Consider the following 40,397-nt stretch of genomic DNA (forward strand, 5'->3'; position numbering starts at 1 on the left):
CCTGGATCAACCAGCCAACCCAGCAGGACCAAACCGTCTCAATTTGACTTGACAACTACCGTATTGCCGGTCGCTCTTAGGCGCCTATGTTTTGCCGCGAGCACTCCTTGCACGGCAGCTTGGGGCGCTCACCTCCGGTCGGGGCGTGTAGCGAGTCACGCCGTTGGGCGTCCCGGCCCCGAAGGTTTGCCCTGGTCGCCGTACTGCCAAGGAGGGCTGCGGCGATTAGGGTGCGGGTGGCCCCGCCGGGATCGGCAAGCGGCAGGGCCGCCCCCCGTCCAGACCCATCCACGACACCGCCTGATCGGCACCAGGAGTGAACAATGGGGAGGAACACGTGATGCGAGAGCTTTGGCGACGCTGGCGACTGCGCTGGCAACGCCGCAAGATGGCCACCACCCCACCGCGTGACTGGCCGGCGGGCAGCGGCGTCTACCACGTACCCGATGGTCGCAGCCGCAACCAGCGACCCACCGCGTACCGGCCGATCCGCCCTTGGCAGATCCGCGCCCACCGCTTCCCGACAATCCCGCGGCGCGGCGGCGGCCGGGGCCTGGACCCCGGCGAAGTCGCCGCCTTCCTCGAACGGATCGCCCACGACCTCGGCATCGTCTACGCCGAACTCGACCGCACCTACGAGCAGAACGACCGCATCAAGGACGCGCTCCGCCGCTGGCAGACCAGCCAGGCCCGCGCCGCGCAGACCACCATGAACCTGCACGCCTGGACCGGCGGCGGTACCCCCGCCCGGTACGCGAGGCAGTCGTGACCGACCCGCCCCCCCGCACCCCGTCACCTGGCGGCGTTCGACGATGCCAAGCAGACCGGGGACTGCCCCTGTCACGGATCCCGTTTCGGAACCGCTGTCACCAGGCGAAGATCCCGATTGCCGAAGGTCGCTACGAGCAGTACCTGGTCGACCGCACGGAAGAGGAGGGGCGAGCCACGATTCGCGCTGAGAACCTCGGCCACATCCGTAGGCATGAGCTGGCCGAGATGCGCAAGTCCGGCTGGGCTTGCCCAGGCTGGGGTTGACGCAGCCCTCGGGTAAGCCAGGCGCGGATCTCTCAGATCGAACACGGACAGGTTGACACCCCGGACGCACTGTGTCTGTACGTCCGAAGCACTCGGTGCTGAGGTCTCTATCGTTGTGTCCCGAGGGTCCACTAACGCTACGGGTCGTCTAAAGCCCGGCGGTCCAGCTTCCAGCCCTGGACAGCTTGGAGCCCCTCGACGACCTGCCCTGGAGCCGCACGACGTGCCCGACGCCGATCGCCACTGATCCGGGCAGCCACCCGCCCCGCTGCCCGGGGCGCCAGCACCCGGGCAGCGGGACCAGCAGGTCAGAAGCCGCGGGCGAGCCGGTGGTACGCCTGGCTCCAGCGCAGCTCGGCGGCGAACCGCCGGACCGTCGTGTCGGCGTCGATGACCGCCAGTTCAGTGCCGGTCATCTCGGCCAGATCGTGCAACTCGTCCACCCCGACGGCCTGGGAGAGGACGGTGTGGTGCGGGCCGCCGGCGGTCAGCCACGCCTCGGCCGACGTCGGCAGGTCCGGCTCGGGGCGCCACACCGCCCGGGCCACCGGCAACTTCGGCAACGGCTGTGCCGGCGGCACGACCTCTATCTCGTTGGCCACCAGGCGGAACCGTTCGCCCAGGTCGACCATGCCGAGCACGACGGCCCGGCCGGGTGCGGCGTCGAAGACCAACCGGACCGGGTCCTCCCGGCCGCCGATGCTCAGCGGGTGAATCTCACACGACGGGGTGTCGGCGGCGATGCTCGGGCAGACCTCCAGCATGTGCGCGCCGAGGATGAGCTCCTGGCCAAGGGTCAGGTCGTAGGTGTAGTCCTCCATGAACGACGTACCACCGGAGGTGCCGACGGACATCGCCTTGAGGGTGCGTACCAGTACGGCGGTCTTCCAGTCGCCTTCACCGCCGAAGCCGTAGCCGTCGGCCATCAGCCGCTGCACCGCAAGACCGGGCAGCTGCCGCAGCCCGCCCAGGTCCTCGAAGTTGGTGGTGAAGGCCCGGAAGCCGCCCTCGGTCAGGAAGCCGCGCAGACCCAGTTCGATGCGTGCGGCGTAGCGCAGCGAGTCGTGCCGGTCGCCGCCGGCCCGCAGCGCCGGGTCCACCCGGTACCGCTGCTCGTACTCGTCGACCAGCACCTTGACGTCGGGGTCCGGTACCGCGTCGACCGCCTCGACGAGTTCGTTCACCCCGTACGTGTTGACCGAGACGCCGAACCGGACCTGCGCCTCCACCTTGTCACCTTCGGTGACCGCGACGTTGCGCATGTTGTCGCCGAACCGGGCGAGTTTCAGCGACCGCAGCTCGGTGTGGCCGATCGCGGCCCGCGCCCAGCCGGCGATCCGGCCGACGACCCGGGGGTCGCTGACGTGGCCGGCGACGGTCTTGCGGGCCACCCCGAGCCGGGTCTGCACGTAGCCGAACTCGCGGTCGCCGTGCGCGGCCTGGTTCAGGTTCATGAAATCCATGTCGATCTCGGCCCACGGCAGCGTCACGTTCGCCTGGGTGTGCAGGTGCAGCAGCGGCTTGCGCAGCGCGTCCAGGCCGCTGATCCACATCTTTGCCGGGGAGAACGTGTGCATCCAGGCGACCACCCCGACCACGCCGGGTTCGGCGTTGGCGGCGAGGCAGACCCGCAGGATATCCTCCGGGCTGGTCAGCACCGGCCGCCAGACGATCTTGACCGGCAGCCCGTCGGCGGCGTCCAACCGCCGGGCGATCTCCTGGGACTGCTCAGCCACCTGCTGCAACGTCTCCGGACCGTACAGCCCTTGGCTGCCGGTCAGGAACCACACCTGCGCCGACCGCATCGATGCCTCCATCACCACGGATCCCCCCTATGCCACACTTCTCGGTCCCATCTGGACAATCTCTGCCGGCTGCGGTTCACCGCTGGCCGTACACGTTCTGGTAACGCTCGTACAGCGCGTCGACCGCTGCCTGCGGCAGCGGCTCGACCGGACCGAGCTGGCGGGCCAGGTGGATGGTGCGGGCCACGTCCTCACACATCACCGCCGCCTTCACCGCTGCCTTCGCGGTCGCGCCGATGGTGAACGGGCCGTGCTGGCGCATCAGCACCGCCGGTGACCGGTGGTCGGTGAGCGTCGCAACGATGCCCCGGCCGATCGCGTCGGAGCCGATCAACGCGAACGGCCCGACCGGGATCTCGCCGCCGAACTCGTCGGCCATCGCGGTCACCGCGCACGGGATCGGTTCGCCGCGTGCCGACCAGGCGGTGGCGTACGGGCTGTGCGTGTGCACCACCCCGCCGACGGACGGCATGTGCCGGTAGACGTACGCGTGTGCCTCGGTGTCGCTCGACGGCGCGTAGTCGCCCTCGACCAGCGTGCCGTCGAGATCGGTGACGACCATGTGCGCCGGGGTGAGTTCGTCGTAGCTGACCCCGGACGGCTTGATCACCAGCAGGTCGGCGCCGGGTACCCGGGCCGAGACGTTGCCGCTGGTCCAGGTGACCAGCCCCCAGCGGGTCAGGTGCTCGTGCAGCCGGCACACCTCGGCACGCAGCCGGGTGATCTCGGCGGCCACGTCGGCGCTGGGCTGGGCGGTGGTGCTCATCAGGCGGAAACCTCCCGGTCGGAGCGGGCGAGCGCGGCGTTGCGGATGTCCCGCAGCCGGTGCATCGCCTTGTCGGCACCGGTGCCGAAGTGGTCGTGCAGCAGCTGGTACTCGGCGTACAGCCGGTCGTAGCCGGCGGCCCGGTCGGGGTCGGGGCGGTAGACGGCGGTCTCCACCGCGCCCATCGCCCCGGCGGCGGTGACCACGTCCGGGTACGCCCCGGCGGCGACCGCCGCGTGGATCGCCGAGCCGAGCGCCGGCGCCTGGTCGGAGGTGGCCACGCTGACCGGCCGGCGCAGCACGTCGGCGTAGATCTGCATGATCAGCTTGTTTCGTTTCAACCCGCCGGCGACGACGAACTCGGTCACCGGCAGCCCGGCGCGCTCGAACGTCTCCACGATCGTCCGGGTGCCGAACGCGGTCGACTCGATCAGCGCCCGGTAAATCTCGTCCGGGCGGGTGGCCAGGGTCAGCCCGACGATCAGCCCGGACAGGTGGTGGTCGACCAGGACCGACCGGTTGCCGCTGTGCCAGTCCAGGGCGACCAGCCCGTGCCCGCCGACCGGCTGCTCGGCGGCCTGCCGGGTGAGCAGGTCGTGCACGCTGAGCCCGAGACGCGCCGCCTCGTCGTGCACCGTTGGTGGTACGCCGTTGTCGACGAACCAGGCGAAGATGTCGCCGACGCCGGACTGGCCGGCCTCGTAGCCGTACGCCCCCGCGGTGATGCCGCCGTCGACGACGCCGCAGATGCCCGGGACCTCGACCAGGTCGGTGCCGTTCATCACGTGGCAGGTGGAGGTGCCCATCACGGCGAGCAGCTGCCCGGGGGCGACCGCGCCGGCCGCCGGCGGGGTGACGTGCGCGTCGACGTTGCCGACGGCGACCGCGATGCCGGCCGGCAGCCCGGTCCAGCCGGCGGCCTCGGCGGTCAGCCCGCCGGCCCGGGCGCCCAGCGGCAGGATCGGATGCTCCAGCCGGGTGGCCGCGAAGTCGGCGAAGTCGGGGTGCAGCGCGGCCAGGTACGCCGGGTCCGGGTACCGGCCGTCCTGGTGGATGCCCTTGTAGCCGGCGGTGCAGGCGTTACGGGTCTCGGCGCCGCACAGCTGCCAGATGATCCAGTCGGCGGCTTCGATCCATCGCTCGGTACGGGAGTAGACCTCCGGGTCCTCCTCCAGCACCTGCAGCGCCTTGGCGAACTGCCACTCGGCGGAGATCTTGCCGCCGTACCGGCCGATCCACGGCTCGCCGCGCTGGTGGGCGAGGGCGTTGATCCGGTCGGCCTGCGGCTGCGCCGAGTGGTGCTTCCACAGCTTCGGCCAGGCGTGCGGCCGGTCGGCCAGCTCGGGCAGCTGGCACAGCGGGGTGCCGTCGGCCAGGGTCGGCAGCACGGTGCACGCGGTGAAGTCGGTGGCGATGCCGATCACCTGCGCCGAGGCCACGCCGGCGTCGGCGAGTGCCGCCGGCACGGCGTGGCGCAGCACGTCCCGGTAGTCCTCCGGATCCTGCAACGCCCAGTCAGGCGGCAGCGGTTTGCCGCTGGTGGGCAGGGCCCGGTCGATGACGGCGTTGCGGTACTCGTGCACCGCCGAGCCTGTCTCGGCGCCGTCGGCGACCCGGACCACGACGGCCCGCCCGGACAGGGTGCCGAAGTCGATGCCGATGGTGTACTGGTCGGTGTTCACCCGTTCTCCCTGTGGTGGATTCTGGCCTGGCCACTATGGTGAGTCATCTGCCCCGCCGGGTGACCAGGCGTTGCAGGATGATGAAGGCGAACAGCAGCACCCCGATGACGATCTTCGTCCACCAGGAACTCAGATTCGCCTGGAAGGCGATGATCGTCTGGATGAGACCGAGCACCCCGACGCCGAGGACGGTGCCGAGCAGGTACCCCGATCCGCCGGTCAGCAGCGTGCCGCCGATCACCACCGCGGCGATCGCGTCGAGTTCCATTCCCTGGGCGTGCAGGCTGTAGCCGGAGAGCATGTAGAAGCTGAGCAGCACCCCGCCGAGCGCCGCGCAGAACCCGCTGATGGTGTAGACGGCGATCCGGGTACGCCCGACCGGCAGGCCCATCAGCAACGCCGACTGGGGGTTACCGCCGATGGCGTACACCTTGCGCCCGAAGGGCGTGTACGCCAGGACGTACGCCGCAGTCAGCGCCACGAGGAGCGCGATGACCACGCTGATCGAGATGAAGTAGCCGTCGCCGAAACGGATCCGCTGTTGCGCCGCCGCGGTCCAGAACGCGTCGGTGATCGGGATCGAGTCGCTGGTGATCAGGTGGCAGAGCCCACGGGCGAAGAACATCCCGGCGAGGGTCACGATGAACGGCTGGATTTCGAAGAAGTGGATGATCAGGCCCATCAGCAGCCCGAGCGTGGTGCCGATGAGCAGGACCAACGGCAGCACCACACCGGCCGGCCAGCCCTCGCGCAGCAGCACGGCGGCGCAGACGGTGGTCAGGGCGACCACCGCGCCGACCGACAGGTCGATGCCGCCGGTGAGGATCACGAAGGTCATCCCGACCGCGACGACCAGCAGGAAGGCGTTGTCGACGAAGACGTTCAGCAGGATCTGCGGCTGGGCGAACCCGGTGTAGTTGAGCGCGCCGAGCCCGTACATGGTGGCCAGTAGGGTGAGGGTGGCCGCGACCGGCAGGTGCCGTTGCTGCGGCCAGTAGCGCCGGGTGCGAGCGGTCGGCGTCGGCGCGGTGGCCGTCGCCTGCCGGGGGTCGCTGACGTCGATCATGCCGTTGCCTCCGCCGCTGTCTGTCCCGCCGGTTCGACCTGCCGTGGCTGTCCGTCGCCGGTGGATTCGCCACGCCGCTGCCCGGGTGGGGATCCGGGTGGCCGGGGCGGCCCGCCCCGTCCTGCGCCGCCGCGACCGAGGCCGGAGATCCGGGCGCGGAACGCCGACGACTGGGCCAGGCACAGCACGATGACCACGACCGCCTTGAACAGCAGCGTCGCCTCGCTGGGGATGCCGATGGTGTAGATGGTGATGTCCAGCGCCTTGATGATCACCGCGCCGAGGACGCTGCCGGCGAGGGAGAACCGGCCGCCGGTGAGCGCGGTACCGCCGATGACGACGGCGAGGATCGCGTCGAGCTCGATCAGGTTGCCGGCGTTGTTGCCGTCGGCGCTGGAGACGTTCGAGCTGAAGATGATCCCGGCAATGCCGGCGCAGAGTCCGGCGAAGACGTACGCCAGGATGACGAGTTGCCGGGCGCGGATGCCGGCCAGTCGGCTGGCGGTCGGGTTGCCGCCGACCGACTCGACCAGCATCCCGAGCGCGCTGCGCCGGATCAGCAGCGCCGCGGCGGTGACCACCGCGACGACGATGAGCACCGATACCGGCAGGGTGAGCGCGTAGCCGGCACCGATCACCTTGTACGGCGACGAGTTGACGTTGATGATCTGCCCGTCGGTGATCAGCTGGGCCAGCCCTCGGCCGGCCACCATGAGGATCAGGGTGGCGATGATCGGCTGGATGCCGATCGCGGCGACCAGGGTGCCGTTCCAGAGGCCGAGCAGCACCGACAGCCCGAGCGCGAGGAGGACGGCGAACAGCACGCCGGTGACGCTGTTCTGGTCGGCCAGACCGCTGATGTGCAGGCAGGCGAGCGCGCCGGAGATGGCCATCACCGAGCCGACGGACAGGTCGATGCCGCCGGTGGCGATGACCACGGTCATCCCGACGGCGACCAGGACCAGCGGGGTGCTGGCCCGCAGGATGTCGATCAACGACCCGTACAGGTGCCCGTCGCGAACCGTGATGGAGAAGAAGCTCGGAGTGAAGAACAGGTTGCTGACCAGCAGCACCACCAGGATCAGCACCGGCCAGAACAGCCGCTGCCGGACCAGGCCGGTCAGTCGTCGATGCGTGTCGCTCATGCTGCCGCCTCCCCGGCGATGGTCCGCATGATCCGGTCCACGTCGACGCCCGCGCCGTTGGCGAGCTGGTCAATCATCTGCCGGTCCCGCAGTACCGCGATCTTGTGGCTGAGCCGGAGGACCTCCTCCAGCTCGGCGCTGATGAACAGCACCGCCATGCCGCCGCCGGCCAGCTCGACCACCAGGCGCTGGATCTCCGCCTTGGCACCGACGTCGATCCCTCGGGTCGGTTCGTCGACGATGAGCAGCTTGGGCTCGGTGATCAGCCAGCGGGCCAGCAGCACCTTCTGCTGGTTGCCGCCGGACAGGTTGCGGATCGGCAGCTCCGGGTCGGCCGGGCGGATCTGCAGCGCGGCGATGTACTTGGCGACCAGCTCGTCCTGGCGGCGACGCGGGATCGGTCGGGCCCACCCCCGGGCGGCCTGCATGGCGAGGACCAGATTCTCCCGTACGGTCAGGTCCTCGACGACGCCCTCGGCCCGCCGGTTCTCGGAGCAGAAGGCGATGCCGTTGGCCATCCCGGCGCGCGGGCCGCGCAGCGCGGTCGGCTTGCCGGCGATGCTCACCCGGCCCCGCTCCGCGCGGTCGGCGCCGAACAGCAGTCGGGCCGCCTCGGTGCGGCCCGAGCCGAGCAGCCCGGCGAAGCCGACCACCTCGCCGGCGTGGATGGTCAGGTCGAACGGGGCGATCGCCCCGGACCGGCCGAGTCCGGTGGCCTCCAGCACCGGCTGGCCACCCTCCAGGGTGGCCAGGTCCGGCTTGGACTCGCCGTCGAGCTGCTCCAGGACGCTGAGGTCCTTGCCGATCATTCTGGCCACCAGCTCCAGCTGGCTCAGCTGTTCGACCGGCCACTCACCAATCAACCGGCCGTTGCGCAGCACGGTCATCCGGTCGGCGATCTCGTAGACCTGGTCGAGGAAGTGCGAGACGAACAGGATCGCCACGCCGGACTCCTTGAGCTGGCGAATCACCGCGAACAGCTGTTCCACCTCGGAGGCGTCCAGGCTGGAGGTCGGCTCGTCGAGGATGAGCACCTTGGCCGAGATGTCCACCGCACGGGCGATGGCGACCATCTGCTGTACGGCGAGCGAGTGGCTGGACAGCGGCGCCGTCACGTCGATGTCGAGGTGCAGCCGGTGCAGCAGCTCGGCCGAGCGTCGCCGCATCGTGGCCCACCTGATCGCGCCGAACCGGCGCGGTTCCCGGCCGATGAAGATGTTTTCTGCCACCGACAGGTTGGGGCAGAGGTTCACCTCCTGGTAGACGGTGCTGACACCGGACTGCTGGGCCTGTAGCGGGCCGGCGAACCGGGCCTGCCGGCCGCCGAGACGGATCTCACCGCGGTCGATTCCGTAGACCCCGGTGAGAACCTTGATCAGGGTGGACTTGCCAGCGCCGTTCTCGCCCATCAGGGCGTGCACCTCGCCGGGGAACATCCGGAAGTCGACGTCGTCGAGCGCGACGACGCCGGGGAAGGTCTTGCCGATCCCGGTCATCTCCAGGATCGGCGCCGCGTCGGTCATCCGTACCTCTCACTGCTGTCGCTGCGGCCGGCCACCGCCGGCCCGGTCGGCGCTTTGCGGGGCCGACCGGGCCGGCGGCCGGCACCTGCCTCGTCGTCCCGCCCGGCGCGGTGGCCGGGCGGGACGACGGTCCGGCTCAGTACTGCCGGGTGGGCAGTGCTTCCTTGGCCTCTTCCTGGGTGAAGGTGGTCTCCTCGGTGACCACCCGCCTGGGCACCGACTCACCGGCGTGCACCTGCTCGACCAGCTCCATCAGCTGTGGCCCGAGCAGCGGGCTGCACTCCGCGATAAAGTTGATCTTGCCGTCGGCGAGCGCCTGCATGCCGTCGCGGACCGCGTCGATCGTGATGATCGTGATGTCCTGGCCGGGCACCAGACCGGCGGCCTCGATCGCCTCGATCGCGCCGAGCCCCATGTCGTCGTTGTGCGCGAAGAGCACGTCGATGTCGTCGTGGGCCTGGAGGAAGGCCTCCATGACCTCCTTGCCCTTGGCCCGGGTGAACTCACCGGTCTGCGACGCGATGATCTCGAACTTCGGGTCGGCGGCGATCGCCTCGCCGAAGCCCTGCTTGCGGTCATTGGCCGGGGCCGAGCCGGTGGTGCCCTGCAGCTCGACGATCCGGACCGGGCCCGACTCGTCGGCGAACTCCTCGACCAGCCACTCGCCGGAGAGCCGGCCCTCGAGGACGAAGTCGGAGCCGATGAAGGTCTCGTAGAGCGTCTCGTCCTGCGAGTCCACCGCGCGGTCGGTCAGGATCACCGGGATCCCGGCGTCCTTGGCCTCCTTGAGCACGGTGTCCCACCCGGACTCCACGACCGGAGAGAAGGCGATCACATCGACCCGCTGGGCGATGAAGTTGCGAATCGCCTTGATCTGGTTCTCCTGCTTCTGCTGGGCGTCGGCGAACTTCAGCTCGACCCCGGCCTCGGCCGCGGACTCCTGGACCGACTTGGTGTTCGCGGTACGCCAGCCACTCTCGGCGCCGACCTGGGAGAAGCCGAGGACGATCTGGTCGTCACTGCTGCCGCCTCCCTCCGTACCCGAGTCACCACAGGCGGCGGTGGTCGCCACCATCATCGCCGCGATCATGACGGCGGATAAACGTCTGAACATGCCTACCTCCCGCTGAGGCTGATGTCGTCCGCCGGTTGGCCGGACGACCCGCGGTCAAGAACGGCCCACGTATGCGATGGACCGATTGTTAGCGTTAACTTTACGTCCTGGCCAAACCCCCGGCATGCGCCGAGCTTCCGACCCATCGACACCCTTCCCAGGTGGCCAGACTGGTGGGGATGCCATCGACGACTGGAGCCCAACCGCCGCGTTTCAGGAGTGTTACCGTTCTCATCAAGCACGTCAAGGGGGTGGATCGCGGCCGTTACCGCTCCGTTGCGACAACCGCCCTCGGCAGCACCGAGTTGAGTTGGGCGGTCGGATGAGCGATAACATCGACAACAGTCGCAGCGACAGTATCCGGTCGGGTGCCCGCCGCAGTGGGGCACCGCTGCCGGATCGATGGGACCAGGTTGTCCCCTCGGCTCACTGCCAGCCCATGGCGGGTCGCGGTAGGTGACCGCTAACCTCGCTGTTGACGGAACTGGCAGGGGCACCGAAGGACAAGCCCGGCCCACCCGGCCGGTCCAGCTCCGCGGCCCTGGCACCATGCCGGGTCTGAAGATCATCGGCAGTGCCGGCACGTCCCGGCCGGACTTGAGGTGGGCAGCGGTGAGTAGCAGAAGCGTCCGGGAACCGGCGATGACGGATGTGGCCAGGCTGGCCGGGGTAAGCCACCAAACGGTGTCCCGGGTGCTCAACGGCCACCCCAACGTGCGTGAGCAGACCCGGCTGCGAGTCCGGGCCGCCATCGCCGAGCTGGGCTACCGGCCGAACCGGGCGGCTCGTGCCTTGGTCACCGGCAAGTCACAGGTGATCGGAGTGGTGGCGCAGAACTCGACGCTCTACGGTCCAGCGTCCCTACTTGCCGCATTCGAGCAGGCCGCCGGGGCCGCCGGGTTCGCGGTCAACGTTGGCAGCGTCCGCAGCCTGGACCGGCAGTCCATCGCCGGCGTCGTCGACCGCCACCTCGACCAGCGGGTCGCCGGCCTGGTAGTGATCGCACCAGTGGTCTCTGCCGGCGAAGCCGTGGAACAAGTGCCGGCCGGGGTGCCGCTGGTCACCATCGACGGTGATCCGCAGCGCAACACCGCGCTGATCACCGTCGACCAGGCGGCCGGAGCCCGGGCCGCCACCCAGTGTCTGCTGGACGCGGGTCACCCCACCGTCTGGCATGTCTCCGGCCCAGGCGACTGGTTCGACAGCGCCGGACGGATCCACGGCTGGGAGCAGACCCTTCGGGATGCCGGCGCCGAGGTGCCGCCGCTGGTGCCGGCCGACTGGAGTGCAGCGTCCGGCTACCGGGCCGGACAGATGCTTGCCCGGATGCGCGACGTCACCGCCATCTTCGCCGCCAACGACCATCTCGCGCTGGGCATCCTGCGGGCGCTGAGCGAGCGGGGTCGGCGGGTGCCGGACGAGGTCAGCATCGTTGGCTTCGACGACGTGCCGGAGGCCGCCTACTTCACCCCACCGCTGACCACTGTCCGGCCGGATTTCGACGCGGTGGCCAAGGCGAGCCTGGCGCTACTGCTGCGGCAAATTGAGTCGGGCGCACGCAGCGACGAGCGGCACACCATCGAGCCGGCCCTGGTGCACCGGCGCAGCGTCGCCGCACCCGGCTGAACCGGCCCGCCGAGCCGAGCTCGCGGCACACTCACGTCAAGTCCGTGAGCTGCGGAAACATCATCCGACAGCAGAGTCGGGGTGGCCCCGGTGGAGCCGCCGGCGAAGTCGGTCGATGGTTTCGCGTCGGTTTCCTCAGGATCGCGTAAGGGCTCTTGACAGCGATCTTGTGAGCGATAACACTGCGACTCACAGTGCCACCGATAGCTGCAGCAACCCGACAGCGTGACGGGGTCGCATGGCCAGCGGCCGCCCGCCGTGCCCGGTGCACCGCCCAGCGTCCCGGCACCCCATCGCCCGCGGCACCACAACCTCCCGCCTGCGGTGCCACAACCGCAGCCCATCCTAGAAGATGGAGACGTCCGTGCAATTGCGCACCAGCACCATGATCCGACGGCTGGCCACGATCGGCGCAGCCGCCACCCTGGCGACCAGCCTGGCCGCCTGCGGCTCCAGCGAGAAGACCATCGACCAGGAGACCGCCGACGGCGACAACGCAGGTGCCCTGGTCGGCGTCACCATGCCCACCAGGTCCTCCGAACGCTGGATCAGCGACGGCGACAACGTCCAGGCCGCGCTGGAGGAGCTCGGCTACGAGGTCGACCTGCAGTACGCGGAGAACGACATTCCCACCCAGGTCAACCAGATCGAGAACCAGATTACCCGGGGTGCCCGGCTGCTGATCGTCGCCTCGATCGACGGCACGGCGCTGACCACTCAGCTGCAGCAGGCCGCCGACCAGGGCATTCCGGTCATCGCATACGACCGGCTGATCCGCAACAGCCCCAACGTCGACTACTACGCCACCTTCGACAACTTCGAGGTCGGCGTCCAGCAGGCCACGTCCTTGCTGGTCGGACTCGGCATGCTCAACGCGGACGGCTCCGCCGGTGACGCCGACGGACCGTTCAACATCGAACTGTTCGCCGGATCGCCGGACGACAACAACGCCACCTTCTTCTTCGACGGCGCGATGTCTGTGCTGCAGCCGCACATCGACTCGGGCAGGCTGGTGGTCCGCAGCGGCCAGACCGACTTCGACACGGTCGCGATCCTGCGCTGGGACCCGGAGACCGCGCAGCGGCGGATGGAGGATCTGCTCACCCGCACCTACCAGGGCGGCGTCACCGTCGACGGGGTGCTCTCGCCGTACGACGGGCTCTCCATCGGCATCCTGTCCGCGCTCAAGAGCAGCGGGTACGGCACCGCCGGGCAGCCCTACCCGGTGGTGACCGGACAGGACGCCGAGCAGGTCTCGGTCAAGTCGATCCTGGCCGACGAGCAGTACTCGACGATCTTCAAGGACACCCGCGAGCTGGCGACGAAGACCGTCGAGATGGCGCACGCCGTCCTCAGCGGCGACTCACCGGAGGTCAACAACACCACCGACTACGACAACGGGGAGAAGGTCGTCCCGTCCTACCTGCTCGAGCCGGTGATCATCGACAAGAGCAACTACGAAGTGCTGATCGACAGCGGCTACTACTCGGCCGAGCAGCTGGGCTGAGTCAACGATCATGCCGACCGACGCCATCCTGCAGATGCGGGGTATCACCAAGACGTTCCCCGGCGTGCGTGCCCTGCACGACGTCAATCTGACCGTACGCCGGGGCGAGATCCACGCCATCTGCGGCGAAAACGGCGCCGGCAAGTCGACCCTGATGAAGGTGCTCTCCGGCGTCTACCCGCACGGGTCGTACGCCGGAGAGACCACCTTCGACGGCCAGCCGGCCCGGTTCGCCGGGATCCGGGACAGCGAGCACCGGGGCATCGTGATCATCCACCAGGAGCTAGCGCTCTGCCCGCAACTGACGATCGCCGAGAACATCTTCCTCGGCAACGAACAGACCCGCCGTGGCCTCATCGACTGGAACCACACCAACCACCAGGCAGCCGAGCTGCTGCGCCGGGTCGGGTTGACGGAGAATCCGACCACCCTGGTCACCGAGATCGGGGTGGGCAAGCAGCAGCTGGTCGAGATCGCCAAGGCGCTGTCCAAGCAGGTGAAGCTGCTGATCCTGGACGAGCCCACCGCCGCGCTCAACGACGAGGACTCCGCACACCTGCTCGACCTGCTCCGCGGGCTGCGGGACACCGGCATCACCTGTGTGATCATCTCGCATAAGCTGAACGAGATCCTCGCCATCGCCGACACGATCAGCATCCTGCGCGACGGCGAACTGATCGAGACGCTCGACCTGGCGAACGACGAGGTCACCGAGGACCGGCTGATCTCCGGCATGGTGGGCCGGTCGATGGAGCACCGGTTCCCGCCGCGCACCCCAAGGATCGGCGCCGAGGCGCTGCGGATCGAGGAGTGGACGGTGCGCTCCCCGGACGGCGACCGGGTGGTCGTCGCCGACGCCAACCTCACCCTGAACCGTGGGGAGGTCGTCGGGCTGGCCGGGCTGATGGGAGCCGGCCGCACCGAGCTCGCGATGAGCGTCTTCGGCCAGGCGTACGGCCGGGACATCAGCGGCCGGGTCTACAAGGACGGCCGGCAGATCCAGCTGCGCTCGGTCCGCGAGGCGATCGACCACGGCATCGCGTACGCCACGGAGGACCGCAAGCGGTACGGGCTGAACCTGATTGAGGACATCCAGCGCAACGTGTCGGCGGCCGGGCTGACCCGGCTGGCCCGCCGCGGCTGGGTCGACGAGGGCGCCGAGCACCGTACGGCGCAGGAGTTCCGCCGCAGCATGAACATCAAGGCGCCGAGCGTGGCGAGCATCGTCGGCAAGCTCAGCGGCGGCAACCAGCAGAAGGTCGTGCTGTCCAAATGGATCTTCACTGAGCCGGACGTGCTGATCCTGGACGAGCCGACCCGGGGCATCGACGTCGGCGCCAAGTACGAGATCTACTCGATCATCAACCAGATCGCCGACAACGGTACGGCGGTCCTGGTCATCTCCTCTGAACTGCCCGAACTGATCGGGCTGTGCGACCGGATCTACACGTTGTCGGCCGGCCGGATCACCGGCGAGGTGCGGCGGGCCGACGCCACCCAGGAGCGACTCATGCAGCACATGGTGCAGGGACAGGAGCAGGGATCGGGGGCCGACCGGTGAGCGTCGCCCGGATCAACGTCCGCGAGAGCGGCATCTACATCGCGTTCGGGCTGATCGTCGTGCTGTTCGCGGTGCTGACCGACGGGGCGCTGCTGCAGCCGCAGAACCTGTCCAACATCATCGTGCAGAATTCGTACGTGCTGATCCTGGCGATCGGCATGATCCTGGTCATCATCGCCGGGCACATCGACCTGTCGGTCGGCTCGGTGGTCGGCGCGACCGGGGCGATCGCCGCCGTACTGATGGTCGAGCACGACCTGCCCTGGCCGCTGGCCCTGCTGATCACCCTGATCGCCGGCGCCGCGATCGGCGCCTGGCAGGGCTTCTGGATCGCGTACTTCGGCATCCCGGCGTTCATCGTCACCCTCGCCGGGATGCTGCTGTTCCGGGCGCTCACCCTGAGCGTGCTCGGCAACCAGGGCATCGGGCCGTTCCCGGATCCGGTGCGCACCCTCGCCAACGGCTTCACCGAGGGCTATCTGGGCAACATCGGGTTGGGCCCGCTCGGCGGTGCCGATCTGGTCAGCCTGCTGGTCGGTCTGGTCGCGGTCGGCGGTATCGCGGTCAGCCAATGGCGGGCCCGGGTCGCCCGGCTCGGCTACGACCAGGCGGTGGAGCCGATGCCGGTCTTCCTGTTCAAGATCGTCGGCGCCTCTGCGGCGGTGCTGTTCGTGATCGTGCAGTTGGCCCGGTTCAAGAACCTGCCGTGGGTGCTGGTGCTGCTGGCGGCCCTGGTGCTCGGCTACTCGCTGCTGACCAAGCGGTCGGTGTTCGGTCGGCAGATCTACGCGGTCGGCGGCAACCTGCAGGCCGCGGTGCTGTCCGGAGTGAAGGTCAAGTCCGTCGTGTTCTGGATCTTCGTGAACATGGGGGTGCTCTCCGCGCTGGCCGGGATCATCTTCGCCGGCCGGCTCAACCTGGCCGGACCGACCGCCGGCAACACCTTCGAGCTGGACGCGATCGCCGCCGCGTTCATCGGCGGCGCGGCCGTGCAGGGCGGGGTCGGCAAGGTGGTCGGCGCGGTCACCGGCGGTCTGATCATGGGCGTGATCAACAACGGGATGTCGCTGATCGGCGCACCCAGCGAGAACGTCATGCTGGTCAAGGGTGCGGTGCTGCTCGCCGCGGTCGCCTTCGATGTGTGGAGCAAGCGCCGGGCCGGCGTCGCCTCCCGCTGACCCCGCCGCTCGGACGGCTCCGACCGGTCGGTACCCGACGCGTCCGTCTGGCATCGTGCAGCGCCCCGGCCGGACCGGGCATCCTGATGTCCGGTCCGCCGCGGACACAAACGTCGCTCCACGTGTTGGCACCCCTACAGTGTCGAGTCAGCTTCTAGGGTGCCGATATGGCAGAACTGAACGTTTCGCAGCTACGGGTCGTCCTGGTCGTACCGGATGTGGACGACGCGCTCCGCTACTACCGGGACTCGCTGGGGCTCACCGAGCTGGCCGCAATGGCCGGCCCGAAAGGCGCGCGGGTGGCCATTCTGGCCGCCGGCCAGGCCACCCTGGAGCTAGCCAACGAGGCTCAGGCCGCATTCATCGCCGAGGTCGAGACCGACGGTACTCCGAGCACTCCGGTACGACTCGCGTTCCAGGTCGACGACGCGGTTGCGGCGGTCGACGTCCTCGGCGACGCACCGGGCGCACGGCTGATCGCCGCGCCCCGACGCACGCCGTGGAATTCCCTGAACGCCCGGCTCGACGGGCCGGCGGGCGTGCAGGTGACCTTGTTTCAAGACTCGGCCCTGCCGCTCGGGCAGCTGATCGGTGCGGCGCTGCCGTCGATCGGTGGCGAGCCCGGACTCCTGGCCAGGACCGTCGAGGCGGCCCGAATGCACGGCTCGGCCGGCCAGTTGCCGTTCGCCGCCGTGGTGGCGCTGGACGGGACGGTGATCGGTGCTGGCGTCAACACAGCGCTGACCGACCTGGATCCGGCCGCGCACGCGGAGGTGACCGCCATCCGAGACGCGGCACGGCGCACCGGGTCTGCCGATCTGCGCGGCGCCGTCGTCTACTCGAGCTGTGAACCGTGCGCGATCTGCCGGACGGTGGCGGCCGCAGCCGGGGTCGGTGAGATCGTCTTCGCCGCGGGCAAGGAGTCCGTTCCGCCGGCGATGAACCCCGACCCCCAGACGACCGGTCGGTTGATCGACGCCGTGTCGGCGGTACTGCCGGGCATCGCCCGGCGCGCGGACACCGGGTTGTCGGCCGAGCAGCTCTCCGCGCCCTTCCACGCCTATCTCGCCCAGGCGGCGTGATGGTCAGGCTGGGAATCAACGTGCCGAACTTCGGGCCCGAGGCGGTCCCGGAGGCGTTCCTCGACTGGGCCCGGTTCGCCGAACACAACGACCTGTCCACCCTGGTCGTGTCGGACCATGTGGCGCCCACCGCCGAGGTGACCTCGGTGTATCCGGCGCCGTTCTACGACCCCTTCGTGCTGCTGTCCTGGTTGTTCCCGCAGACCGAGAGGATCCGACTTGGTACCTCGGTGGCGGTGCTGCCGTACCGTCATCCGTTGCTGACCGCCCGGATGAGTGCCATGTTGCAGTTGCTCAGCCAGGGCCGGTTCGTCCTCGGCGTAGGCTCGGGATGGGCGGCCACCGAGTTCGCGGCGCTCGGGCTCGACGTGCGGCAACGGGGCCGCACCACCGACTCCCACCTCGGGGTGATCACGAGAGCCTGGGCGGCCGGCACGGTCAGCTCCAGCGAACACGGATTTTCCGATGTCGCGACGGGGCCGGCCCCACTTGGAGGCGAGATGCCGGTCTGGGTCGGTGGCGCCAGCCGGGCCGCGATCCGCCGGGCCGCCCGGTTCGGCACGGCCTGGCACCCGATCAATCCGACCCTGGACTGGCTCAGGAACAGAGGTTTGCCGGCGCTGACGGCGGCGGCCGCCGAGGCGGGTCGACCGGTTCCAGCTCTGGCCCCCCGGCTCAAGGCCCGGCTGCAGGCCCGGTCCGCGGGCCCGGATCGTCCGCTCGGCGTGGGCACCCTCGCCCAGATCGTCGGGGACGTCAGGGCGCTCACCGAGTGCGGAGCGGTCGAGATCATCCTCGACCCGAACCCGGACGCCCCGACGAGACGGGACTTCGCGGCCGAGCAACTACAGCTGGTCGAGATCGTTCAGGCGTATCAACAAGAAGTCACTTGACCGGTATAGAAGACTCCCGTACTATACCGGTACAGAGGTTAACCGGTCAGTCGAGGGGTAATCATCATGGAAATGGCATCTGGCTTCGTCGGAGCAATCAACGAGGTTTCCCGCAACGTCAACAGCGCCCGCCCGGACGCGCCCGTCGTGCCGCACGTCGAACGCCCCCAACGCACCCGGCTCGTCCGGCTTGCACTGGCCAAGGGCCTGCAGCGGGCGGCCCAGGCGATCGCCCCGGCCGAGCGCAGCCCTGCCTGATAACCTCGCCTCACCTCAGTAGGTGGACGAGAGGCGGTGGGCGTGGCCCCACGAGTGACGTTGCAGACCATCGCGGACCGGGTGGGCGTCAGCCGGATGACCGTCTCAAACGCTTTCTCCCGCCCGGACCAACTCTCCAGTACCCTGCGAGAACGCATTCTTGCCGCCGCTCAGGAACTTGGCTATGTCGGCCCCGATCCTGCCGCACGCGCACTGGCCAAAGGCACAACCGGCGCGGTGGGTATCGTTCTCACCGAATCCCTCCGATTCGCATTCACCGATCTGGTGGCGACCAGCTTCCTCGGCGCGATCGCCGAGGAGCTGGCCCCCACCGGCCTCGCGCTCACCCTGCTGAGTTCCGCCAGCAGCGGCGGGATCATCCCGGCCCGTGACGTCGCCATCGACGGCGCGTTGGTCTACGCGTGTGATCCGACCTCACCTGCGGTCGACTGGCTGTCCCGCCGGCGACTTCCCCTGGTTTTCGTGGACCAGAAGCCTGTCGCGGCCGTGACCTGCGTCAACGTGGACGACCGGGCAGGTGCCCGCGCCGCCGCGCAACACATCGTCAACCTGGGCCATCGCCGGGTCGGCTTTCTGCTGTCCGGGGCGCACGGCGAGCACGGACTCATCGAGGATCCCCTTTCGCTGGCAGATGGTTACCCCTCCCGACAACGGATGCTGGGATGGTTCGACGCCCTGGACGCCGCCGCGATCCGCCCGGTCGTGGCTCGTGAGCCCAGCGGCGGGATCGACGCCGTCCGCGCAGCCGCACGGCTGTTGTTGGACCGCGACGACCCGCCCACCGCCGTCCTGTGCTTCTCCGACGCCATCGCCTACGGGGTCATCCAGGAAGCGACCGCGCTGGGCATGCGTGTTCCCGGTGACGTCTCGGTAGTCGGCTTCGACGACAATCCCCTGGCCACCCAGATCCGGCCGACCCTCACCACGGTGCGCCAGGACGTCGTGCTGAAAGGGCGGGCGGCGGCGGAGGCGCTACGGGTAGCCGTCGAGCAGGCCCGGACCGGCGCGACAGCCGACCCGCGACACATCCTGATCCCCACCGAACTGGTGGTCAGAGGCAGTACCGCGCCCGTCCGGTGAGTCCGGCGCCCGCCAGGGCCGCAAGCCGCGGGCACCCATGACGCCGGGCCGGCAGGCGCGTGAACATCGTGCCGGGCCATGCATTGCCGAACGCCGTACCGGGACGGCAACCTCGCCGTCCCGGTACGGCCGCCTTGGTCCGTCCGTCATCTGGCCGATGCCGATACCAGTTCACGAAGCGGCGGCTCGACGGGTCGCGCCGCCGGCTCCGATGGGAAGTCGTGACGTACCCACATGGGACCGACTATCAGCAGGGCAAGTCCGGTCAGTGGGAACATCGCGGCAACCACCTTCTGCCAGACGGCCAGCTCCATCGGTGACGGAGGCGATTCCGGGATGCCCAACAGGCTGAACACCCGGATGGTGAACACCAGCACCAACACCCCGGTCGCGACGGCGAGCCATGCCGAACGGGTCTGGTAAGCGCGGCAGGCCAGCCAGATGAGCAACGGGATCACGTACACCCAGTGGTGTTCCCAGCTCACCGGCGACACCAGCAGGCCGGTGACCGCCGCAGCCGAGAATCCCAGGAAGTCCGAACCACGCAGGTAGACGTACCTGGCCACCGCGAGCCCGAAGACCGCCACGCCGGCCAGGATCACCAGCCACCACCGAGCGAACTGCTCTCCCTCGAGTACCCGGGCCAACGCCCCGGACAACGACTGGTTCGGAGTGTCGAAGACACCACCGGCACGCGACGAGTGCAGCACCAACCCGCTCCAGTAGGTCAGCGAGTCCCTTGGCAGCACAGCGAAACCGGCCACCACCGTGCCGAGGAAGGCCCCCAGGGCGGTGCCGGCGGCCCGCCACTGCCGGGTGACGACGAGGTAGCCGATGAAGATCAGCGGGGTCACCTTCAGGCCGGCGGCGATGCCGATGCCCACACCACGCCAGCGACCGCCACCGCCCCGGAAGTCCAGCAGCACCAGGAGCAGCAGGAACATGTTGATCTGACCGGCGATCAGCTGAATCCGGACCGGCAGCAACCACGCGGCGAGGATCAGCACGACCACGGTGAGCACCCCGCGCACCCATGCGTCCCGGACCCCGACCACCTTCAGCGTCATCCAGACGACCGCGCCGAGGGCAACCAGCGACGCGGTGTTCCACACCAGGCTCGCCGCCCCGATCGGCAGGAAGGACAAGGGCACGAAGAACAGCACCGCGGTCAACGGTGGATACAGGTACGGCATGGGACCGTACAGCGGCGACATGATGACCACGTCGTACAGCGAGGTGCCTTCACGCACCGCGAGACCGCTGGCAAGGTAGACCTTGAGGTCGACCGTCCAGCGCAGTGCCCAGTACGGGTCCCGGGTGAAGACGTACGAGGCCAGCAGGGCCAGTCCGAACGCGGTCACCAGCACCGCCGCCGCAGTGATGACGGCCCGGCGCGCCGTCGACTGGAAGTTGGTCGGACGAATGGCCGGACCCGAGCGGGGATCCACAGTTGCACTCTTCATGATCATCTCCATTCCTACGCCGGCTGGCGGCGGTAGACATCGAACTCGTCGTAGAACGGCACTCGCCACATGTCGCCTCGGTCGCCCTGGTGGCCTGCCAGCGCAGGCGGCAGTCGACGCGGACCGATCAGCAGGTCGTGGCGACCGGCGAGGCGAACACTGGCCCCGGTGACGCCGAGGCGCCTCAGCACGGAGACTGCGTCGACCTCGTCGCAACCGTTGAGCAGCAGCTCCACCACGCCATCGCAGACCACCACCTCATCGGTGACCCGAAGTCCGGCAGTCGGTGCCGGCACACCGGCCGGCAGGCGTACCCGGGTGGTGATGTCCGAGCGGGCGGATCGACGTTGGGCCGGCCCGTACCGCCCGGCGTCGGCCATGGCGATCCGGTGTTCGACCACCCGCGCGAGGAGCTGAGCAGTACGGTCCCAGCCGAACAGGCCCGCCCACAACCGACAGCACCGCGCCGTCAGGTCGGCGTACCGCTGGTCGGAAAGGAGCCGCACGCCGCGCACGATCTCCGCGCCCAGCTGCTCCTGATCAGCCACAACGTACCCGGTCCGGCCGCCGAGCACGAAGTTGTCCGCCCCAGGTGTGTCCAGGACGAGGCACGGCACCCCTAGTGCGGCGGCGCGCAGCGGCTCGAATCCAGCAAGCTCGGCGGTCGCCGTCGACACGGTGAGTCAGGCGCGGGCGAGCCTGCGGTCTCGTTCCGACTCCGGTAGACGGCCGGGGAGCGAGACCACCCGCTCCAGAGCTCCGTCGGCGATCATCCGCCGTAGTCGGGGTAGCTCCGGTCCGGTCCCGAGGATCTCCACCGTCAAGTCGGTCAGTTGGCCGGCGACCGCCGCCAGTGCCCGCAGGAACACATCGATCCGTCGGTCCAAGGCCAGTTGCGTGTCGATCACGATCAGCGGATCGGCCGACCGTGCACCGGAGGTGGCGCCAGGGCCGGTACCGGGCGGCACCACGAAGACCGGTCCATGGGCCCGGGCGTGCCGGCGCACCGCGTGCCGGGCCGCAGGAGAAAGCGTGACGATCGCGTCGGCACCGCGCGGCGCACGCGCGGCCGAATACCACGAGAGGCGGCGTAGCGCCGACAGAGAGCTCGGTCGGGTGTCGTCGGGGCCTGGCGGCGGGTCCGTCACCACGGCCACTATGGGTGCTCGGCCGCCGGCCAGCACGCTCCCCCGTGGGTATCCGGTGGCGTCGACCACCGCATGTGCCCGGCGAGCCACCTGCGTCAACACGGATGGCTGCCGCCACGACCTGATCCCGCTCCGGACCACCATCACGCCGTCGATCGGTTCTACGTCGGGCAGACCTGGCGCACGCTCCACGGCCCAGCTGACGGAGGCTCCCCAGCCAGCCCAACGCCGGGCGACCTGGTGCAGGTACCGTTCCTGTCCACCGGCATCGGGATGGCGCACGTCACGGTCGCTCACCACCAACAGCTGCCGATCCGCCAGGGTGAAGCTCCCCTTATTCATCGCAGGTCCAGCCGGTACAGCCGCAGCAGGTCGGCGAAGGCAGCCGGACCGTCGTGCAGCGGGCGGAAGGTGGAGCGCTGGTCGTCGGTCCACGCCACCGCGATCTCAGCGATCCGACCCCGCCCCGCCGAATCTGACGTAGGAGCTCCACGTCGAAGGCGATCCCGTTGACGCGACAGCGCCGCAACGCATGCTGCACCCCGACCCGGTCGAAGATCTTGAATCCACACTGAGTGTCGTGGACGCCCGGCACGAGCCGTCGGGCCAGGGCTCGGAACGCCGCTCCCCCGAGCCGACGGCCGAACGGCTGCGGCCGGACGAGCTGAGCACCAGGTGCGTGCCGGGAAGCGATCGCAGCCGTAGCTCCCGCGTCCAGCTCCGCCATCGCCCGATGCAACGTCTCGATCGGCGTCGACAGGTCCGCGTCGATGAAGCCGACGTAGCGAGAACGACTGCTCTCGATACCACGGCGCACCGCGGAGCCCTTACCCGGCCGGGAGCACCCGGCCACCACGACCTCCACGGGGTCACGTGCCACCGTCGCGGTGGCTACCGGTTCGGCACTTCCGACCGCGACCGCAGCCGTGTCGTCGGTACTGCCGTTGTCGACCACCACGATCCGGGTCCGCCACGGACAGTCCGCCAGGAATCCGGAGACCACCGCCAGGGTGGCGGGTAGCCGGGCGGCCTCGTTGAACGCCGGTACGACCAGCTCCAGGTCGACCGCGCTGCGCGCGTACGGCACGGACGGTTGCGCCAGCCAGTCGCTGTCCCGGGAGCAGGCCACCGCGAGGCAGCCACTCGCAACGGTACGGCGACGCTGATCGCAGCCGGCACCATCGGGCGGTTACCGGTCCGTCACGCACCGGCACAGTCCGCCTCGGTCAGGGCCACCTCGACACTCCACAGCAGCTTTTCGATCTGGACCGCCGTCACCACCAGCGACACCCCGTCGGAGGCGTCCATGGAACCGACACCGCCAGGCGAAGCGGGCGGGCGCGGCATCCCAGCTCAGCAGCTTCGTTCGGTCATCGTCATGAGTTGTGCGGGCGCTACCGTTGGCGCCGGTCCGGATCCGCGTGGCGGCCACAGATCGTTGACGAAGCAGTACGGCGCGAGGGCGCTGGCCAGGTCGTGGCCCTGACCGGCGAAGGCTTGGGCCATCGCTACCGGGTCGTAGTAGGCATACCGGTGCGCGGACAGCGACGCCTGCCAGGTCCGGGCCAGCAGCTCGGCGAAGCCGCCCGGCCCCGCCGCTGCGGGTCTGTGCGGGAGGTCCAGGTGGCGCAAATTTATCTGGTTGAGACTGGCGACCTCGGAGTCGTACCTGGCCCGGAACCGGTTGCCGGACATCGTCAAAAGCACGGTGGCGGTGCTGACCCGGCGCCGGACGGCGACCGGGAACACCTCACCCTGGGAACCGGGCGAACTGGTCCAACCAGTAGCGTGCGGCGTGATCCGAGCGGGAACCCTCATGCTGCTCATGGGCCGCGACATCAACCAACTGCCAGGCGGCCGGCGTCGGGACCGCCCCGCGCAGTAGCAGCAGCCGCAGGTCACGTAGCACGATCTCGGCCGCGTGGTAGTCGACCGCAGCATGGTTGAACACCAACGCGATCTGACGCACCCGGGGGGGCGATCCGGAACAGGCCGACCCGAAGGGCGCACTCGTCACGGTAGTCCACCGGGTCGGCGGCCAGTTCCGTCGCGGCCCGCGCGCCGTCGGGGTCGGCCCGCGACGGCGGTACGGCGAACAGGCGTACCGGCAGCGTGCCGGTGGCCGCGACCACCTGGCGCAGGTCGTCGCCGGCCGGCTGGAAGCCGGTCCGCAGCGCAGCGTGCCGCTCGACGAGCAGCCCGACCGCCCGGCTCAGCCGCTCGACGTCGGTGTCGACCCGGTCGGGCACCGCAGGGTGCGGGACAGGTGGGCATCGCCGGGGCGGCGGCGAAGGCAGCCCGGTCCGGCCAGGTGGCGCGTCGGCTCCAGGTCAGCGGTGCCACGGCGGCGGACGGCACGGCGACCCGGATGTTGGGCGCCGGTCGGCTCAGCCGCGTCCGCCGGGCTGCCAGGGCCAGGGCACGTCCCGGTACGCGGCCTCGATGAGCAGCGCCTCCAGGTCACGCAGGTACGGCTCGATCGTCTCCGGCGCAAGGAACGGGTGTCGACCGTGTAGGTGAGACCGAGCGCCTCCGGCTCGTCCACCACGTGCAGCAGGCGGTGCCAGGAGGCGGCGTCCAGGCCGTCGATGAGAGTGAAGTGGCTGCCGTCCGCGGTCGCCCGCAACTGCTGCTCGGCTACCGGCGGCACGTCGTCCACCAAGTCCCCGCCGGGCAGCCGGACGTCGTTGAAATAGTAGTGCGGCAGGAATGCGGTGGTGTAGTCGTAGCCGAGCTCCTCGAACGTCGTCCGCATCGCGGCTGCGTCGTAGTAGGCGTGCAAATATCCGTCCAGCGCGACCCGATAGATCCGTGGTAGCAGCTCAAAGAATCCCGGGCGATCGGCGATGTCCAGCACGCAGAAGCCGATTTGACCGAGATTGGCGATCGCATTGACGTACTCGGGCCGGAAGCGGTTGTGCGACCTGTTGAACTGTCCGCAGACCTGACGCCCGTTCGCTCCGGCGGACAGGGCGGTGGTAGCGGCGAGCAGCACCGTCGAGAAACTCACCCGATGCCGGGCGGCGACCATCCGGGCGGCGGTGGCGGCGGCCGACGAGACCAGCGTGCCCCGGTGCAGCCGTGGGGTGGCCGGCGGTGCCGGCCCGTCGAGCGAGACGTCGGCCAGCCGCCGGTACTGCCGGAGCCAGTACGCCACGGTACGGGCCGAGCGCCGCTGGTCCGGCCCGTGCTGGCGGCGGGCCACGTCCACCGACTGCAGCCCGGCCGGGGTGCCCAGGTCGCCCCGGAGCAGGATCAGCCGCGGCTCTCGCAGCACCACCTCGACCGCGTACGCGTCCACGGTCGAGTGGCTGAAGACCAGCACCAGCTGGCGTACCACGCCATCGACCCGCACCACGGCGAACCGCACCGGCCACTCCCGACCGTGGTCGAAGGCGACGTCGCCCAGCCGGCGGGTGAGCTCGGCGGCCGCCGCGGCGCCGTCGCCGGTGCCCGCAACCACCAGGACCGGGACCTGCCCGGCCGCCGCAGTCTCCTGCCGCGACGTGCCGTCCGCCGTCCGGCATACCCGGGTGCGCAGCCCGCCGTGCCGGCCGACCAGCGTGCCGATCGCCTGCACCACGCTGGACAGATTGGCCGGGGCCCGACGCGGCACCGCCAGCACCCGGCGCAGGTTGAGGAACAGATGCTGGGTCCTCGACAGGGTGGCTGCCCGCCACATGACCTGCTGCGCCCAGGTCATCGGCGCGTCTTCCGTCCGACCACCGTGGAACTCCGCGTGAATCAACTCGTCCATGGCCCACTCGGTGGGCACGATGGCATCGGCGAATCGCATTCCCGACGGTACGACGGCACGACGTGCATCGAATCGATCGTTTGTCTGCACCACAGTGCACCAAGAGTCGATTCCGCTGCGCCGACGACGGGAGTCAGGCTGATGGTTCATGCAGACAGATCAAAGGCAATCCGGGTGACGAATCTCGACGTACCAGCACAGGGTGTCCCGATCCAATCACAAGTGATTCAACACCGAAATGGGGAAAGTCCGACACTGTCGTTCGGTCAGGAACGGATCTGGTTCACCGAGCAGCTGACACCGGGCACCGCCGGCTACGTCGTACACAGCACGGTACGGATGGGTGGCCCGCTCGATGCCGACCTGCTGCGCGCCGCAGTGGACACCGCCGCGGCCCGCCACGACAGCCTGCGGATGCGGTTCACCGAGAACCTCGACGGCGAGCCGCGGGTCGAGGTGGTACCGCAGGTCACCGTACCGTTCACGGTGCTCGACGCCGACGACGAGACACACGCCCGGGAGCTGGTCGACGCCGCCGTGCGGACCCCGTTCGACCTGGCCGTCGCACCGCTGCTGCGGGTGCTCCTGGTCCGGCTCGGCGACGACGACCAGGTGCTGCACGTCGGGATGCACCACATCGTCAGCGACGGCTGGTCGCTGAACCTGCTGCTGGCCGAGGTCGCCGCCCTCTACGGCGCGCTCACCGACGGTCTGCCGGTGCCGCCGGCACCGGCCATCGACTACGCCGACTACGCCGCCTGGCAGCGGGTTCGCGGTGACGGACCGGCCGCCCAGCGGGAACTCGCCTACTGGACCGGGGCGCTCGCCGGAGTACCGCCGCTGGAGCTGCCGACCGACCGGCCCCGACCCGCCGTGCAGTCGTACGCCGGCGACGTGCACCGGTTCGGCTTCGACGCCGAGCTCACCGCGGCGCTGCGCCGGCTGAGCCGGGCCCACCGCAGCACCCTCTACATGACGCTGCTCGCCGGCTGGCAGGCGACGCTGTTCCGGTACAGCGGGCAGCGGGACTTCGCCGTCGGATCACCGGTCGCCGGCCGGGTGGTGCCGGAGGTGGAGAACCTCGTCGGGCTGTTCGTCAACACGGTGGCGATCCGGGCCGACCTGTCCCGCGCACCGACCAACAGCGCCGGCGATCGCGGTGGTGCCAGCAGTGCCGGCGACGACGGTGAGCCGGGCTTCGGCGAGCTACTGCGCCGCACCAGGGGCCGGGTACTGCGCGCGCTGAGCCACCAGGAGGTCCCGTTCGAACGTCTGGTCAAGGAGCTCAACGTCGCCCGCGACGTCAGTCGGGCGCCGGTGTTCCAGGTGCTGTTCACCCTGCAGAACTACTCGCGGGCGCAGAGCAGCTGGCCGCGCGGGATCACCACCGGGGCGTTCGGCAGCGACACGGCGGCGGCCCGGTTCGACCTGTCGCTCTACGTCAGCGAGACCGACGACGGGCTACGGGCCATGCTGGTCTACAACACCGACCTGTTCGACGCCGCCACCGTGGCACGGCTCACCGGGCACTACCGGGCGTTGCTGCGCGCCGCGGTGGCCGACCCGGACCGGCCGGTGGTGGATCTGCCGCTGCTCGACGACGCACAGCAGCGGCAGCTGACCGCGTTCAGCACCGGCCCGGTGCCCGGCACCGACCGGCCACGACCGGCCACTGCCGGGGCGGTCACCCTCGGCGACCTGGTCACCCGGCACGCCACGGCCACCCCGCAGGCACCCGCCGTGGTCTACGGCGACGACCTGATCAGCTACGCCGAGCTGGACCGACGCGCCAACCAGCTGGCCCACCAGCTGCGGGAGCACGGCGTCGCGCCGGGCCACCTGGTCGGCGTCTGCCTGGACCAGTCGGTGCAGCTGGCGGTCGCGCTGCTCGCCGTACTGCGGGCCGGCGGGGCCTACCTGCCGCTCGACCCCGAGCAGCCACCCGCCCGGCTGCGGCTGATGCTCGCCGACGCCGCCCCGACGGTGGTGTTGACCAGCAGCGCGATCCGCGCCGAGCTGGGCGGCGACGCCGCCCCGGCGGCCCTCGCCGAGGCGACCTGCCTGGACCGGATCGCCTCGGTCGTCGCAAAGCAGCCGACCGGGCCGCCGGCAGGGGCGGCGGGCGGCGACGACCTGGCCTACGTCATCTACACGTCCGGTTCGACCGGCATGCCCAAGGGAGTCGCGGTCGCCCACCGGCAGGTGCTGAACTATCTGGACGGGGTCGCCGAACGGTTCGACGTCGTGCCGGCCGGCCGGTACGCGCTGCTGCAGTCGCTGTCGTTCGACTTCAGCGTCACCGTGTTCTACCTGGCGTTGGCGACCGGCGGCTGCGTCCATCTGGTGCCGAGGCGGTGCACCGGCGAGGAGCTCGCCGACGCGCTGCGCACCGGACGGATCGACTACCTGAAGATGACGCCGTCGCATCTGCGGGCGCTGGCCGCCGAGGTGGACACCGCGCGGCTGCTGCCCCGGCGGGCGCTGATCCTCGGCGGCGAGGCGGCCGACCTGGACTGGGCGGCGGATCTGGCCGGGCACGGCGTACCAGTGTTCAACCATTATGGACCGACCGAGGCCACCGTCGGGGTGACCACCTACCGGGTGTCGGCACACGAGCGGGGGCCGGGCAGCGTGCCGATCGGTCACCCACTGCCGTACGCCCGGGTGCACGTGCTCGACGCCCGGCTGCGGCCGGTGCCGGTCGGCGTGCCAGGTGAGGTGTACCTGGGCGGCGACCGGCTGGCCCGCGGCTACCTGAACCGGCCCGGGCTGACCGGGCAGCGGTTCGTCCCGGACCCGTTCGGTCCGCCCGGTTCCCGGCTGTACCGCACCGGTGACCTCGGCGCGTGGCGCGCCGACGGCGAGCTGCTCTTCCTCGGCCGCACCGACCACCAGGTCAAGATCCGCGGCTACCGGGTGGAGCTGGGTGAGGTGGAGGCGGCGCTGCGCGAGCTTCCCGGGGTACGGCAGGCCGCCGTACTGCTGCGCGACGACCGGTTGGTCGGCTACCTGGAACGCGCCCCGCAGGACCCGGCACCGGAAACGGCACCCGGGCCGGCACCGGGGCCGGCACCCGAGCCGGAGCCGGCCGAGCTGCGCCGGCTGCTCGCCGACCGGCTGCCGGACCACATGATCCCAAGTCGGTACTGCTGGCTGGACCGGCTGCCGCTGCAGGAGCACGGCAAGATCGACCGCAGGGCGCTGCCGGATCCGGGCGACGATCAACCCGCCCGGGAGTACCTCGAGCCGACCGGTCCGGTGCAGACGCTGATCGCCGCCGTCTGGCAGGCGGTGCTGCAGGTGCCCCGGGTCGGCGCCGACGACGACTTCTTCGAGCTGGGCGGGCATTCGCTGCTGGCCACCCAGGTGGTCGCCCGGCTGCGCCGGGAACTGCCGACGGTCCGCGCCGGTGACGGCACGCCTCCGGCGGTCAGCGTGATGGACCTGTTCCGGCACCGGACCGTACGCGAACTCGCCGCTCTGCTGACCGACGGTGACGCCGAGCGGGGTCGGCTGCTGCATGAGCTGACCGCACCAGCCTCCGCCGCCGAGCGGGTCGCCACCCTGGTCTGCGTCCCGTACGGCGGCGGCAGCGCAGTGGTCTACCAGCCGCTCGCCGACGCGCTGCCGGCCGGCTGGCGGCTGCTGTCGGTGGCGATGCCCGGGCACGACATCGGGCTGGCCGACGAGCCGGCGCCGATCGACGAAGTCGCCGAGGGCGTGGTCGCGGAGATCCTGGACCGGGTTGACGGGACGCTCATCCTCTACGGGCACTGTGGGCCGGGCGGGGCGCTCGCCGTCGAGGTGGCCCGCCGGCTGGAGGCAGCCGGGCGGGAGTTGGCCGCGGTCTACCTCGGTGCGATCTTCCCGTTCGGCCGGCCGACCGGCGGGTTGCTCGGTCCGCTGCTGCGGCTGCGGTTGGTGGAGCGGGTCCGCAGCGACCGGATCTACCGCACCTGGCTGCAGGCGCAGGGCACCTCGATCGGTTCCCTCGCCCCGGAAGAGGCGGCGTTCCTGATCCGGGCGATGCGTCACGACGCCCGGGTCTCCGAGGACTACTTCACCGCGCTGATGCGCGACCAGGTTACCCCGCTGCGCGCCCCGGTGATCTCGGTCGTCGGGGAACGCGACCGGGGCACCGACTTCCATGAGGAACGTTTCCAGGAGTGGCACTTCCTGTCCGACCGCACCGCGCTGGCGGTGATCGACGAGGCAGGGCACTACTTTCTCAAGTACCGGGCCGGCGAGTTGGCGGAGATTGTCACCGGTGTCCACCTCCGGCTCGCCGTACCGGCCGAACCAGACGTGCCACCCACCGGCGACGCGGGGGTGGACGACCCGGCGTGGCGGCTGCACGCGGTCTCCGACCGAGGTCCGGCCGCCGACCCGCCGGGGGCCCGGTCCGGACCGTCGGCACCGGACCGGGCAGCGGCCGGACCGGACCGGGCAGGTGGGCCACAGCCCAGCCTGCGCCGGTTCGGTCTGGTCGCGGCCGGCCAGATCGTCACCACCACCGGCACCGCGTTGACCAACTTCGCCGTACCACTGTGGATCTACCTGGAGACCGGTTCGCTGGCCCGGTTCGCCCTGTTCTCCATCGTCAGCCTGCTACCCGGACTGCTGATCGCCCCACTGGCCGGGGCGTTGATCGACCGGACGAGTCGCCGCCGGGTGCTACTGGCCGCCAGCGTCGCCGCAGGCGGCGCCAAGGCGGTGATGGCCGGGCTGCTGATCGCCGACCGGGCCGAGATCTGGCACTTCTACCTGCTCGTCGGCTGGTTGTCGGTGGCGTTGGCGTTCCAACGGCTGTCGTTCGTGTCGGCGGTGCCGCAGCTGGTGCCGAAACGCTTCCTCGGCCACGCCAACGGCCTCACCCAGACCGCGGTCGGGTTGACCCAGTTCATGGTGCCGCTGCTGGCGGTCGCGCTACTGGAGGCGGTCGGACTGCGCGGCATCATGATCATCGACGTGGTGGCGTACGTTTTCGCCGTCGCGGTGCTGATCGCCATCCGGTTCCCCCGCACGTTGGCGCTGCAGCGGCGGGAGAGCCTGGGGCAGGAGATCCTCGGTGGGTTGCGCTACTCGCTGCGCCGCCGGGAGTTCCGCGGCATGCTTGCCTTCTTCGCCGCCCTCAACCTGTTCCTGTTCCCGGTGCTGTTCCTGCTCTCCCCGTTGGTGCTGGGCTTCGCCGAGCTGGCCGAGGTGGCCCAGATCGCGCTCACCGGCGGGGTCGGCGCGGCAGCCGGCGGGCTGGTGATGCTGGTCTGGGGCGGCCCGCGCCGCTACCGGATGCGGGCCGTGCTGATCGGCACGCTGGGCATTGCGGTGGCCTGCGCGGTGACCGGGCTACGCCCCAGCCTGCTCGTCATCGGTGCCGGGGCGTTCGGCATGTACTGCGCGCTCGGCCTGGTCAACGGCATCTACAACACGATCATCCAGATCAAGGTGCCGCCCCGGTTCCACGGTCGGGTTTTCGCGCTCAACCAGATGGTCGCCTGGTCGACGATGCCACTCGGCTGGGGGGTGATCGCCCCGCTGGCCACCAGCCTGATGGAGCCGCTGCTGATGCCGGACGGGGCGCTGGCCGACACGGTCGGGCAGGTCATCGGGGTCGGTCCGGGCCGGGGCATCGCCCTGCTCTACATCGCCTTCGGCGTCTGCATCGCGCTGACCGCGATCGTCTCGATGCGCACCCGGGTGCTGTCCCGGTTCGACGACGAGGTGCCGGACGCTCCGCCGGACGACCTGGTCGGCATCGAGACCCGGCAGGCCCGGGTGGCGGCGACCCCCGGCGGTGGCCAGCGAGCCCAGCTACCCGTGTCCCCGGGCGGTGGCCGATGAGTCGGCCTCCCGGTGTCCCCCGGCGGCCGGCCGCCGCGCCGGCCGCTCGGACCGTACCCGAGCTGCTCGACTGGCGCTGCGCCCTGCACCCCGACCGGGTCGCCATTGAGGTCCACGGCGTGGACCAGCTCACCTTCGCCGACTGGCGGGCCGGGGCGCTGGCGGTGGCCGCCGCGCTGCGACGGGCCGGGGTGGCCCCTGGTGACCGGGTCGCGCTGGTGTTCGCGGCGCGGGAGTGGACCGGCTACGCCGTGGCGTACTGCGGGGTATCGCGGGCCGGTGCGGTCGCGGTGCCGCTGTCCGACCGCCTCGCCCCGGCCCAACTGGAGTACGCGGTGCGGCACTGCGCTGCCCGGCTGGTCCTGCACGGACCGCTGACCGGCCCGGCCGGGCCGGCGCCGGCCGTACCCACCGGGGTCACGCCGCTGGCGCTCGCCGACCTGGTCGCCGGCGGCCCGGTCGCCGACAGCACCGGCGCGCCCGCTCCCCCGGTGCGGCCCGCTGACCTGGCTCAGATCCTTTACACCTCGGGCACCACGGGCCGGCCCAAGGGCGTCGGCGCCAGTCACGCCAACCTGGTGGCCGGGGCGCCGAGCCACCCGCGCCGGCTGGCCCTGGCCCACTCGGAACGCTTCCTGCATGCCTTCCCGATCGGCACCAACGCCGGGCAGACCATGCTGTTCAACGCGTTGACCGCGAAGCCGGCCGTGCTGACCCTGCCCCGGTTCACCCCGGCACGGTTCGCCCGCCTGGTGACCGCGCCCGGCACCGGCACCGTCTTCCTGGTCCCGTCGATGGCGATCGAACTGCTCGACTCCGGTGCCCTGCGGGGCCGGGACACCTCCGGCGTGATGCTGATCGGGTCGACGGCGGCGGCGCTCGCGCCGGCGGTGGCCACCCGGCTGGCCACGACGTTCCCGGCCGCGACGATCGTCAACTACTACTCGTCGACCGAGGCCGCCCCCGCCCAGACCGTCATGATCTTCGACCCGGCGCGGCGGGCCGCCGTCGGTCGGCCGGCCGACGGTCAGCTGATGATCGCCGACGAACAGCGCCGGCCGCTGCCGCCGGGCAGCGTCGGCGAGGTCTGGCTGCGCTGCCCGCATCCGCGTTCGTACTACCGCGACGGCCAGGCCACCGAAGCGACGTTCCGTCAGGGCTGGGTCCGGATGGGCGATCTCGGCCGGCTGGACGCCGACGGCTACCTGTACCTCGCCGACCGGCACCAGGACATGATCAAGTCCGGCGCATTCAAGATCTCCTCGCTGGAGGTGGAGGCCGCGCTGCACGAACACCCGGCCGTCGGCGAGGCGGCGGTGGTGGCCGTCCCGCACCCCGTGCTCGGGTCGGCGGTCGGGGCGGTGCTGGTACCCCGCGCCGGGCAGCCGCCGCACGAACTCACCCTGCCCACGGTGCGCGCATTCCTGGCCGACCGGCTCGCCGACTATCAACTGCCGGCCCGGGTGCTGGTCGTCGAAACGCTGCCCCGCAACGAGGCCGGCAAGGTCCTCAAACGGACGCTGGCCGCGCTGTTCGATCCACTGGGCTGACCGGCTCCGGCCCGACCGTACCGTCCGACATCGACAAACCAGCAGCAGCATCAGGAGGATCCCGTGGGCACCGCCGAAGCGACGTACGCGCAGCACGCCGTCTGGTTCACCGAACAGGCCGGGGTGGCGGGTACGGCGTACCACATGGCTCTCGGCGTGTGGTACGCCGCCGGCCTGGACCAGGCGGCGCTGGCCACCGCGTGCGCCGCCGTCGTCGACCGGCACCCGGCGCTGGCCGCCCGGGTCGACGACAGCGACGGCGTACCGCGACTCGCCCCGGCCGCCGACCGCCCGACGCTGCGGCGGCTGACGCCGCCGGCCGGTGACGCAGGCGTCGACCGGCTGATCGCGGCGGAGATCGCCCGCCGCCACGACCTGCGCACCGGTCCGCTGGCCAGGTTCAGCCTGATCCCCGCCGCCGGTGGCCGGCACCTGCTGCTGATCACCGCCCACCACCTGGTCTTTGACGGCACGTCCAAGGACGTGCTGGTCCGCCACCTGGCGGCGGCGTACGATGCCGCCCGCGCCAGTCGCCCGGTCGAACTGCCGGCGGCGCCGACCGACGGGTACGCGGCACGGGCCGGCACCGAACGGGACCGGGCCGCAGCCGAGTCGGCGGCAGCCGCAGACCACTGGGCCACCCGCTGGTCCGGCCCGGGTGGGCTGGTGCTGCCCGGTCTCGCCCGAGTGCCGACCGGCGCCGAACCCGGCGACGCCGTACCGGTGGTCCTGGCGCCGGGTCTGGTCGCCGGGCTCGACCAGGCCCGGCGCAAGCTCGGGGTCACCCGGTTCGAGCTGCTGCTGGCCGCGGTGCAGGCGCTGCTGCACCGGTACGGCAACCAGCAGGTCCCGGTCGGCGTCGGGTTGTCGACCCGTACCGCCGACGACGCCGACGAGATCGGCCTGTTCGTCAACGAACTGCCGGTCACCGTCCCGGTGCCCGACGAGGCGAATTTCCGCGACCTCGCGCACGCCGTCCGGGACGAGACGCGGACGCTCAACCGGTTCCGGTCCGTTCCGCTGGCACACGTGGCGAACGGGGTTCGGCCGGCGCCCGCGCTCACCCCGGTGTCGATTGGCTACCGCCGCCGCGCGCCGGAACCCGTCTTCGCCGCGGTGCCGACCACCGTCGACTGGGCGATGTTCAGCGGCGCGGCCCGCAACGCGCTGCACATCCAGGTCGTCGACGGGCCGGCACCGGACAGCGGTCAGGAGCACCTGGAAATCAACCTGCAGTTCAGCCCCTCGGCCGTTCCCGCCGCCGCCGTCGCGCGGATCGGCGACCATTTGCGGACCCTGCTGGCCGCCGTGGCCACCGACCCGGAACAGCCGATCGCCGACCTGCCGGTGCTGCCTCCCGCCGAGTCCGAGCTGGTCTGCCGTGGCTGGAACGCCACCGGCCGCGACTACCCGGCCGACACGACCGTGCCGCTGCTGTTCGCGGCGGCGGTACGGCGGACACCGGACGCCGTCGCGGTCGTCGACGGTGGACGTGCGCTGAGCTACGCCGAACTCGACGCGGTCAGCGCTCGGCTCGCCGGGCTGCTGCGGGCCCGTGGCGTCGGGGCGGGATCGCTGGTCGCCGTGCTGCTGGACCGCTCCTGGCAGACGGTCGTCGCGCTGCTCGCGGTGCTGCGCAGCCGGGCCGTGTACCTGCCCGTCGACCCCAACTACCCGCCGGCCCGGCAGGCGATGATCCTCGACGACGCCGTGCCGGCGCTGGTACTGACCACCAGCGGTACGGCGGCCGCCCTGCCCGCCGGGTCACCGGTGCTCGCACTCGACCAGCTCGACCTGACGACCGCTGACCCAGAAACCGGTGACCCAGCGACCGGTGACCCAGGGACCGCAGACCTGCCCGGCCCTGACGAGCTGGCGTACGTGCTCTACACCTCGGGTTCCACCGGGCGGCCCAAGGGGGTACGTGTCCCGCACGGTGCGCTGGCCAACCTCCTGCTCGGCATGCGGGACATGTTCGACAGTGGGCCGGCTGACCGGTGGCTCAACCTGACCTCGCCGTCGTTCGACATCTCGGGGGTCGAGGTCTACCTGCCGCTGACCACCGGTGGCCAGGTGGTGGTGGCCTCCGGGGTCAGCGCGCTCGACGGTGCCGGGGTGCTGCGGCTGGTGCGCGAGACCGGAGTGACACATGTGCAGGCGACTCCGTCGGGCTGGCGGGTCCTGCTGGAGGCCGGGCTCGACGACCGGGTGGTGGCGGTCACCGGCGGCGAGGCGCTGGCGGTCCCGCTGGCCCGCCAGTTGCGCTCGCGGGTGGCCCGGCTGGTCAACGGGTACGGCCCGACCGAGGCGACGATCTACGCGACGATGGCGGAAATCCCGCCGGAGCCGGCCGAGGTCACCATCGGCCGGCCGGCGCCGAACACCACGGCGTACCTGCTGGACGGGCGGCGGCAGCCGGTACCGATCGGAGTGCCCGGCGAGCTGTACCTGGGCGGGCGGGGCGTCGCCGACGGCTACCTGAACCGCCCCGAGCTGACCGCCGAGCGATTCGTCCCCGACCCGTACGCCACCGACGCCGGCCGGCTGTACCGCACCGGCGACCTGTGTCGCTGGCTGCCCGACGGCCGGCTGGAATTCCTCGGCCGGGCCGACGACCAGGTGAAGATCCGCGGCCACCGGGTGGAGCTGGGTGAGATCACCGGCCGGCTGCTGGAGCATCCGGCTCTCGCCGAGGCCGCCGTACTACTGAGCGGTACGGACGAGGCGTCGCCGCGGCTCGTCGCCTACCTGGTTCCCCGGGGTGCCGCGCCGACCGTCGCCGAGCTGCGCCGGCACCTGACCGAGACGCTGCCCACGGCGATGGTGCCCACCGACTGGGTGCTGCTCGACCGGCTACCGGTGAGCCCGAACGGAAAACTGGACCGGACCGCGCTGCCGGCACCGACGACCGGCGGTACGGATCCGACGGGCCGGGTCAGCACCTCGGACCCGGTCGGCGCCAAAGACCAGGTCGAGGCGGACCCGGTCGTCGAGGCGATCCGGTCGATCTGGCAGGACGTGCTGCAGATCGCCGAGATCAGCATCGACGAGGACCTGTTCGACCTGGGCGGGCACTCGTTGACGATCACCCGGATCAGTAGCCGGATCCACCGTCGGCTCGGCGTCGAGGTGCCGTTGGACGCGTTCTTCGACACCCCGACGATCGCCGAGATCGCCGACCTGGTCCGCGAGGCCGGCGGCCGGTGCTGACCGGGCGGACGACGCCGAACAAGGTGGAGACGAAGGAGGATTCGGTGGACACGACGACGCTGCGGCAGCGGGTGATGGAGCTGGTCGACGAGGCGACCGGCGGCACGGTGCCGGTCGACCAGCTGGCCGACGGCGGATCGCTGATCGCGCTGGGAGTCGACTCGCTGGGCCTGCTCCGCCTGGTCGACGCCGTCGAGGCCGAGTTCGGCGTCGAGGTGGAGTTCGACGGCCCCGGCCAGTGGATGGACACTCTGGACGACCTGGTGGCCGCAATCGTCGACGCCCGCGACGAGGCGGAGCCGGACCGGGTCGCCACCACCGGGTGACGAATCGGTCACTACATGCTAAGGCACCGGCTTTCGATGCCTGTCCGACACGGCGTCACTGTCCGTCGGTGCCGGGTGAGCCGGCCGCTCGACTAGGCTGCGTTCGTGTCAGTCGAGGGTGGGAACGCGGACAAGCGCCTTGAACGCATCGAGGCGATCACTGACCCTGCCCTGTCCCGGCTGAGCTTCGACGCGCTGCTGGTCGAGTCACTGGCCCGCACCGGCGGGCTGCTCGGCGCCGACTCCGCCGCCGTGTTCCTACTCGACGCGCACTCCCAGCAGCTGGTCACCGCCGCTGCCTGGGGCATCGAGGCCGGCCACGAACCGCCGGCCCGGCTGCCGCTGGGGCGTGGGTACGCCGGCAAGGTGCTGACCACCGGTGACACGGTCATGCTGGCCGACCCTGACGACGACGCGCTGGCGCATCCGGCGTTGCAGGGGCAGGGCATCCGGTCGCTGCTGGCGGTGCCGGTGACGATCGGCGGCTCGGTCAGCGGGGTGCTGCACGTGGCAACCCGACGACGCGGGCCGGCCTGCGACGACGAACAAATGCTGCGGCTGCTGGCCGACCGGATCGCCCTGGCCGACCAGGCCCGCGAAAGCCAGGTCGACCGTGCCGCCACCCTGGCGCTGCAGTACGACCTGCTGCCCACCGAACTACCGACGGTCGCCGGGCTGGAGTTCGCCGCCCGGTACGTCGCCGGCCACGACGCCGGGGTGGGCGGCGACTGGTACGACGTGCTGCCATTGCCCGACGGGTGGGTCGGCGTGGCGATCGGCGATGTCACCGGACGCGGGCTGCACGCGGCGACCGTGATGGGCCGGCTGCGCAGCGCGCTGCGCGCGTACGCTCTGGAAACCACCGACCCGGCCGACGTGCTCGCCCGGCTGGACCGCAAGGTGCAGCACTTCGAGCCGGGCATGATGGCGACGGTGTGCTACGCGACGATCGACCCCACCCGGACGGTCGTGTCGGTGTCGACGGCCGGCCATCCGCCGCCGGTGACCATCGGCGGTGGCCACGCCGCACACAGCTTGCCGGTGCCGGCGGACCTTCCGCTCGGCACCAGCATCCACCGGCCACGCCGGGTGCGCAGGCACGCCCTCGAGCCCGGCGCGCTGCTGTTCTTCTTCACCGACGGCCTGGTGGAGCGGTGGGGGCCGACCATCGACAACGGCCTGCGTCAGTTGTGCGACTCGTTGGTCGCCACCAGCGCCGAGACGGCCTGCGCCGAGACGATGGGCGCGCTGGTGGACGGCCGACCGCTGGTCGACGACATCGCCATGTTGGCGCTACGCCGCCGATAGCCATTGTTGGCGCTACGCCGCCGATAGCCATTGTTGGCGCTACGCCGCCGATAGCCATTGTTCGCGCTCCGCCGCCTATAGCCATTGTTCGCGCTCCGCCGCCGACAGTCATCGCATCTGGCGCTCGGCCCCGCTGTCACGGGCGTTACCAGCGGCCGATCGACGGCACCCCGGCGGCGTCGTGCGGGGCGCGGGCACCGGCATCGTCCGAGGTACGGGAGGCGGCAGCGGTGTCCGCCCAGTCGCGTGGGCCGGCACCGTCCCCGCCGATCGTCGGGGCGTCGGCGCCACGGGGCTGCGCGTCCGGGCTGGTCTTGCGCCCGTTCGCGAACATCACCTGGTCGAAGCGCACCTCGACCGGAGTCGCGTACCGCTTGCCGTTGACCGGGTCGTGCCGCATGAACTGCGGCGGCGCGATCCGGACCGTCACGTCGTACGGGCCGGGACCGGGCACCGAGGCGTTGCCGCCATAGTGGTACAGGAACGGGTGCCACAGGAACGGCAGGCCGGCAGTGGCGACCGGTTGACCGTTCCGGCTGACGGTGATCCGCACGTCCAAACCGGGGATGAACCGGCCGTCGGCGGCATCCGCGACCGCGACCTCCAGATGAACGTTCGCATCCGGGGCAGCTTCCCGCCAGACCAGCTGACCGCCGGAGAGCTCGTACATGCCCTCCGCCTCCTCGTTGACAAACGTCACGAGGTAGTCGCCGGCCAGCTGGCTCTGCGCCCCGTCCTCCTCGGCCATGGCGCGCAGCGCGCCGCCGTACGCCTGACCCTGCCGCCGGGCGACGGCGAGCTGCTCCTCGGTGGCCTCGTTGCTGGTCCGCATGGGCGGCTGCGCCGCTGGTGTCGTCATGGTGACCCTCCGGGTCGATCTGGTTGCCTTCTCGCCTGGGTCTACCCCGCAGCGGCCGCGCTATTGCTTCGCCCCACACCGGGCAGGCTCGGTCACCCGATGGGCGGCGTTAGCCACGCCGTCGGCCGGGAAGCCGATGGACATCGGGGCACGCCGGACGCGTGCCGTACCGGATCCGGGAGGTCGAGATGGGTAACCGCGATCAGCTGCACGATCTGCGGCGGCAGGCGCACGAGGCCGGCATCGAAGGCAACTCGGAGATGTCCGAGGCCGAGCTACGCCAGGCGCTGAAAAAGGTCGGCAAGGGCGCAGACCCGCAGTCAGCCAAGCAGACCACGAAGCAGGCTATGAGCCGCTGACCAGCGGCCGCGCCAGCCCGCCTCCGGCTCCGTGCCGTCGGCGGGCTGGTGCCGTTGCCGTGTCTTCTGTTGCCGTCGTCGCGTCAGTGGGTCAGCCGTTACCCGGCGGCAGGTCGTAGCCGGTCGCGACGCACTGCGCGTTGAGCGTGCCGTCCGAGACGGTCCAGTAAAGGTGCGCCGCGCCGCGGCTGCCGCTCGTACGGGTGAAGATCAGAACGTCGTCGTTGGTGGTCGCGGCGGTGCCGTTGTCGGAGATCACCACCGACCCGAGGGGCGCACCGCCGAACACCCCTACCAGGGAGATCGGGGTCAGGTCAGGATCGGCGGCGTGGTCGGTGACCGGGATGGCGACCGTCCCGCCGACCGTGGCGCGCAGGTTGAAGCCGACGCTGTTGCAGATTGGGCGGCGGTTGGCTGTCGTGGACCCGGTGGCGCTGGCAGAGCTGGCTACGGCGAGTGAGACGGCCGTCAGCCCGACAGGGCTATTGCAAAGTCGGGTGACCCCTGGTCACGGCAGGTTTTCCCGTGGTTACGGCGTCGATGAGGTCGTGCGGGCGGTGGCTGGCACGTCGGGTGGCTTCGGCGATGTTGGTAGCACCATCAACGTGGTGGTATCCGATCGCGGTGTTGCGGAGCGTGGCGAACACGGCGGGCCCGCTACCCGTTCGGGCGCTATGGGCATCCTCACGGAACGTGACATCCCGTACGTGATGGAGCCGATTCTCGATATGCCATTCCGACCGCGCCCAGGTGCCCAGATCAGCGGGCTGGGCCTGGTCGGCGGGCAGCGAGACGGTCAGGTACGCCGTCTCACGGGTGGTCCTGCCCTTGATCGTGCGGGTCCGGGTGATCCGGACGGCCTGCCGCGCGTAGGGGAAGCCCAGGCCTCCCGGGGTGGACACGGTGAGGACCTTGACGGTGCGGGTCTCCTTGCGTCCGTGACCGGTCTCGCGGGTCTGGGACCCGACCGGGACCTCAGCCCAGGGAAGGGCCTTGAGCTGGGCGAAAAAGGTGGGCTGGTTGGCCTTGACCGCGGTCATCAGATGTCCGCCGTCGGCGGCGAGCAACTCGGCGTGCCCGGTCTGTGCGTGCAACGCGTCCGCGACCACGAGGACGTCCCTCAACGATCCCAGCACGGCCGCGACCAGGCGTAGCAGCGGGGTGAACGCCGGGATCTGACCGGAAAAACAACCGTGAGTGGGCAGGCGGCAGCGTCGGGGCGCAGCCCCGACGA

General features: G+C 70.7%; 32 protein-coding genes. 15 read left to right on the plus strand and 17 right to left on the minus strand.

The window, feature by feature from the left end; translation table 11 throughout:
- Nucleotides 1–340 precede the first annotated feature (340 nt).
- Nucleotides 341–769, plus strand: a complete 429-nt coding sequence (locus ACFHWU_RS23790) for a DivIVA domain-containing protein (RefSeq protein ID WP_416569302.1) — start codon at nucleotides 341–343, stop codon at nucleotides 767–769.
- A gap of 574 nt (nucleotides 770–1,343) precedes the next feature.
- Here ACFHWU_RS23790 and araA read toward each other — a convergent pair.
- The 7 genes from araA to ACFHWU_RS23825 all read right to left on the minus strand — a co-directional run bounded on the left by araA (nucleotide 1,344) and on the right by ACFHWU_RS23825 (nucleotide 10,136).
- Entirely contained in the window at nucleotides 1,344–2,840 is a 1,497-nt protein-coding gene (gene araA / locus ACFHWU_RS23795; protein ID WP_416552430.1) for an L-arabinose isomerase, read from the minus strand.
- 76 nt (nucleotides 2,841–2,916) lie between these two features.
- Nucleotides 2,917–3,606: an L-ribulose-5-phosphate 4-epimerase gene (locus ACFHWU_RS23800; protein WP_416552428.1), complete on the minus strand. Its 690-nt coding sequence runs from the start codon at nucleotides 3,604–3,606 to the stop codon at nucleotides 2,917–2,919.
- Nucleotides 3,606–5,288 carry a ribulokinase gene (gene araB, locus ACFHWU_RS23805; protein WP_416552426.1) on the minus strand — a complete coding sequence of 561 codons (1,683 nt, stop codon included), beginning with the start codon at nucleotides 5,286–5,288 and terminating at the stop codon, nucleotides 3,606–3,608. The genes ACFHWU_RS23800 and araB overlap by 1 nt, the downstream gene beginning before the upstream one ends.
- 43 nt (nucleotides 5,289–5,331) lie before the next feature.
- Nucleotides 5,332–6,354 carry a galactofuranose ABC transporter, permease protein YjfF gene (gene yjfF, locus ACFHWU_RS23810; RefSeq protein ID WP_416552424.1) on the minus strand — a complete coding sequence of 341 codons (1,023 nt, stop codon included), beginning with the start codon at nucleotides 6,352–6,354 and terminating at the stop codon, nucleotides 5,332–5,334.
- Nucleotides 6,351–7,499 (minus strand): ABC transporter permease, encoded by a 1,149-nt coding sequence (locus ACFHWU_RS23815; RefSeq protein WP_416552422.1) that lies wholly within the window; start codon nucleotides 7,497–7,499, stop codon nucleotides 6,351–6,353. Before ACFHWU_RS23815 ends, yjfF begins: the two co-directional genes overlap by 4 nt.
- On the minus strand, nucleotides 7,496–9,022 hold the full coding sequence (locus ACFHWU_RS23820; protein WP_416552420.1) for a sugar ABC transporter ATP-binding protein: 1,527 nt from the start codon (nucleotides 9,020–9,022) through the stop codon (nucleotides 7,496–7,498). The genes ACFHWU_RS23815 and ACFHWU_RS23820 overlap by 4 nt, the downstream gene beginning before the upstream one ends.
- Before the next feature lie 136 nt (nucleotides 9,023–9,158).
- Entirely contained in the window at nucleotides 9,159–10,136 is a 978-nt protein-coding gene (locus tag ACFHWU_RS23825) for an ABC transporter substrate-binding protein (RefSeq protein ID WP_416552418.1), read from the minus strand.
- A 642-nt stretch (nucleotides 10,137–10,778) separates the two neighbouring features.
- On the opposite strand from ACFHWU_RS23825, the gene ACFHWU_RS23830 reads away from it, so the two are divergent.
- From ACFHWU_RS23830 to ACFHWU_RS23865, 8 genes are all read left to right on the plus strand, one after another.
- Complete coding sequence (locus tag ACFHWU_RS23830) at nucleotides 10,779–11,762, plus strand: LacI family DNA-binding transcriptional regulator (RefSeq protein WP_416552748.1); 984 nt, start codon at nucleotides 10,779–10,781, stop codon at nucleotides 11,760–11,762.
- 385 nt (nucleotides 11,763–12,147) lie between these two features.
- Entirely contained in the window at nucleotides 12,148–13,269 is a 1,122-nt protein-coding gene (gene chvE / locus ACFHWU_RS23835; protein ID WP_416552746.1) for a multiple monosaccharide ABC transporter substrate-binding protein, read from the plus strand.
- A 10-nt stretch (nucleotides 13,270–13,279) separates the two neighbouring features.
- Complete coding sequence (mmsA, locus tag ACFHWU_RS23840; RefSeq protein WP_416552416.1) at nucleotides 13,280–14,830, plus strand: multiple monosaccharide ABC transporter ATP-binding protein; 1,551 nt, start codon at nucleotides 13,280–13,282, stop codon at nucleotides 14,828–14,830.
- Nucleotides 14,827–16,008 carry a multiple monosaccharide ABC transporter permease gene (gene mmsB, locus ACFHWU_RS23845; protein WP_278170952.1) on the plus strand — a complete coding sequence of 394 codons (1,182 nt, stop codon included), beginning with the start codon at nucleotides 14,827–14,829 and terminating at the stop codon, nucleotides 16,006–16,008. The genes mmsA and mmsB overlap by 4 nt, the downstream gene beginning before the upstream one ends.
- 167 nt (nucleotides 16,009–16,175) lie before the next feature.
- Entirely contained in the window at nucleotides 16,176–17,090 is a 915-nt protein-coding gene (locus ACFHWU_RS23850) for a deaminase (protein ID WP_416591615.1), read from the plus strand.
- A complete protein-coding gene (locus ACFHWU_RS23855; RefSeq protein WP_416591616.1) occupies nucleotides 17,090–17,983 on the plus strand; it encodes a TIGR03619 family F420-dependent LLM class oxidoreductase in 894 nt (297 codons plus the stop codon). Before ACFHWU_RS23850 ends, ACFHWU_RS23855 begins: the two co-directional genes overlap by 1 nt.
- A 66-nt stretch (nucleotides 17,984–18,049) precedes the next feature.
- Nucleotides 18,050–18,241 carry a hypothetical protein gene (locus ACFHWU_RS23860; protein ID WP_281551191.1) on the plus strand — a complete coding sequence of 64 codons (192 nt, stop codon included), beginning with the start codon at nucleotides 18,050–18,052 and terminating at the stop codon, nucleotides 18,239–18,241.
- A 42-nt stretch (nucleotides 18,242–18,283) separates the two neighbouring features.
- Nucleotides 18,284–19,342 carry a LacI family DNA-binding transcriptional regulator gene (locus ACFHWU_RS23865; protein WP_416591617.1) on the plus strand — a complete coding sequence of 353 codons (1,059 nt, stop codon included), beginning with the start codon at nucleotides 18,284–18,286 and terminating at the stop codon, nucleotides 19,340–19,342.
- Nucleotides 19,343–19,488: 146 nt separating this feature from the next.
- On the opposite strand, the gene ACFHWU_RS23870 is transcribed toward ACFHWU_RS23865, so the two are convergent.
- From ACFHWU_RS23870 to ACFHWU_RS23900, 7 genes are all read right to left on the minus strand, one after another.
- A complete protein-coding gene (locus tag ACFHWU_RS23870; RefSeq protein ID WP_416591618.1) occupies nucleotides 19,489–20,805 on the minus strand; it encodes a glycosyltransferase 87 family protein in 1,317 nt (438 codons plus the stop codon).
- A gap of 14 nt (nucleotides 20,806–20,819) precedes the next feature.
- Nucleotides 20,820–21,482 (minus strand): glycosyltransferase, encoded by a 663-nt coding sequence (locus tag ACFHWU_RS23875; RefSeq protein WP_416591619.1) that lies wholly within the window; start codon nucleotides 21,480–21,482, stop codon nucleotides 20,820–20,822.
- A 6-nt stretch (nucleotides 21,483–21,488) separates the two neighbouring features.
- Complete coding sequence (locus tag ACFHWU_RS23880; protein ID WP_416591620.1) at nucleotides 21,489–22,295, minus strand: glycosyltransferase; 807 nt, start codon at nucleotides 22,293–22,295, stop codon at nucleotides 21,489–21,491.
- The gene (locus ACFHWU_RS23885) at nucleotides 22,288–23,040 is read right to left on the minus strand and encodes a glycosyltransferase (protein ID WP_416591621.1); all 753 of its coding nucleotides are present in this window, start codon (nucleotides 23,038–23,040) and stop codon (nucleotides 22,288–22,290) included. Before ACFHWU_RS23885 ends, ACFHWU_RS23880 begins: the two co-directional genes overlap by 8 nt.
- Nucleotides 23,041–23,306: 266 nt before the next feature.
- The gene (locus ACFHWU_RS23890) at nucleotides 23,307–23,771 is read right to left on the minus strand and encodes a hypothetical protein (RefSeq protein WP_416591622.1); all 465 of its coding nucleotides are present in this window, start codon (nucleotides 23,769–23,771) and stop codon (nucleotides 23,307–23,309) included.
- Between the two features lie 80 nt (nucleotides 23,772–23,851).
- Nucleotides 23,852–24,202: a hypothetical protein gene (locus ACFHWU_RS23895; protein ID WP_416591623.1), complete on the minus strand. Its 351-nt coding sequence runs from the start codon at nucleotides 24,200–24,202 to the stop codon at nucleotides 23,852–23,854.
- Nucleotides 24,166–25,749 carry a condensation domain-containing protein gene (locus tag ACFHWU_RS23900; RefSeq protein ID WP_416591624.1) on the minus strand — a complete coding sequence of 528 codons (1,584 nt, stop codon included), beginning with the start codon at nucleotides 25,747–25,749 and terminating at the stop codon, nucleotides 24,166–24,168. Before ACFHWU_RS23900 ends, ACFHWU_RS23895 begins: the two co-directional genes overlap by 37 nt.
- Before the next feature lie 183 nt (nucleotides 25,750–25,932).
- On the opposite strand from ACFHWU_RS23900, the gene ACFHWU_RS23905 reads away from it, so the two are divergent.
- From ACFHWU_RS23905 to ACFHWU_RS23925, 5 genes are all read left to right on the plus strand, one after another.
- Nucleotides 25,933–31,551 (plus strand): amino acid adenylation domain-containing protein, encoded by a 5,619-nt coding sequence (locus tag ACFHWU_RS23905; protein ID WP_416591625.1) that lies wholly within the window; start codon nucleotides 25,933–25,935, stop codon nucleotides 31,549–31,551.
- Nucleotides 31,548–33,101 carry an AMP-binding protein gene (locus ACFHWU_RS23910; protein ID WP_416557485.1) on the plus strand — a complete coding sequence of 518 codons (1,554 nt, stop codon included), beginning with the start codon at nucleotides 31,548–31,550 and terminating at the stop codon, nucleotides 33,099–33,101. Before ACFHWU_RS23905 ends, ACFHWU_RS23910 begins: the two co-directional genes overlap by 4 nt.
- 63 nt (nucleotides 33,102–33,164) lie before the next feature.
- Nucleotides 33,165–36,311, plus strand: a complete 3,147-nt coding sequence (locus tag ACFHWU_RS23915; protein WP_416591626.1) for a non-ribosomal peptide synthetase — start codon at nucleotides 33,165–33,167, stop codon at nucleotides 36,309–36,311.
- A 44-nt stretch (nucleotides 36,312–36,355) separates the two neighbouring features.
- Nucleotides 36,356–36,637 (plus strand): acyl carrier protein, encoded by a 282-nt coding sequence (locus ACFHWU_RS23920; RefSeq protein WP_416569314.1) that lies wholly within the window; start codon nucleotides 36,356–36,358, stop codon nucleotides 36,635–36,637.
- A gap of 105 nt (nucleotides 36,638–36,742) precedes the next feature.
- Complete coding sequence (locus ACFHWU_RS23925; RefSeq protein WP_416557483.1) at nucleotides 36,743–37,945, plus strand: PP2C family protein-serine/threonine phosphatase; 1,203 nt, start codon at nucleotides 36,743–36,745, stop codon at nucleotides 37,943–37,945.
- Between the two features lie 145 nt (nucleotides 37,946–38,090).
- Here ACFHWU_RS23925 and ACFHWU_RS23930 read toward each other — a convergent pair whose 3' ends face one another.
- Nucleotides 38,091–38,804: an iron transporter gene (locus tag ACFHWU_RS23930; protein WP_416557482.1), complete on the minus strand. Its 714-nt coding sequence runs from the start codon at nucleotides 38,802–38,804 to the stop codon at nucleotides 38,091–38,093.
- Between the two features lie 161 nt (nucleotides 38,805–38,965).
- Here ACFHWU_RS23930 and ACFHWU_RS23935 point away from each other — a divergent pair, with 161 nt between their 5' ends.
- The gene (locus ACFHWU_RS23935; RefSeq protein ID WP_416591627.1) at nucleotides 38,966–39,163 is read left to right on the plus strand and encodes a hypothetical protein; all 198 of its coding nucleotides are present in this window, start codon (nucleotides 38,966–38,968) and stop codon (nucleotides 39,161–39,163) included.
- A gap of 91 nt (nucleotides 39,164–39,254) precedes the next feature.
- On the opposite strand, the gene ACFHWU_RS23940 is transcribed toward ACFHWU_RS23935, so the two are convergent.
- Nucleotides 39,255–39,425 carry a hypothetical protein gene (locus ACFHWU_RS23940; protein WP_416591628.1) on the minus strand — a complete coding sequence of 57 codons (171 nt, stop codon included), beginning with the start codon at nucleotides 39,423–39,425 and terminating at the stop codon, nucleotides 39,255–39,257.
- A 220-nt stretch (nucleotides 39,426–39,645) separates the two neighbouring features.
- Nucleotides 39,646–40,397: ISAs1 family transposase (locus ACFHWU_RS23945; protein WP_416591629.1), on the minus strand; the 752-nt coding region annotated here is incomplete at its 5' end.

It is taken from the genome of Micromonospora sp. LOL_015 (assembly GCF_048060275.1).
Classification (GTDB): Bacteria; Actinomycetota; Actinomycetes; order Mycobacteriales; family Micromonosporaceae; genus Micromonospora_E.

Bases quoted from the DNA above. Each gene is read 5' to 3' on its own strand.
- ACFHWU_RS23790 (WP_416569302.1), top strand. From the start codon at position 341: ATGCGAGAGCTTTGGCGACGCTGGCGACTGCGCTGGCAACGCCGCAAG.
- araA (WP_416552430.1), bottom strand. From the start codon at position 2,840: ATGCGGTCGGCGCAGGTGTGGTTCCTGACCGGCAGCCAAGGGCTGTAC.
- ACFHWU_RS23800 (WP_416552428.1), bottom strand. From the start codon at position 3,606: ATGAGCACCACCGCCCAGCCCAGCGCCGACGTGGCCGCCGAGATCACC.
- yjfF (WP_416552424.1), bottom strand. From the start codon at position 6,354: ATGATCGACGTCAGCGACCCCCGGCAGGCGACGGCCACCGCGCCGACG.
- ACFHWU_RS23815 (WP_416552422.1), bottom strand. From the start codon at position 7,499: ATGAGCGACACGCATCGACGACTGACCGGCCTGGTCCGGCAGCGGCTG.
- ACFHWU_RS23820 (WP_416552420.1), bottom strand. From the start codon at position 9,022: ATGACCGACGCGGCGCCGATCCTGGAGATGACCGGGATCGGCAAGACC.
- ACFHWU_RS23825 (WP_416552418.1), bottom strand. From the start codon at position 10,136: ATGTTCAGACGTTTATCCGCCGTCATGATCGCGGCGATGATGGTGGCG.
- ACFHWU_RS23830 (WP_416552748.1), top strand. From the start codon at position 10,779: ATGACGGATGTGGCCAGGCTGGCCGGGGTAAGCCACCAAACGGTGTCC.
- chvE (WP_416552746.1), top strand. From the start codon at position 12,148: ATGATCCGACGGCTGGCCACGATCGGCGCAGCCGCCACCCTGGCGACC.
- mmsA (WP_416552416.1), top strand. From the start codon at position 13,280: ATGCCGACCGACGCCATCCTGCAGATGCGGGGTATCACCAAGACGTTC.
- ACFHWU_RS23850 (WP_416591615.1), top strand. From the start codon at position 16,176: ATGGCAGAACTGAACGTTTCGCAGCTACGGGTCGTCCTGGTCGTACCG.
- ACFHWU_RS23855 (WP_416591616.1), top strand. From the start codon at position 17,090: ATGGTCAGGCTGGGAATCAACGTGCCGAACTTCGGGCCCGAGGCGGTC.
- ACFHWU_RS23860 (WP_281551191.1), top strand. From the start codon at position 18,050: ATGGAAATGGCATCTGGCTTCGTCGGAGCAATCAACGAGGTTTCCCGC.
- ACFHWU_RS23870 (WP_416591618.1), bottom strand. From the start codon at position 20,805: ATGAAGAGTGCAACTGTGGATCCCCGCTCGGGTCCGGCCATTCGTCCG.
- ACFHWU_RS23880 (WP_416591620.1), bottom strand. From the start codon at position 22,295: ATGAATAAGGGGAGCTTCACCCTGGCGGATCGGCAGCTGTTGGTGGTG.
- ACFHWU_RS23890 (WP_416591622.1), bottom strand. From the start codon at position 23,771: ATGAGGGTTCCCGCTCGGATCACGCCGCACGCTACTGGTTGGACCAGT.
- ACFHWU_RS23900 (WP_416591624.1), bottom strand. From the start codon at position 25,749: ATGCGATTCGCCGATGCCATCGTGCCCACCGAGTGGGCCATGGACGAG.
- ACFHWU_RS23910 (WP_416557485.1), top strand. From the start codon at position 31,548: ATGAGTCGGCCTCCCGGTGTCCCCCGGCGGCCGGCCGCCGCGCCGGCC.
- ACFHWU_RS23930 (WP_416557482.1), bottom strand. From the start codon at position 38,804: ATGACGACACCAGCGGCGCAGCCGCCCATGCGGACCAGCAACGAGGCC.